At 71.8% G+C, this 56,941-nt stretch carries 50 protein-coding genes and 2 tRNA genes (1 of these 52 running past the window's edge); 19 read left to right on the plus strand and 33 right to left on the minus strand.

All coding sequences use genetic code 11. From position 1 onward, the window contains the following. Window positions 1-43: 43 nt before the first annotated feature. Window positions 44-115 (plus strand) — tRNA-Val (locus tag RZ84_RS06910). A 223-nt stretch (window positions 116-338) separates the two neighbouring features. Here RZ84_RS06910 and RZ84_RS06915 read toward each other — a convergent pair. After that, window positions 339-548, minus strand: a complete 210-nt coding sequence (locus RZ84_RS06915; protein ID WP_043263544.1) for a hypothetical protein — start codon at window positions 546-548, stop codon at window positions 339-341. A 608-nt stretch (window positions 549-1,156) separates the two neighbouring features. On the opposite strand from RZ84_RS06915, the gene RZ84_RS06920 reads away from it, so the two are divergent. After that, entirely contained in the window at window positions 1,157-2,491 is a 1,335-nt protein-coding gene (locus tag RZ84_RS06920) for a serine/threonine-protein kinase (RefSeq protein WP_043263545.1), read from the plus strand. A 173-nt stretch (window positions 2,492-2,664) separates the two neighbouring features. Here RZ84_RS06920 and RZ84_RS06925 read toward each other — a convergent pair whose 3' ends face one another. The 8 genes from RZ84_RS06925 to RZ84_RS06960 form a co-directional block, all read right to left on the minus strand. Then, window positions 2,665-3,483 carry a TrmH family RNA methyltransferase gene (locus RZ84_RS06925; RefSeq protein ID WP_043263546.1) on the minus strand — a complete coding sequence of 273 codons (819 nt, stop codon included), beginning with the start codon at window positions 3,481-3,483 and terminating at the stop codon, window positions 2,665-2,667. 53 nt (window positions 3,484-3,536) lie between these two features. Continuing rightward, window positions 3,537-4,775 (minus strand): uroporphyrinogen-III C-methyltransferase, encoded by a 1,239-nt coding sequence (gene cobA, locus RZ84_RS06930; RefSeq protein ID WP_043263547.1) that lies wholly within the window; start codon window positions 4,773-4,775, stop codon window positions 3,537-3,539. Window positions 4,776-5,134: 359 nt separating this feature from the next. Next, window positions 5,135-9,286 carry a nicotinate-nucleotide--dimethylbenzimidazole phosphoribosyltransferase gene (gene cobT / locus RZ84_RS06935; protein WP_043263548.1) on the minus strand — a complete coding sequence of 1,384 codons (4,152 nt, stop codon included), beginning with the start codon at window positions 9,284-9,286 and terminating at the stop codon, window positions 5,135-5,137. 236 nt (window positions 9,287-9,522) lie between these two features. Continuing rightward, complete coding sequence (gene cbiE, locus RZ84_RS06940) at window positions 9,523-10,743, minus strand: precorrin-6y C5,15-methyltransferase (decarboxylating) subunit CbiE (RefSeq protein ID WP_043263549.1); 1,221 nt, start codon at window positions 10,741-10,743, stop codon at window positions 9,523-9,525. 177 nt (window positions 10,744-10,920) lie between these two features. Beyond that, complete coding sequence (locus tag RZ84_RS06945; RefSeq protein WP_043263550.1) at window positions 10,921-11,556, minus strand: GNAT family N-acetyltransferase; 636 nt, start codon at window positions 11,554-11,556, stop codon at window positions 10,921-10,923. Window positions 11,557-12,097: 541 nt separating this feature from the next. Beyond that, window positions 12,098-12,955: a MetQ/NlpA family ABC transporter substrate-binding protein gene (locus tag RZ84_RS06950; RefSeq protein ID WP_043269284.1), complete on the minus strand. Its 858-nt coding sequence runs from the start codon at window positions 12,953-12,955 to the stop codon at window positions 12,098-12,100. A 109-nt stretch (window positions 12,956-13,064) separates the two neighbouring features. Beyond that, window positions 13,065-13,799, minus strand: coding sequence for a methionine ABC transporter permease (locus RZ84_RS06955; RefSeq protein ID WP_043263551.1), 735 nt, complete (start codon window positions 13,797-13,799; stop codon window positions 13,065-13,067). Next, a complete protein-coding gene (locus RZ84_RS06960; protein ID WP_043263552.1) occupies window positions 13,796-14,857 on the minus strand; it encodes a methionine ABC transporter ATP-binding protein in 1,062 nt (353 codons plus the stop codon). Before RZ84_RS06960 ends, RZ84_RS06955 begins: the two co-directional genes overlap by 4 nt. 621 nt (window positions 14,858-15,478) lie before the next feature. On the opposite strand from RZ84_RS06960, the gene RZ84_RS06965 reads away from it, so the two are divergent. Both RZ84_RS06965 and RZ84_RS06970 read left to right on the plus strand, forming a co-directional pair. Continuing rightward, window positions 15,479-15,847, plus strand: coding sequence for a hypothetical protein (locus tag RZ84_RS06965; protein WP_043263553.1), 369 nt, complete (start codon window positions 15,479-15,481; stop codon window positions 15,845-15,847). A 4-nt stretch (window positions 15,848-15,851) separates the two neighbouring features. Next, on the plus strand, window positions 15,852-16,310 hold the full coding sequence (locus tag RZ84_RS06970) for a hypothetical protein (RefSeq protein WP_043263554.1): 459 nt from the start codon (window positions 15,852-15,854) through the stop codon (window positions 16,308-16,310). A gap of 61 nt (window positions 16,311-16,371) precedes the next feature. On the opposite strand, the gene RZ84_RS06975 is transcribed toward RZ84_RS06970, so the two are convergent. Together RZ84_RS06975 and RZ84_RS06980 are read right to left on the minus strand one after the other, a co-directional pair. Next, on the minus strand, window positions 16,372-16,857 hold the full coding sequence (locus tag RZ84_RS06975) for a GNAT family N-acetyltransferase (protein WP_043263555.1): 486 nt from the start codon (window positions 16,855-16,857) through the stop codon (window positions 16,372-16,374). Between the two features lie 204 nt (window positions 16,858-17,061). Beyond that, the gene (locus tag RZ84_RS06980) at window positions 17,062-18,240 is read right to left on the minus strand and encodes a glycerophosphodiester phosphodiesterase (protein WP_043263556.1); all 1,179 of its coding nucleotides are present in this window, start codon (window positions 18,238-18,240) and stop codon (window positions 17,062-17,064) included. A gap of 313 nt (window positions 18,241-18,553) precedes the next feature. Here RZ84_RS06980 and RZ84_RS06985 point away from each other — a divergent pair, with 313 nt between their 5' ends. Then, on the plus strand, window positions 18,554-19,222 hold the full coding sequence (locus RZ84_RS06985; RefSeq protein ID WP_043263557.1) for a lysophospholipid acyltransferase family protein: 669 nt from the start codon (window positions 18,554-18,556) through the stop codon (window positions 19,220-19,222). 84 nt (window positions 19,223-19,306) lie between these two features. Here the strand turns inward: RZ84_RS06985 and RZ84_RS06990 are convergent, their stop codons facing one another. The 6 genes from RZ84_RS06990 to RZ84_RS38800 form a co-directional block, all read right to left on the minus strand. Beyond that, on the minus strand, window positions 19,307-21,277 hold the full coding sequence (locus tag RZ84_RS06990; RefSeq protein WP_043263558.1) for a bifunctional metallophosphatase/5'-nucleotidase: 1,971 nt from the start codon (window positions 21,275-21,277) through the stop codon (window positions 19,307-19,309). A 272-nt stretch (window positions 21,278-21,549) separates the two neighbouring features. Further along, a complete protein-coding gene (locus RZ84_RS06995) occupies window positions 21,550-23,178 on the minus strand; it encodes an MFS transporter (protein ID WP_052229809.1) in 1,629 nt (542 codons plus the stop codon). Beyond that, window positions 23,175-23,726: a TetR/AcrR family transcriptional regulator gene (locus tag RZ84_RS07000; protein WP_043263560.1), complete on the minus strand. Its 552-nt coding sequence runs from the start codon at window positions 23,724-23,726 to the stop codon at window positions 23,175-23,177. Before RZ84_RS07000 ends, RZ84_RS06995 begins: the two co-directional genes overlap by 4 nt. 133 nt (window positions 23,727-23,859) lie before the next feature. Further along, window positions 23,860-25,293: an argininosuccinate lyase gene (gene argH, locus RZ84_RS07005; RefSeq protein ID WP_043263561.1), complete on the minus strand. Its 1,434-nt coding sequence runs from the start codon at window positions 25,291-25,293 to the stop codon at window positions 23,860-23,862. Between the two features lie 131 nt (window positions 25,294-25,424). After that, window positions 25,425-26,627: an argininosuccinate synthase gene (locus RZ84_RS07010; RefSeq protein ID WP_043263562.1), complete on the minus strand. Its 1,203-nt coding sequence runs from the start codon at window positions 26,625-26,627 to the stop codon at window positions 25,425-25,427. A 61-nt stretch (window positions 26,628-26,688) separates the two neighbouring features. Continuing rightward, window positions 26,689-26,844 (minus strand): hypothetical protein, encoded by a 156-nt coding sequence (locus RZ84_RS38800; protein WP_157878781.1) that lies wholly within the window; start codon window positions 26,842-26,844, stop codon window positions 26,689-26,691. Between the two features lie 179 nt (window positions 26,845-27,023). Between RZ84_RS38800 and RZ84_RS07015 the strand changes: the two genes are divergently transcribed. Continuing rightward, a tRNA-Pro gene (locus RZ84_RS07015) sits at window positions 27,024-27,097 on the plus strand. 103 nt (window positions 27,098-27,200) lie between these two features. On the opposite strand, the gene pstS is transcribed toward RZ84_RS07015, so the two are convergent. The 7 genes from pstS to argC all read right to left on the minus strand — a co-directional run bounded on the left by pstS (window position 27,201) and on the right by argC (window position 33,705). Next, complete coding sequence (pstS, locus tag RZ84_RS07020; RefSeq protein ID WP_043263563.1) at window positions 27,201-28,358, minus strand: phosphate ABC transporter substrate-binding protein PstS; 1,158 nt, start codon at window positions 28,356-28,358, stop codon at window positions 27,201-27,203. 117 nt (window positions 28,359-28,475) lie between these two features. Next, entirely contained in the window at window positions 28,476-29,018 is a 543-nt protein-coding gene (locus RZ84_RS07025; protein ID WP_043263564.1) for an arginine repressor, read from the minus strand. 7 nt (window positions 29,019-29,025) lie between these two features. Then, a complete protein-coding gene (locus RZ84_RS07030) occupies window positions 29,026-30,270 on the minus strand; it encodes an acetylornithine transaminase (RefSeq protein ID WP_043263565.1) in 1,245 nt (414 codons plus the stop codon). Next, window positions 30,267-31,205 carry an acetylglutamate kinase gene (gene argB / locus RZ84_RS07035; RefSeq protein WP_043263566.1) on the minus strand — a complete coding sequence of 313 codons (939 nt, stop codon included), beginning with the start codon at window positions 31,203-31,205 and terminating at the stop codon, window positions 30,267-30,269. The genes RZ84_RS07030 and argB overlap by 4 nt, the downstream gene beginning before the upstream one ends. Then, window positions 31,202-32,356 (minus strand): bifunctional glutamate N-acetyltransferase/amino-acid acetyltransferase ArgJ, encoded by a 1,155-nt coding sequence (gene argJ / locus RZ84_RS07040; RefSeq protein WP_043263567.1) that lies wholly within the window; start codon window positions 32,354-32,356, stop codon window positions 31,202-31,204. The genes argB and argJ overlap by 4 nt, the downstream gene beginning before the upstream one ends. Then, entirely contained in the window at window positions 32,353-32,496 is a 144-nt protein-coding gene (locus tag RZ84_RS38805) for a hypothetical protein (protein WP_157878782.1), read from the minus strand. The genes argJ and RZ84_RS38805 overlap by 4 nt, the downstream gene beginning before the upstream one ends. A gap of 180 nt (window positions 32,497-32,676) precedes the next feature. Further along, on the minus strand, window positions 32,677-33,705 hold the full coding sequence (gene argC, locus RZ84_RS07045; protein ID WP_043263568.1) for an N-acetyl-gamma-glutamyl-phosphate reductase: 1,029 nt from the start codon (window positions 33,703-33,705) through the stop codon (window positions 32,677-32,679). A 185-nt stretch (window positions 33,706-33,890) separates the two neighbouring features. Between argC and RZ84_RS07050 the strand changes: the two genes are divergently transcribed. Then, window positions 33,891-34,202 carry a putative quinol monooxygenase gene (locus RZ84_RS07050; protein WP_052229810.1) on the plus strand — a complete coding sequence of 104 codons (312 nt, stop codon included), beginning with the start codon at window positions 33,891-33,893 and terminating at the stop codon, window positions 34,200-34,202. A 363-nt stretch (window positions 34,203-34,565) separates the two neighbouring features. Here the strand turns inward: RZ84_RS07050 and RZ84_RS07055 are convergent, their stop codons facing one another. Next, window positions 34,566-35,807: an IS110 family RNA-guided transposase gene (locus RZ84_RS07055; RefSeq protein ID WP_063772664.1), complete on the minus strand. Its 1,242-nt coding sequence runs from the start codon at window positions 35,805-35,807 to the stop codon at window positions 34,566-34,568. A 517-nt stretch (window positions 35,808-36,324) separates the two neighbouring features. Here RZ84_RS07055 and RZ84_RS07060 point away from each other — a divergent pair. After that, the gene (locus RZ84_RS07060; RefSeq protein ID WP_043263570.1) at window positions 36,325-37,023 is read left to right on the plus strand and encodes a VOC family protein; all 699 of its coding nucleotides are present in this window, start codon (window positions 36,325-36,327) and stop codon (window positions 37,021-37,023) included. Between the two features lie 307 nt (window positions 37,024-37,330). Here RZ84_RS07060 and RZ84_RS07065 read toward each other — a convergent pair whose 3' ends face one another. Then, window positions 37,331-37,747: a VOC family protein gene (locus RZ84_RS07065; RefSeq protein WP_043263571.1), complete on the minus strand. Its 417-nt coding sequence runs from the start codon at window positions 37,745-37,747 to the stop codon at window positions 37,331-37,333. Window positions 37,748-37,757: 10 nt separating this feature from the next. Continuing rightward, on the minus strand, window positions 37,758-38,213 hold the full coding sequence (locus RZ84_RS07070) for a helix-turn-helix domain-containing protein (RefSeq protein ID WP_043269288.1): 456 nt from the start codon (window positions 38,211-38,213) through the stop codon (window positions 37,758-37,760). 175 nt (window positions 38,214-38,388) lie between these two features. On the opposite strand from RZ84_RS07070, the gene RZ84_RS07075 reads away from it, so the two are divergent. Further along, window positions 38,389-38,994 carry a GOLPH3/VPS74 family protein gene (locus RZ84_RS07075; RefSeq protein ID WP_043263572.1) on the plus strand — a complete coding sequence of 202 codons (606 nt, stop codon included), beginning with the start codon at window positions 38,389-38,391 and terminating at the stop codon, window positions 38,992-38,994. Window positions 38,995-39,036: 42 nt separating this feature from the next. Here the strand turns inward: RZ84_RS07075 and RZ84_RS07080 are convergent, their stop codons facing one another. Together RZ84_RS07080 and RZ84_RS07085 are read right to left on the minus strand one after the other, a co-directional pair. Continuing rightward, window positions 39,037-40,584: a N,N-dimethylformamidase beta subunit family domain-containing protein gene (locus RZ84_RS07080; RefSeq protein WP_107068091.1), complete on the minus strand. Its 1,548-nt coding sequence runs from the start codon at window positions 40,582-40,584 to the stop codon at window positions 39,037-39,039. 232 nt (window positions 40,585-40,816) lie between these two features. Continuing rightward, on the minus strand, window positions 40,817-41,008 hold the full coding sequence (locus RZ84_RS07085) for a DUF1059 domain-containing protein (RefSeq protein ID WP_043263573.1): 192 nt from the start codon (window positions 41,006-41,008) through the stop codon (window positions 40,817-40,819). Window positions 41,009-41,133: 125 nt separating this feature from the next. On the opposite strand from RZ84_RS07085, the gene RZ84_RS38810 reads away from it, so the two are divergent. Then, a complete protein-coding gene (locus RZ84_RS38810) occupies window positions 41,134-41,283 on the plus strand; it encodes a hypothetical protein (protein WP_157878783.1) in 150 nt (49 codons plus the stop codon). Window positions 41,284-41,511: 228 nt separating this feature from the next. Next, window positions 41,512-42,315, plus strand: coding sequence for a helix-turn-helix transcriptional regulator (locus RZ84_RS34955; RefSeq protein WP_052229812.1), 804 nt, complete (start codon window positions 41,512-41,514; stop codon window positions 42,313-42,315). 51 nt (window positions 42,316-42,366) lie between these two features. Here the strand turns inward: RZ84_RS34955 and RZ84_RS07095 are convergent, their stop codons facing one another. Both RZ84_RS07095 and RZ84_RS07100 read right to left on the minus strand, forming a co-directional pair. Beyond that, entirely contained in the window at window positions 42,367-42,819 is a 453-nt protein-coding gene (locus RZ84_RS07095) for a GNAT family N-acetyltransferase (RefSeq protein WP_043263574.1), read from the minus strand. Between the two features lie 79 nt (window positions 42,820-42,898). Beyond that, window positions 42,899-44,365, minus strand: a complete 1,467-nt coding sequence (locus RZ84_RS07100) for an aminotransferase-like domain-containing protein (RefSeq protein ID WP_052229813.1) — start codon at window positions 44,363-44,365, stop codon at window positions 42,899-42,901. On the opposite strand from RZ84_RS07100, the gene RZ84_RS07105 reads away from it, so the two are divergent. Next, window positions 44,364-45,311 (plus strand): DMT family transporter, encoded by a 948-nt coding sequence (locus RZ84_RS07105; protein ID WP_043263575.1) that lies wholly within the window; start codon window positions 44,364-44,366, stop codon window positions 45,309-45,311. The two genes, RZ84_RS07100 and RZ84_RS07105, sit on opposite strands and share 2 nt — an antisense overlap. 183 nt (window positions 45,312-45,494) lie before the next feature. After that, complete coding sequence (locus RZ84_RS07110; protein ID WP_043263576.1) at window positions 45,495-45,704, plus strand: DUF1918 domain-containing protein; 210 nt, start codon at window positions 45,495-45,497, stop codon at window positions 45,702-45,704. Between the two features lie 39 nt (window positions 45,705-45,743). Here the strand turns inward: RZ84_RS07110 and RZ84_RS07115 are convergent, their stop codons facing one another. Beyond that, window positions 45,744-46,943: a glycoside hydrolase family 10-like protein gene (locus RZ84_RS07115; RefSeq protein WP_043263577.1), complete on the minus strand. Its 1,200-nt coding sequence runs from the start codon at window positions 46,941-46,943 to the stop codon at window positions 45,744-45,746. 168 nt (window positions 46,944-47,111) lie between these two features. On the opposite strand from RZ84_RS07115, the gene RZ84_RS07120 reads away from it, so the two are divergent. From RZ84_RS07120 to RZ84_RS07130, 3 genes are all read left to right on the plus strand, one after another. After that, window positions 47,112-47,981, plus strand: a complete 870-nt coding sequence (locus RZ84_RS07120; protein ID WP_043263578.1) for a 3-hydroxybutyryl-CoA dehydrogenase — start codon at window positions 47,112-47,114, stop codon at window positions 47,979-47,981. Window positions 47,982-48,861: 880 nt separating this feature from the next. Beyond that, window positions 48,862-50,172, plus strand: a complete 1,311-nt coding sequence (locus RZ84_RS38815) for a chymotrypsin family serine protease (protein ID WP_157878784.1) — start codon at window positions 48,862-48,864, stop codon at window positions 50,170-50,172. A 104-nt stretch (window positions 50,173-50,276) separates the two neighbouring features. Further along, the gene (locus RZ84_RS07130) at window positions 50,277-51,041 is read left to right on the plus strand and encodes a hypothetical protein (RefSeq protein ID WP_063772743.1); all 765 of its coding nucleotides are present in this window, start codon (window positions 50,277-50,279) and stop codon (window positions 51,039-51,041) included. Between the two features lie 402 nt (window positions 51,042-51,443). Here the strand turns inward: RZ84_RS07130 and RZ84_RS40740 are convergent, their stop codons facing one another. Next, a complete protein-coding gene (locus tag RZ84_RS40740) occupies window positions 51,444-51,605 on the minus strand; it encodes a hypothetical protein (protein ID WP_241777611.1) in 162 nt (53 codons plus the stop codon). Window positions 51,606-52,467: 862 nt separating this feature from the next. Here RZ84_RS40740 and RZ84_RS38820 point away from each other — a divergent pair. The 3 genes from RZ84_RS38820 to RZ84_RS07145 form a co-directional block, all read left to right on the plus strand. Then, on the plus strand, window positions 52,468-53,061 hold the full coding sequence (locus tag RZ84_RS38820; protein ID WP_043263579.1) for a hypothetical protein: 594 nt from the start codon (window positions 52,468-52,470) through the stop codon (window positions 53,059-53,061). 203 nt (window positions 53,062-53,264) lie between these two features. Then, window positions 53,265-53,945 (plus strand): hypothetical protein, encoded by a 681-nt coding sequence (locus RZ84_RS07140; protein ID WP_043263580.1) that lies wholly within the window; start codon window positions 53,265-53,267, stop codon window positions 53,943-53,945. A gap of 55 nt (window positions 53,946-54,000) precedes the next feature. After that, window positions 54,001-56,941 carry the 5' portion of a hypothetical protein gene (locus RZ84_RS07145; protein WP_157878786.1) on the plus strand. Its footprint extends 542 nt past the window's final position, so 2,941 of the gene's 3,483 nt are visible here — the first part of the coding sequence; its start codon is at window positions 54,001-54,003; its stop codon lies off the right edge, out of view.

The following is a 56,941-nucleotide window of genomic DNA, read 5'->3' on the forward strand; positions in this document are numbered from 1 at the left end:
CGCACGCAGCACCCGCGGACACCATCGAGATCCGCGGTCCCGAGGACGATTAGCTCAGCGGGAGAGCGCTTCCCTGACACGGAAGAGGTCACTGGTTCAATCCCAGTATCGTCCACACGGATCCTGAGGGCCGGAGCATTCGCTCCGGCCCTCGGTCGTTGTACCGGTACGTGGCCGCTCAACTGGCCCGGACGGCAGGCCGCTTGCCACAAGCTCGATGGCCGGGCATCTCCCCAGATGCCCGGCCATTCGTGCCGTCCGCCGCACCCCCGTCCCCACGGGGTTGTCGGCCGGAAGTCCCCCGTCCCGGGCCGCTCTCCCGGGACCGGGGCGCCCGTTCAGCGCCCCAGCATTCCGGCCACGGACGACGCCTGTGTGATGACGGCTTGCCAGCCGCCGAAGACCACGGCCAGGAGGAACACCAGCGGCAGCACCATGGCCACCGCTATGAGGGGGTGGCGGGTACCGGCGGCTCGTCGGCCGTCGAGCACGGCGGCGACTCTGCGCCCCTGCGCCCGAAGGTCCGTCCGTGCCGTGGTCTCCGCCATCGCCCCGCTCCTGTCGTGTCTGGGGCGGCGGGCGTCTGACCTCGGGGGACGAGTGCTGCACCCGCCGCTTGACCTCAAGATTAGGCACCCGGGCGGCGCCGGGCGTCATGCCCTCGTACCGCTTGGCGGGCCTCCGCGAGGATGACGCCAGGGCGCCCGGCGTACTCCCCTGGGTGGAGAGCACGGGAGCCGGACCTGGGGACATCCCCGAGGCCGAAGGGCGGTATCCGGGCCGGCCCGGAGCCGCAGGCGGCGGCCTACCGCCCTACGCGATCTTGAAACGGTGACTTCGATCACCTCACACCCTCTCCCGCGTACCGCCGCCCCGGCCCAGGGGCCGGCCTGGCGACGGCCGGGAGCGCAGCGGGACAATTGCCTTTCGTACCGTCAAAGTCCGTTCCAATAGGGATCATTGGGGTCCGGGGTGGGTAGCCCGACCGGGGCGCGGCGGGAATTGCTTGCCCGGTCCGGGTAACGCGGCGGCTGCCGGCAAACCGGTGGCCGACGCATGCGCGGCCTATCGGCACAGCGAGCCGTCAATCCGTAAGCTGTGCCACGTCAGACGGTTGAGCGGAGTGGGGCCTCCCCACCGCAGGCAGGGGACGGACATGGCGATGATGCGGCTCCGACGCGAGGACCCGCGTGTCGTCGGGACGTTCCGGCTGCACCGCCGGCTCGGCGCGGGCGGGATGGGCGTGGTCTACCTCGGCTCGGACAAGCGCGGTCAGCGGGTCGCATTGAAGGTGATCCGGCCGGATCTGGCGGAGGATCAGGAATTCCGGTCGCGGTTCGCGCGGGAGGTCTCGGCGGCCCGGCGGATCCGCGGCGGCTGCACGGCCCGGCTGGTGGCCGCCGATCTGGAAGCGGACCGCCCGTGGTTCGCCACCCAGTACGTACCGGGGCCCTCGCTGCACGACAAGGTGAACGAGGAGGGGCCGCTGTCACCGGCTCAGGTCGCGGCGATCGGCGCGGCGCTGTCCGAAGGCCTGCTGGCCGTCCACGACGCGGGTGTGGTGCACCGGGATCTGAAACCGTCCAACATCCTGCTGTCTCCCAAGGGGCCGCGGATCATCGACTTCGGGATCGCCTGGGCGACCGGCGCCAGCACGCTGACGCATGTCGGTACGGCCGTGGGGTCGCCGGGCTTCCTGGCACCGGAGCAGGTGCGCGGGGCCGCCGTGACGCCGGCGACGGACATCTTCTCCCTGGGGGCCACGCTCGCGTACGCCTGCACCGCGGACTCTCCCTTCGGGCAGGGCAGTTCGGAGGTCATGCTCTACCGCGTCGTCCATGAGGAGGCGCACCTGGCCGGGGTGCCGGACGCGCTGGCGCCGCTGCTCGCGGCATGTCTCGCCAAGGACCCCGCGGACCGCCCCAGCACCCTGTCGCTGTCCCTGCGGCTCAAGGAGATCGCGGCCCGTGAGGCGCACGGGCTGTCGGGCGGTCCGCTGGAGAACGGGACGGGCGGCGGCGCCGGTTGGGGGAGCGCCGAGCGCCGTCCGTCGGACCGGCCGACCGGGCAGCGGGCCGAGGAGTACGCGCGGCAGCGCACCGAGCGGCGGCCGGGGGGCACTCCGACGCCGCGTCCGAAGTCGTCCCGGCCGCCGACGCCGCGGGACGCGTCGTCCCGGCCCGGGGGCCCGGCGTCGGGAGCCGGTGCGCGGACCGGCGGGCGGGGGCCCGCGCCTCGTGCCGCGGGGCGAAACGGTTCACGTGCTCCGGTGCGTACCGGATCCGGCGCGCGCCGACCGGGTCCCGACCGGCGGCTGCTGCGGCAGCGGGTGGTCGTGTTCGTGGTGGTGACGCTGCTGGTGGCACTGGGGATCGCGGCGGCTCAGGGGTGCCAGGGACCGGTCCACGGGATGGGCACGCAGCGGCCGGTGCCGGTCACGGCGTACGGCGGCGGGAGCGTGTCGCAGGACGCGTCGGCGCCCGGGGCCTGAGGCTGGAGCAGGCGCCGGGGTGGGGGTGCCCCGGGGAGGGTGCCCTAGGGGGCCGGGGACGGGCGTGCCCTAGGGGGTGGGCGAACACTTTCCCTAGGGGGTGCGGGGTCCCCTTGCAGGCCGCAACGTGGCCGGGTGGAGTGGTATTCCGCGACGAAGCGGGGCGGGCGGTGTCAGGAGGCCGGGCGGCCCGCGGATACCGCGTAGAAGGCCACCGCGGCGGCGGCACCGACGTTGAGGGAGTCGATGCCGTGCGCCATCGGGATGCGGACCCACTCGTCGGCGGCACGGAGGGCACCCGTCGTCAGGCCGCCGCCCTCGGCGCCCAGCATGAGGGCGGCGCGCTCCAGGGTGTGCGGCGCGGCGGTGTCGATGGCGGTGGCCCGTTCGGCCGGGGTGAGGGCGAGCAGCTTGAAGCCCGCTTCCCGTACGACGGCCAGGTCGCGGGGCCAGCTCTCCAGGCGGGCGTACGGGACCGAGAACACCGCGCCCATGGAGACCTTCACCGAGCGCCGGTAGAGCGGGTCGGCACAGTCCGGGGAGAGCAGGACCGCGTCCATCCCGAGCGCCGCCGCACTGCGGAAGATGGCGCCGATGTTGGTGTGGTCGTTGACGGCTTCCATGACCACGATGCGGCGGGTGGTGCGCAGCAGTTCGGCGGCGTCCGGCAGCGGCTTGCGCTGCATCGACGCCAGCGCCCCCCGGTGGACGTGATAGCCCGTCACCCGCTCGGCGAGGTCCGGGCCGACCGCATAGACCGGGGCCGGGACCTCGTCGATGACATCGCGCATGACGTCGACCCACTTGGCCGAGAGCAGCATGGAGCGCATCTCGTACCCGGCGTGCCGGGCGCGCCGGATGACCTTCTCGCCTTCGGCGATGAAGAGCCCTTCGGCGGGCTCGCGCCGGCGCCGCAGCTCGACGTCGGTGAGACCGGTGTAGTCGCGCAGCCGCGGGTCGTCCGGGTCCTCGACGGTGATGATTTCTGCCACGGGGAGATGGTGCCTTGTCGGTCTCGGGATTCCCACGCCGGGGAGCGGATCGGTCAGCTGAGGGTGGTGGGGGCGGCGACGGTGACGACGTCGCCGATGACGATGACGGCCGGCGGGCGGACGCCTTCGGCCCGTACGGTCTCACCGAGGGTCGCCAGGGTGGCGTCGACGCGGCGCTGGGAGGCGGTGGTGCCTTCCTGGATGACCGCGGCGGGGGTGTCGGCGGGGCGGCCGTGCGCCACGAGCGCGGCGGCGATGGCGCCGCTGTTCTCCACGCCCATCAGGACGACGAGGGTGCCGCGCAGTTTGGCGAGCGCGGCCCAGTCCACCAGCGAGCGCTCGTCGTCGGGGGCGACATGGCCGCTGACGACGGTGAATTCGTGGGCGACGCCGCGGTGGGTGACGGGGATGCCGGCGGCGCCGGGGACGGAGATGGTGCTGGAGATGCCGGGGACGACCGTGCAGGGGATGCCGGCGGCGGCGAGCGCCTGGGCCTCCTCCATGCCGCGGCCGAAGACGAACGGGTCACCGCCCTTGAGGCGGACCACGGCCTTGCCGGCCTTGGCGTGCTCGATCAGGGCGTTGTTGATGGCCTCCTGGGCCATGAAGCGGCCGTAGGGGATCTTCGCCGCGTCGATGACCTCGACGTGCGGCGGGAGTTCGGCGAGCAGATCGCGCGGGCCGAGCCGGTCGGCGATGACCACGTCCGCCTCGGCGAGCAGCCGGCGGCCCCGGACGGTGATCAGGTCGGGGTCGCCCGGGCCGCCGCCGACCAGGGCCACGCCGGGGGTGTGCGGGCGGCGGTGGTGCGGGGCGGCGATGCTGCCGTCCCGCAGGCCCTCGACGATGGCGTCGCGGACGGCGGCGGAGCGGCGCGGGTCGCGGCCGGTGAGCACGGCCACGGTGACGCCCTCGCTGCGGCCGGTGGCCGGGGTCCAGGCGGTGGCGGCCTCGGCGTCGTCGGAACGTACGCACCAGACGCGGCGGTCCTCGGCCTCCTGGGAGGCGGCGGCGTTGGCCTCGGGGTCGTCGGTGGAGATCAGCGCGTACCAGGCACCGTCGAGGTCACCGGGCCGGTAGCGGCGGCGCTCCCAGCGGATCTCGCCGGTGTCGGCCATCGCCTCGACGGAGGGGGTGGCGGACGGGGAGATCAGCAGGACGTCGGCGCCCGCGGCGATGAGCGAGGGGAGCCGGCGCTGGGCAACCTGCCCGGCGCCCAGGACGACCACACGGCGGCCGGACAGCCGCAGTCCGACGGGGTAGGCAGCGTGTTCGGAGGCATGCTCTGCCATGGTGGTACGGCTCCTTGTGCGGATGGTGCGGGTTCGGCGTCCGGCTCAGTCGCTGCGGCACCGGAGCGGCTGATGAGGGGAAACGGGCCCGGCCCACAGCCTAGGCCCTTGTCGTCACACTCCCGTCGTCCGCCCGAGGGGCGGGCCGGGCGGCGTCCGGTGCGTGCGCTCGGCGTGCCGGGCGACGGCCCCTGTACTGGAACTGGGGTCGTTGCCCGGTGCCGGCGCGGCCCGGCCGTCGCGGTGGCCTGCCGGCACACCACCGCCGTCCGGCCGAGGCGCGGGCGGCGGGGGGGTGACGACGGGCCCCGGTGCTGCGGGCCGGAGGTCGGGGGCGGCCTGGTGAGGGCCGGTCCCGGTCAGCTCTTCTCGGTGACTCCGGCGGAGTCGAAGGTGGCGACCTCGTGCATGGCGCGGGCGGCGCTCTGCACGACGGGCAGCGCGAGCAGTGCGCCGGTGCCCTCGCCCAGCCGCAGGTCGAGGTCGACGATCGGACGGAGCCCCAGCTTGTTCAGCGCCGCGACATGGCCCGGTTCGGCGCTGCGGTGGCCGGCGATACAGGCGGCCAGCGCCTCGGGGGCGATGGCCCGGGCCACCAGGGCGGCGGCGCCGGCGCTGACGCCGTCCAGGATCACCGGTGTACGCAGCGAGGCACCGCCGAGGATCAGGCCGACCATGGCCGCGTGCTCCAGACCGCCGAGCGCGGTGAGGACACCGACCGGGTCGGCCGGGTCGGGCTGGTGGAACTCCAGGGCGCGGCGGACGACCTCGATCTTGCGGGCGTGCGTCTCGTCGTTGATGCCGGTGCCGCGGCCGGTGACCTCGGCCGGGTCGACGCCTGTGTAGACGGCGATCAGGGCGGCCGAGGCGGTGGTGTTGGCGATGCCCATCTCGCCGGTCAGCAGTGCCTTGTTGCCGGCGGCCACCAGGTCCCGGGCGGTCTCGATGCCGACCTCGATGGCCTTGAGGACCTCTTCCTGGGTCATCGCGGGGCCCTGGGTGAAGTCGGCGGTGCCGGCCCGGACCTTGCGGGGCAGCAGGCCGGGCGTGGCGGGGAGTTCGCCGGCCACGCCGACGTCGACCACGCACACTTCTGCGCCGACCTGGTTGGCGAAGGCGTTGCAGACCGCGCCGCCGCCCAGGAAGTTGGCGACCATCTGGCCGGTGACCTCCTGGGGCCAGGGGGTCACGCCCTGGGCGTGGACGCCGTGGTCCCCGGCGAAGATCGCGACCGCGGCCGGCTCCGGGATGGGCGGCGGGCACTTGCGGGACAGGCCGCTGAGCTGCGCGGAGATGATCTCCAGCATGCCCAGCGCGCCGGCCGGCTTGGTCATCCGCTTCTGCCGCTCCCAGGCTTCGCCGAGCGCCTTGGCGTCCAGCGGGCGGATGCCCTGGAGGGTCTCCTGGAGGAGGTCGTGCGGGTCCTCACCGGGCAGCGCGCGCCGTCCGTAGGTCTCCTCGTGGACGACCCAGGACAGCGGGCGGCGCTTGGACCAGCCGGCCTGCATCAGCTCGGGCTCGTCCGGGAACTCGTCGACGTAGCCGACGCAGAGGTAGGCGACGACTTCGAGGTGTTCGGGCAGGCCCAGTTCGCGGACCATCTCGCGCTCGTCGAAGAAGCTGACCCAGCCGACGCCCAGGCCCTCGGCGCGGGCGGCGAGCCAGAGGTTCTCGACGGCGAGCGCCGAGGAATACGGGGCCATCTGCGGCTGGGTGTGTCTGCCGAGGGTGTGCCGGCCGCCTCGGGTGGGGTCGGCGGTGACGACGATGTTCACCGGTGTTTCGAGGATCGCCTCGATCTTCAGCTCGCGGAACTGCTTGGCGCGCGCCTTGGGCAGCGACTTGGCGTAGGCGTCGCGCTGCCGCATGGCGAGCTGGTGCATCTTCTCGCGGGTCTCGTCGGACCTGATGACGACGAAGTCCCAGGGCTGGGAGTGGCCGACGCTGGGGGCGGTGTGGGCCGCCTCCAGGACGCGCAGCAGCACTTCGTTGGGGATCGGGTCGCCGCGGAAGCCGTTGCGGATGTCGCGGCGTTCGCGGATGACGCGGTGGACGGCGGCGCGCTCGGAGTCGTCGTAGGCGGAGGCGGCCGGGGGGGCGACGCGGGTGGTGTCGCCGCCGTCGGCGGGGACGTCGTCCTGGGCGACCGCCTGGGAGTGGTCCTCGCCCTCGCCGAGCTCGACGAGTTGGGCGTCGTCCTGCTGGTGCGGGCGGGTGGTGTCGTCGGGCGCGGCGCCGGCGGCGGGGACGGCGCCGGGCGCGGCGGCCTCCGGTGCCGACTCGGCGGCGGGCGGCTGTACGGCGTCGGGCGCGGCCCCGACCACCGGGACGGGCTCGGCGCTCGCCTGGGCCGGGATGTGCAGGACCGCCTTCTCCGCCCCCCTCTCTGCGGCGGCGGCATCCGGGGCGGGCTCGGCGGCCTGCGCCGCGGCCGGCTGCGCGGTGGCGCCGGCCGGAGCGTCGGCCACGGCCGGGGCATCAGGGGCCACCGCCTCGGGCTGGGGCGCGGCCGGGGGCTGCGCGCCCTCGGGGGCGGCCGGCGCTGCCGGTGCGGGCGCGGCGGGCTGACCGCCCTCGGCGGCTACGGGGGCCTGCGCGGACTCCGCGGCCGGCGAGCCGGGCTCCTCTATGACGGCCTGCTCCTGGGACGCGGCGCTCCCGGCCGCGGGCATGGCGATGGGGCCCTGCGGCGCCGCCGCGGCGTCCGCGGGAACCGGCTCGCCTTCGGGGGCCACGGGCTGGGCCTCGGCGGCCGGCTGGGCCTCCGCGGGCTGCTGGGCCTCGGCCGGTTCGCCCGACTCGGCCTGGGCGGGCCCGGGTTCGGCCGCGGGCCGGGACGCGTCCGCGGCCAGAGCTTCCTCGGCGGCCGGCGGCGCCGCGGATTCCTGCGGCTGAGCGGCGGCCTGCGGTTGGGCAGCGGCCTGCGGAACCTGCTCGGCACCGCCGGGCCGGGCCGCCGGCTCGGCCTGGTCCGCGGGCTGCGCCACGGCCCCTGCCTCCGCCACGGTTTCCGCCGCCGCCCCTGTCTCCGCCCCGGCCGTTGTTTCCGGCTGCGGCTGCGGCTGAGCGGCGGCCACGGGGGCGTCCTGGGCGGGGAGTTCCTGGACCGGCGCGGGGGCGGCGGCCTGGACCGGAGCTTCCTGGACGGCGGCCTGCTGGGCCGCGGCTTCCGGAGCGGCGGCCTCCGCCGCCGGGTGCTGCGGCTGCTCCGCCGCCTCGGCCGGGGCCTGGCCCGGCGTGCCCGGGGCGGCGTCGGCCGGCTCGGCGGCCTCCATGACGACCGCGGAACCTGTGGCATCCACCACCACGGCGGCGACCGCCGCTCCCGCGGCACCCTCGGCGGGCACCGGTGCCGGCTGCGCCGGAGCCTGCGGCTGGGTCTGGGCCGGCGGCTGCTCCGCGGGCAACGCGCCGTCCGACGCGGCCTGTTGGGGCTGCGGGGCAGGCTCGGCGCCCGGTTCGGCGACCGCGGCAGCGTCGGCGGGCACCGGCGCCGCCGGGGTGACCGTCTCCGCGCCCCCCGGGGTCTCCGCGGCCTCCGCCACGGGGACCGACACCGCCTGCGCGGACGCCTCTCCCCACGGCTGCACCTGCGCCGGGGCCTGGGAGGGAATCTCGCCCAGCTGCGGTCCGGGCAACGGGCCCTGGCCGGCGGCCCCGTAGGACTGCTCGGCGGACAACTGGCCGTCGTAGGGCTGCTGGACGTAGGCCGGGGCGCCGGCGGGCGGCGCCGGGTGCCCGGCGTCCCCGTGGGCGGCCTGCTCGGGAGACGGCTGAGCCGACCGGGCGTCAGCGGGCGGCGCCTCGGCGGGCCGGTCACCCACCGCCACGGCACCCGGCGCCGGTTCGGCGGCCGGCGCCTGCGGTGCCTCGGCCGGTACGTCGAGGTACTCGGGGCCGCCGGACACCTGGGCGGGCTGCCGGGGGGCGGCCTGGGGCGCCTCGGCCGGGCCGCGGTCGGCCAGCGAACGGACCACACCGCCGGTCGCGTCCGGGACGGGCGGGCCCATGTGGAGCGGGCGGCGCGGTGCGCCGGCGGGCTGGGCGGCGGCCCGTGCGCGTGCCTGGGGCTGGGGGGCGGCGGGCTGCGGGATGCGGACGGCGCCGAGGTCGACGGAACCGGAGTCGCGACCGCCGCTCTCGTGGTCGCCGACGGCCGGGTGCTCGGTGTCCGGTGCGGGCGCCGGCTCGTGACCGGCGGCCTGCTGGGGGCCGGCAGCCGCGTCGAACGGCCCGCCCTGCTGCGGTACGGCGTGCGGCTGCGGCAACGGCTGGGCGGGCTGCGGCGCCTGCTGGGCCGGCTGCTCGCTCCAGGCGCCCTGGGCACCCGGCATCAGCAGCAGGTCGTCGTCCTCGGGGACGGTGTCGGCCGCGTCGAGGTAGGGGTAGTCGCCCGACTGCTGCGTCGGGCCGGCGTCGGCAGGGGAAGGAACGGCCGGCTGCGGCTGCCCGCGATGTCCGCCTGCGTTCTCCGGCTGTCCCTCGCCCGGGACCTGGCCGGTGTCGGTCATGCGTACCCCTCGCCCATTGGTAGTGCTCCTTCGAACCGCTCGTGCGACCCGCTCGACCGGTGCGCACCGACGCCCCGATAGCTAGAACGAGCGAGCGCGCCTCCCGGCACGTCCGCCCTCAAGTGCTTCATTTTCGTCCAAAACCACGGCATTTTCCGGATATTGGCGTACGAAGCCGAACGCGGAACGGCGGCGCAACGATCCGCCAGCCTACCTCGCGCGGGTGGGCTTCCAGGTCACGGGTGAGGAACGCGATACCCGCTCAGCAAAAACACCACAGAGCGTTCACGTTCGACCCAAACGGAGGTGTCCAGTTCTACTGACTGCAGGAGGGCGCACTCGACTTCGTACCCGCCGTCGGCGAGCGCCCGGCCGAGCGCCTCGGCCTCGTCGCGGGTCGCGGCGTGGGTGACGATCCGTTCGGGACGACGGGCCGCGCAGGCGGTGACCACGTCCACTCCCCCGGCGCCGATACGCACCACGTCCGGCTCCGGCAGGTCTTCCAGGATCTGCGGCGCGCGGCCGTGGACGACCTGGAGTTGGACGCCGAGCCGGCGGGCGATGGCGGCGGCGCGCCCGCAGGCGTCCGGGTCGGCGTCGACCGCGATGACGGCGGCGCCGAACCGCGCGGCCTCCGCGGCGGCGGCGCCGCTTCCGGAGCCGATGTCCCAGACCAGGTCGCCCACCCGCGGCCCGAGGCGGGCGAGTTGGGCGGTGCGCAGCTGGACGGACTCGCCCTCGCCGAGCGCCCCGCCGTACGCGCGGTCCGGAAGTCCCCAGCCGCGCGGCCCGGTCGGATGGCCCACCTCGTGCGCGGCGATCCAGCCGGTGCCCTGGGCGGCGGCGCCGGCGGGCGATCCGCCGACGACGATGACGACATTGGGGTCGCGCCATACGTGGTCGGCGGCCTTGTCGGATGTGAGGACCGTCACCCGTTCCCGTTCGGTGCCCAGGTCCTCGCAGATGACGAAGGTGCGGTGGACGCCGCCCAGCAGCAGGGCGAGTTCGGCGGGGCCGGCGCCGGGCGAGGTGAGCACCGCGACCTTGGGGTGGGCGCGGCAGACGTTGACCGCGCGGCGCAGGTCACGGCTGTGGGCGACGACGATCTGGGCGTCGTCCCAGGGCATGCCAGCCCGGGCGAAGGCGGCGGCGACGGAGGAGACGGCCGGTACCACCTCGACCTCCAGGCCGTATTCGGGGGCGCGCAGGGTGCGTACCACACCGAAGAAGCCGGGGTCGCCGTCGGCGAGTACCACGGCGGTGCCGCGGTGCTGGGCGATGCGGCGGGCGGCCAGGGTGACGCTGCCGAGGCGGATCCGCTCGGCGGCGGGCGGGACTTCGGGGAGCGCGAGATGGTGCGCGGCTCCGGCCACCAGCGTCGCGGCGCCAAGGGCTGAACGGGCGGCGGCGGTCAGCGGGGAGCCGTCCCATCCAATCACCGTGACCCGGTCGGCCATGCTCGTCAGTCTCCTGGGGCTGGTGGGGTGCGCGGGCGGGCGGCCGCCTGCCGGTGGTCGTGCGACGGGCGCTGAAGGTGCTGGTCGGTGCGGTTCGGTGCTGGTCGGCGCGGTGCGCGCGGATGTTCCGGCAGGCCGAGGGTACCCCGATGGGCGGGGACCGGAGGGGGTGCGGGGTCAGTTCCACTCGGGGTAGGCGAAGCCGTTCGCGTCGGCCATTCTGCCGGGGAGGCCGTCGAGGTCCTCGGGCAGCAGGCTCCATACGATCAGGTCCGTACGGATGTCCGTCCAGCCGCCGTCTTCCGTGCGGCTGCGGGCTATCCAGGCGTTGCGCAGCACGCCCTCGCTGATGCAGCCGATCTTCTGGGCCACCTGCTGGGCGGCGGTGTTGTCGGCGGCGGTGCGCAGCTCGATGCGTTCGAATCTCAGGTCCCGGAAGAGCCACTGCGCGACGGCGAGCACGGATTCCGAGGCGTAGCCCTCGCCGCGCGCCCAAGGGGCGGTCACGTAGCGGATCTCGGTGCTGCGGAGGCGCCAGTCGGTGTGGTCGAGGACGATGGAGCCGACCAGGCGCTGGGTGAGGAACTCGGTGACGGCCAGGGCGATGCCGCGGCCCCCGGTGCGGACGGCGGCGGCCCCGCCGGTGGCCCAGGAGCGGGCGTCGGCGAGGGTGTACGGGTGCGGCAGCGCGGTCCAGGCGGTGACCAGCTCGTCGGAGATCATCTCGGCGAGGGCGGGGACGTCGGCCTCTTCGAAGGGGCGCAGCACCAACCGGTCCGTGCTGAGGGAGATGTCCGGAAAGGTGGATGTCATGCCGATGCTCCAACGCCGTTGACTGGGGTGTTCCGGGACGTCACGGGCTGTTTTCTCCGTGAGGTCGCGGGCCGTCCTGACCGTCTTGAATGCACCAGCATGCAGCATCCGCCCACGGGCGTGCCACGCGCCCGGGCCGGTGGCCGCATCGGCGGCCGTCCCTGTCCGCCGCCCCTGGCCGGTTCCGCAACTGACCGCGTGCTCCGGTGCCGTGGCTGCTCCTGACGGCTGCTCTGGCCGCCTTCCGGCCGCGTATGCGGGCGGCTGTCGCTGCCGGCTCCGATGCCCTGCTCGCCTCGCTCACGCTGATCGGCCTGCTCGCCCGCCCCCCGCCCCCCACACCTCCCCACCACACCCGCCCACCCCCCGAAGGGGGGTGGGCGGCGGGGAAAAACAACAAGAGGTACGGGTGGGCGGCGGGGAACAGAGGACAGCGCCCCCACCCACGTCGCCATGGCCATACACGGACAACACCTCTGTCCACATGGCCAACGCCCCTGCCTACGTGGACAGCGCCCCCGCGCCCCGCCCCCTCGCCCCCTCAGCTCTTGACCGGGCCGAAGGCCGGGATGACCGAGCCGTCCTTGTACTTGTCCTCGATGAACTTCTTGACCTCGTCGGAGTTCAGGAGCTTGGCGAGCTTCTTGATCCGCGGGTCGTTCTCGTTGCCCTTCTTGACGGCCAGGAAGTTGGCGTAGGGGTTGTCCTTCGCCTTCTCCAGGGCCAGGGCGTCGGTGGACGGCTTGAGGTGCGCCCCGACGGCGAAGTTCCCGTTGATGACGGCGGCGTCGACGTCGTCGATGCGCGGCGCGGTCTGCGCCGCCTCCAGCTCGGTGATCTTGATGCCCTTGGTGTCCTTGACATCCGTCAACTTGGCGTCGGAGCCGGCGCCGGGCTTGAGGGTGATCACACCGTTGTCGGCGAGCAGCTTGAGCGCGCGGCCCTCGTTGGAGGGGTCGTTGGGAACCGAGACGGTGGAGCCGGCCTTCAGGTCGGAGAGCTTGTGGATCTTCTTGGAGTAGACGCCCAGCGGCTCGATCTCGACGTTCACGACCGGGACGATGTGGGTGCCGTTCTCCTTGTTGAAGGTGTCCAGGAACGGCTTGTGCTGGAAGAAGTTGGCGTCGACCTGGCCGTCGTCGGTGACCTTGTTGGGGATCTTGTAGTCGTTGAACGGCTTGACGACGAGCTTGAGGCCCACCTGCGGCGCCAGCTTGTCCTTGACGTAGTCGAGGATCGTGGCGTGCGGGGTGGGGCTGGCCGCGACGACCAGAGGCGCGTTCTTGTCGCTCTTGTCGCTGCTCGCGGTGGCGTCGGACGGAGCGCTGCAGGCGCTCGCGCCGAGGGCGACCGCGGAGGCGGCGGCTATGGCCACGGTGATCTTGATGGTGTTACGCACGAAGAGTGCCTCTTTCTTGTGCACACGGGGTTTCCGTGTGGTCCACGCCCGGCAAAGGGTCCGGGCTTCGGGGGTGCGGGTGACGCGGGTGGTCCGGGGGGTTCGGGGATCAGGCGGCCTCGGTGGCGGGCGCCGGCTCCTCGGCGCGGACGCGGCGCAGACCGACGCGTACGGTCGCGGCGCGGCCGCCGCGGCGGGCCCGCCGGCGGACGATCAGGTCGCCGATCAGCTGGACGAGGGTGACGAGGACGACCAGCTCCACCACGGTGGTGATCATCAGCGAGGTCTCGTACTGCTGGTAGCCGTAGGTGTAGGCGAGGTTGCCCAGGCCGCCGCCGCCGACCGCGCCGGCGATCGCCGAGTAGCCGACCAGTGTGATGACGGTGGTGGTGACGGCCGCGACCAGGGCGGGCAGCGCCTGCGGAAGCAGCACCTTGAAGACGACGGTCCAGGTGCCGCCGCCCATCGCCTGCGCGGCCTCGACCAGGCCGTGGTCGACCTCGCGCAGGGCGGCCTCCACGAGGCGGGCGAAGAAGGGGATGGCGGCGATGGTCAGCGGGACGACCGCGCCGGTCGGGCCGATGGAGACGCCGACGACGAGCCGGGTGAACGGGATCAGCACCACGATCAGGATCAGGAACGGGAAGGACCGTCCGGTGTTCACGAGCGTGCCGAGGGCCTTGAACACCACGAAGTTCTGCAGCATGGCCCCGCGGCCGGTCAGATGCAGCAGGATGCCGACGGGTATGCCGATGAGCACCGCGTAGAACGTCGACCACCACACCATGAAAAGCGTGTCGAGGGTGTTGTCGTACAGCAGCGGCTGCATGTCGTTCCAGCTCACTTGGCGCCTTCCTTCCGGAGCGGGGCGGTGGTGGCGCCGGCGGCGCCGGTCTCGGCGTCGCCGACGACCTCCACCTGGAGGCCCTGCTCGCGCAGGTAGCCGATGGGTACGACGTTGTCCTCGAAAAGGCCGGGGAGTTCGATCCGCATCCGGCCGATCTGCTTGCCGCCGACGGTGTCCATGGCGGCGCCCAGGATCGAGATGTCGACGTTGTAGGTGCGCGCGAGCTCGGACACCACGGGGCGGGTGGCGGCCTCGCCGTGGAAGGTGATGTCGACGACCGTACGGTCCTCGGCCGAGGGCTCGCCGCCGACCGGGAAGAGCTCCCGGGCCAGTTCGGAGCCGGGGGTGGCGAGGAGTTCGGCGACCGTGCCCTGCTCGACGACGCGGCCGTTCTTCATCAGCGCGGCGGAGTCGCAGATCGTCTTGACGACGTCCATCTCGTGCGTGATGAGCACGATGGTCAGGCCGAGCTGGCGGTTGAGGTCGCGCAGCAGCTGGAGGATGGAGCGGGTGGTCTCCGGGTCCAGGGCGCTGGTGGCCTCGTCGGAGAGCAGCACCTTGGGGTCGCCGGCCAGCGCCCGGGCGATGCCGACGCGCTGCTTCTGGCCGCCGGAGAGCTGGGCCGGGTACGCATGGGCCTTGTCGGCGAGGCCGACCAGGTCCAGCAGCTCCAGGGCCTTGCGGGAGCGTTCGCGGCGGTCGACCTTGAGGATTTCCAGCGGCAGTTCGACGTTGTCCTGGACGGTGCGCGAGGACAGCAGGTTGAAGTGCTGGAAGACCATGCCGATGTGGCTGCGCGCGGCGCGCAGCGCGGCGTTGGCACGCTTCTGGTTTCCGGCGAGCGCCGTGAGGTCCTGGCCGGCGACGGTGACCGTGCCGGAGGTGGGGCGCTCCAGGAGGTTGAGGCAGCGTATGAGGGTGGATTTACCGGCGCCGCTCTGGCCGATGACGCCGTACACCTCGCCCTCGCGGACGTGCAGATCGACGCCGTCCAGGGCGGTGACCTCGCGGTCTCCTGAACGGTAGACCTTGGTCAGGCCCGTTGTGGTGATCACAGGGAATTCCGTCACTGTCGAGTGCTCGGCGGCTCGCCCGCCGGGCACGGGGCATTCTTGCGAGTGCGGCAGAGGGGAACGCGGAGCGGCGGCGGGCGCGGGGCCCGGCTCCGGGTTCCGGTGACGCGGGGCGGCCGGTGGCGTCCGTGGGGTGACGTACGGCGCATGGCAGCAAGGTCTCGCTTCGGGGCGCGAGGCTCAGGCGGGGGCCCTCAGCGGTCACACATTCGACACAGGCAACGAGCACCGGGCGCGGTGGGCGCCTCGGTCGCAGGGGTGCGGTGGCTCGTCGTGGTCATGGCGGCCAGTAAACCAGACAGCGGTGCGAGCCGCTCAAGCCTGTCCGTATACCGGACGCCGGTGACCGCACGATGGATGGCGCCGGGCTCCGCGCCGCCGCTCCCGGCCCGGCGCCGATGGCCTGCGCGGACGGCGCGCGCGGCCCCCGGGCGGCGGCGGCCGGCCCCCGCCCGGCCGCGGGGCACGCTGTGGCCAACGCCACGGCCGCCGCGCCGGCGGGTGCCGCGGCGGGGTCGGGCGCGGCCGGCCACCCGCCGCCGATTAGCATCGGCCCATGCCCCGCAAACCCATGGCGCGCGAGCGCGTCGCCCGGAGGCCCCGGTGATCGACGCGCTGACGATCGCGGTCGGCCTGACCGCTCTCGCCCTGGCCGTCTGGTGCGGCTTCGCGGCCTACCGCGACCAGCCCACCAAGGACTGGCACTTCATCGGCATGGCCGTCGTGTCGCTGCTCTGCATCGTCCAACTGGTCATCGCCTTCGTGCAGTTGGCGCGCGGGCAGTCGCCGCACAAGGGCACCGCGCTGTTCGTGGCGTATCTGCTCGGGGCCGCCGCCTGCGTACCGGCGACCGGGTTCATGTCGCTCTCGGAGCGCACCCGGTGGGGTTCGGCCACCGTCGCGGCGGGCGCCGTGGTGCTGGCCGTACTGGAAGTGAGACTGTTCGACATCTGGGGAGGCGGCAGTGCCTGAGGCAGTGCCCGAGACCACCGCGAGCGCCGCGGCACAGCACGCCAAGGGCGCGGGCCCGGCCGGGAGGCGGTCGCTCGGCACCGGCCCGGGGCGGCTGCTGGTCACGGTCTACGGGATCTTCACGGTGGCCGCCGCGTCCCGCTCGCTCTACCAGCTGATCGCCCAGTTCGACCGGGCCCCGCTGGCGTACGGCCTCTCGGCGGTCTCCGCGGTCGTGTACGGGTTCATCACGTTCTCGCTGGTGCGGGGCGGCGAGGGCGCCCGCAGGGCGGCGATCGCCTGCTGCGGGCTGGAGCTGCTGGGGGTGTTCGGCATCGGCACCTGGACGCTGGTCGACTCGGCCGCGTTCCCGGACGCCACGGTCTGGTCGGACTACGGGATGGGCTACCTCTTCATCCCGGTCATCCTGCCGGTCACCGGTCTGATCTGGCTGCGCCGGGCCCGCGCGGGCGCGGCGGCGTAGCCGGGGCGGCAGCCGCGTCAGAGGTACGGGCCCGCCACCGACGCGGGCCCGTCCCGGCGTCCTACGCTCCGGTGAGCTGCTTCTCCAGCGTGACCACGCTCAGCCGGGTGGTGAGCTGCTCGGTGCCCACCGGCGCGTAGCCGTGGCTGCGGTAGAGGCGGAGACTGCCCTCGCTGCGGTGGCCGGTGAAGAGGCGGTAGCGCTTGGCGGACCGCTCGGCGGCGAGCCGTTCCTCGACGGCGGCCAGCAGCCGGCCGCCGAGGCCGTGCCGCTGGAGGCGCGGGTGCACGATCAGTTTGGCGATCTTCGCGGTGCCGTCGGGGTCGACCGTGCCGCGGACCGATCCGACCACCTCCTGACCGAGTCGGGCCACCATCACGCAGCCCTCGCCGAGTTCGGCACGCAGGGCGTGCAGCGTCTGGGTCAGCGGCTCGATGGCGTAGTCGTCGTAGAGCGCGGCCTCCGTCTGGTAGCAGAGGTACTGGAGTTTGAGGATCTGTTCGGCGTCGTCGTCGGTCGCCGCAGAGATGGTCACGCTCGTGCCCATGCGCGTTTGCCTCCCCTTTTCGGTTCGCTGCTCGCTTCCGGAGTCCCCGCAAAACAGGCGCGGCAATCTCCGGCGCGAGCATTCTGCGCAGGCAATCGGGACAAGCGGAACGGACCGGCGCCAAGCTCCCCTGTGACATTCCCAACTCAGATGAGTGCGGAGGCGGATGGGGCGGCACGGCGCCGGTCCGGGACGCGCGGGCGGTCAGTGCCGGCGGAACTCCTCGGCGGCCAGCACCGCGGTGTCCGGGTCGTCGGAGAACAGACCGTCGATACCGGTCGCGTAGAGCGCCTTGAAGTACGCGAGCGAGTTGCCGTAGTCGCCGGGGTTCCTGCCGACCCGGAAGTCCAGCGGCAGGAAGCTGTTCTCGTTCCGCACGGTGTACGGGGTGAGGAACAGTCCGGCGGCGTGCGCGTCGCGGACGAGGGTGGTGGGCTTGCCGAGCTTGCCCTTGTCGTCCTGCGCGATGATCTGCGGCAGCCAGGGGCCGATGCCCTGGGCGAAGCCGGCGATCCACTTGAGCCCCTCGGGCTTGAGGAGGTCGGCGGTGGTGCGCGGATCGCCGGACGCGACGAAGTCCGCGGGCCGGACGGACGGTTCGTCGAGCAGGACGACCTTCGGGCACTTCACGCCCAGTTCGCTGAGCCGCCGGAGACTGCTGGGCTCGAAGGACTGCAGGAGGTTCGGGGCGTGCGCGGTGTGCCGGCCGTACCGGCGCAACAGCTTGGCGAGCGGCTCCTCGATGCCCAGGCCCAACGTGCGGAAGTAGGTGGGGTGCTTGGTCTCGGGGTAGATCCACACGGGGCGGCCACGGCGGCGCCCCTCGCGCTCGGCCCACTGAAGGACCTCTTCGAAGGTGGGTATCTCCCAGTGGCCGTTGTAGAGGGTGTTGTGCTGGCGGACGTCGGGGATGCGCTCCTTGGCGCGCAGGGTCTTCAGCTCGGCGAGCGTGAAGTCCTCGGTGAACCAGCCGGTGATCTTCTTGCCCTCGATGGTCTTGGTGGTCCTGCGGCCGGCGAACTCGCGGTGGTCGGCGACATCGGTGGTGGCGGAGATGTCGGGCTCGTGCCGGCAGACCAGGTGTCCGTCCTTGGTGGGGACGAGGTCACCGGCCTCGATGACGTCCGCGCCCATGTCGAGGGCGAGTTGGTAGGAGCCGAAGGTGTGCTCCGGGCGGTAGCCGCTGGCGCCGCGGTGGCCGATGACGAACGGGACGGGCAGCTTCGCGGGCCGCCCGGCGGGCGTCGGCCGGGACGGCCGACCGGCCGGATCCGCCGTAGTGGCCGCGGCGGCCGGGCCGGCGGCGGCGAACACCGCCGCTCCGGCGCCCAGCGCCGCGGCCCCCAGCACCGACCGCCGTCCTGGCTCCTGCCGCTTCTCCATACCGTGCTCCTCGCTGTGCGTCATGTTGCCGTCCGGCCGGTTTCCGGACTTTTCGCGGTTTTCCGGTGTATCAAGAGGCATCCCGGGAGATGTCTTGAGCACGTCACCGGGGGCGTCGTCCGATCGTAAGCACGAACGGGTGACATCGGCGAGACGAGCGGAGATCCCGGAGGGACCATGGACCCAACCCGCGTCAACTCTGCGTATCGCCTTGGTGAACCCGATGTGCGAGCGGGGGTAACCCGCGAGTATGGTCCTGGGCGGCAGAGTTCTGCGGCCCCTTGACCTGTCCAGCCACGACCCGGAGGACCCGTTGTCCCGCATTGTGCTGAAGGCGATTCTCGGACTGATGATGCGTGTCCTGTTCCGCCCGAAGGTCGAGGGCATCGAGCGCATTCCGGAGACCGGCCCGGTGATCCTGGCCGGTAACCACGTCACCTTCATCGACTCGCTGTTCCTGAGCCTGGTGGTCAAGCGCCCGGTCTTCTTCATCGGCAAGGACGAGTACGTCACCGGCAAGGGCGTCAAGGGCCGCCTGATGGCCTGGTTCTTCACCACCGCCGGCATGATCCCGGTGGACCGCGACGGCGGGCACGGCGGGGTCGCGGCGCTGATGACCGGCCGCCGGGTCCTGGAGGAGGGGCACGCCTTCGGCATCTACCCGGAGGGCACCCGCTCCCCCGACGGCCGGCTGTACCGCGGCCGTACCGGCATCGCCCGGCTCGCCCTGATGACCGGCGCCCCGGTCGTCCCGTTCGCCATGATCGGTACGGACAAGGTGCAGCCCGGCGGCAAGGGCCGTCCGCACATCGCCCCGGTGACGGTGCGCTTCGGTGAGGCGCTGGACTTCTCGCGGTACGACGGCATGGACCGCGACCGCTATGTGCTGCGGGCGGTCACCGACGAGGTGATGAGCGACGTCATGGAGCTGTCCGGCCAGGAGTACGTCGACATCTACGCCACCAAGGCCAGGGCCGCCTGACCTCTGCCGACGCCACCGGGCCCCATCCCCGTACCGCGGGATGGGGCCCGGTGCGTTGTCCGGACCGCCGGCAGGGCGCGCCGGTCAGCAGGGCACCCGGAAGCCGCCGGGGGCGCGCTGGCCCTCGGCGCCGCCGGTCAGCGCCGCCCGCAGGGCCGCTTCGGGCCGCGGGATGTTGCCGCCGACCACTTCGAGGAGCTGCTGCTCCACGGCGACGATGCCGGTGCGGGCGCCGGGGACGTGTGCGTTCTTGACCGCGACGCGGCTCAGCGGGGCCGGCGCCAGGTGCCTCTTGGTGCGGATGAAGGCGACGAAGCTCTCGAAGTCGCGGGTGTGCCGGACGGGTTCGGTGAATCCGGTGAAGGCGCTGAAGCCGTCCTGGTTGATGAGGGTGTAGGAGGGGGCGGCCAGGCGGTAGGTGCGCGCCCGGTCGAGGGCCCTGCCGTCGATGAAGACCTCGGCGGGGTCGATCCGGCGGCCGACCTTGCCCGCGGCGTCGAAGGTGTAGCGGACGTTGCCGGAGACGGCCAGCGGGGCGAAGGCCAGGCCGCCGCCGTGGGCGGGCGCCCACTGCTCCTCCAGGGCGTCGTGGATCTGCTGTCCGGTGACGGTGACCGTCATGATCGGGTCGCCGAAGCCGACCGCGTTCCACGCCTGCCCGAAAGTGATGACGCCACCTGACTCCTCGTCACGTTCCAGGTCGGCCGAGATGATCGCGGAGCCGACGCGCGGGGCGACCGCGATGACGGCGAGCTCGGCGGGGACGTTGCGGTGGGCCGCGGGGTCGTCCATCGGGCCGTGCGGCTGCCCGCCGGCCCACAGTGCCCAGTCGGCGACGAGGTTGCCCATCGTGGACTCCCCCGCGGCGTTGCGCTGCCGGGTGAAGGAGGCGGACTGGGTGCCGATCCGGGTGCGGGCGCGCCGGGCGCCGTAGCCCGCCCAGTAGTCGGCGATCGACTTGAGCTCCTTGTCCGGGGCCACATCGCGGGTGTTGGGGTGGTTGACCGCGGTGGTCAGCGAGCGGATGACCTTGCCGGTACGGCGGTCCAGCCGGAGGTTGATCTCGTTGATGATCTGGCCGTAGCAGCCGGCCTCGACGAACGGGCGGGGGGCGCCCTTGGGGTCGGGCAGCATCATGGTGAAGGCGCAGTGCCAGTGGCCGGTGACGATGGCGTCGATGTCGGCGGAGGCGCGCAGCGCCAGCTCGTAGGCCGGGCCCGACGGGTCGCTGCCGCTGGAGAAGTCGCTGCCGGCCACCGCGCCGTCGTGCATGCTGAGCACGATCGCGTTGACGCCGCGTGACTTGAGCTCCGCGGCGGCGCGGTTGGCGGTCTCCAACTCGTCCAGGGTGCGCAGGCCAGGCTGGTAGGAGCCGGGGAAGGACTCGGTGCCGATGGCGGTCAGGTGGATGAAGCCGATCGGCAGTTTGCGGCCGTGGCCGGCGTCCACGTGCACGATGTTGTACGGCGGCAGCACCCGCTTGCCGGTCTCGTGCCACACCATGTTGGCGCTGTAGTACGGGAAGTCCGCCCCGCGGAAGCGGTGGCCGGTGGAGTCGGTGAAGGAGTCGTCCCGGCCGGCGACCCGGAACGACGTGCCGCGTTCCATGTGCGACGTCAGAAACGTCGCGGACTTGTCGAATTCGTGGTTGCCGGCCGAGGCGAAGTCCAGGCCCATGGCGTTGAGGGCCTCGATGGTGGGCTCGTCGGCGAAGGAGGCGGCGTCGAACTCCCAGCCGGAGAAGAGGTCTCCGGGGGCGAAGAAGATGGAGTTGCGACGCCCGGCGCGCAGCCGCTCCAGGTGGGCGGCCATGTAGGCGACGCCGCCGACGGTGTAACGCTTGCCGCCGGCGCCGGTGATGACGGAGTTGCCGCCCGGGGCTCCCTGGAGGTAGCCGTGCAGATCGGTGATGTTGAGGAGCTGGACGTCGACGTACTCGTCGGCGGTGGCCGCGTCACGGGCGTGGCCGGTGGCGTAGGCGTTGCTGCCGATGGCGCTGGCGGTGGCCATCGCCCCCGCAGCGGTGAAGAAGGACCGTCGTCCGATGTCGCGCACTCTGCGTCACTCTCCTGAGCGGGGCCGACCGTTGGGGGGACGACGGGAGAGTCAAACGAGCCGCGCGGGACATCCGGCCACGAGGGCGCATACCGGGTATGAACGGCGGGGGACAGTCGCCCCCGGGGGCGTGTCCCGTGGATCATGGCGGGTGTTCACCGCCGGGTGCCACGGGACACGCCTGCGCGGGGCCAGGGGGCCCGGCGCTGTCCCTCGTTCGCCTGCCGGGTCCGCCCTTACGGGTGTCCGGGCTGCTACGGGAGTTCGGGACGCTACGGGAGTTCGGCCGGGCCGCCGGTCGCGGAACCGGATCCGGTCACCGGCGCGGCGGCGTCCGGCGCGGCCGGCTCCACGGCCGGGCTGTTCGCCAGCTCCTGGCCGCGGAGCAGGAACCACGCGGCCACCGCGGCGCCCAGCAGCACCACCGCGCCCACCCCGGCGGCGGTGTCCACGCCGTTGACGAAGGAGTCCTGAGCGGTCTTCAGCAGCGCGGCGCCCTGTTCGGCGGGGAGTTGGCCGGCCGCCTCGACGGCGCCACCGAGGGACTCGCGGGCGGCGCCGGCGGCGTTCTCGGGCACCCCGGCCGGTGTGCCGAAGCCACGGTAGATGCTGGTGACGATGGAACCGAGCAGGGCGATGCCGAGCGCGGCACCGAGTTCGTACGCCGTCTCGGAGACCGCGGACGCGGCGCCCGCCTCCTCCTTCGGGACGCTGGAGAGGATCACGTCGGCGGTGACGGTGAACGCGAAGCCCGCGCCGACGCCCACCACGAAGAGGATGAAGCACAGCGCGAGGGTGCCGGTGTCGCCGTGCAGGGTCATGCACCCGGCGAGCGAGAGCCCGACGACCGCGAGGCCGCCGGCCACCACGACGCGTACCGTCAGCCGCCGGGCGACCCAGCCCGCGGCCAGGCCGGCGCCCACCGCGCCGACCGCGGCCGGGAGTTCGGTGAGCCCGGCGTTCAGCGGCGTGCGCGACTGCACCATCTGCAGGAACTGGGAGAGGAAGAAGACCAGCCCGGACAGCCCCAGGATGGTCAGCAGGTCCGCCAGCACCGCGCCGGAGAACCCGCGGTGCTGAAAGAGCTTCATGTTCAGCAGCGGCGATTCCAGGGTGAGCTGGCGCCGGACGAACACGATCAGCGCGAGGACGCCGAGGACGGCCGCCAGCCCGATGTCCCAGCGGAAGCCGTGGACCGCGGCCTCCTTGATGGCGTAGACCACGGCGACGATGCCCACCAGCGACAGCAGGACGCTGGGAACGTCCCACGGCCCGGGATCCGGATTGCGCGACTCCGGGATCGCCCTCGCCCCGACGACGACCAGCAGCGCCATCACCGGAAGGTTGATCAGGAAGACCGAGCCCCACCAGAAATGACCCAGCAGAAAGCCGCCGAGGACCGGCCCGACGGCGGTACCTGCCGAGGCCATGGCGCCCCAGATGCCGATCGCCAGGCTGCGTTCCTTGGGGTCGTGGAAGAGGTTGCGGATCAGCGCGAGGGTGGACGGCATCAGCGTGGCGCCGGCCACCCCCTGGAGGGCGCGGGCGGCGATCATCATCTCCGGGGTGGTGGCGTACGCGGCGACCACCGACAGCGCGCCGAACGCGACCGAGCCGACCAGCAGCAGCTTCTTCCGGCCGATCCGGTCGCCGAGGCTGCCCATGGACACCAGCAGACCGGCGATGACGAACGAGTAGATGTCGCCGATCCACAGCAACTGGGTCCCGGACGGCCGCAGATCCTCGCTCAGGAACGGGGTGGCGAGGCCGAGGACGGTGGCGTCGACGCCGACCAGCAGCACCGCGAGGACGAGAACCGAGAGCGCGAGCCAGCGACCCGGCCGGGGCTGGTCGTCCACATGAGCCGAACCGGCCCGTCTTGACGCTATGGTCTCGCTCATTTCTCCATGCTCCGTCGGATGCCGCCGAGCAGCAGCCCGGCGATCGAGTGGTTGAGGTCGTTGCGGGCGACGCGTCCTTCGTGCACCGCCCAGGCGCCCGCCCCGATGAGTCCGTAGAACGCCTCGGTCAGCCAGGCCGAGCTCAGATCGATGCGGAAGTCGCCCTCTTCCTGGCCGCGGCGGAACAGCTCGGTGATCCGCGCATCGAGGCGGGCCCAGCCGGCGTTGATCTCGCCGCCCTCGAAGAGCTGGTTCTCGGTGAAGAGGAAGGCGAGGACGCCGGCGACCGGTTCGGTGGTGCGAATCAGCCGGCGCAGCGCCTGGGCGGCGTCCCCCTCGTCGAGCCCGGCGGCGTCCATCGCCTGCGCCAGCTGCTCGATCCCGTGCTCCTCCAGGGCCCGGATCAGCGCGTCCCGGCCCGCGAAGTGCCGGTGCAGGGTCGCCCGGCTGATGCCCGCGGCGCGGGCGATCTCGTCCATCGATGCCGTCGACCGGCGGGTGAGCAGCGCGGCGGCTTCCTTGAGTACATGTTCACGATCCACGGCCATGAGACACAGGATAACCGAATGAGACGTGAATGTCTCATCCTTACGACAGCGCGGACCGCCGGGGCACGGATACGGCCGAGGCCCCCACCCGGTCGGATGGGGGCCTCGGCCGTACTTTCCCGTCGGACGCCGGTCACGGCCGCTTCTTGGCGACGGCCCATTCCTGCTGCCGCACCAGGTCGGCACGTACCTCGGCGAGCTGCACCGCGACCGCCGACGGCGCGGTGCCGCCCCGGCCGCTGCGCGAGGCGAGCGCACCGGGGACGTTCAGCACACCGCGGACCTCGGGCGTCAGATGCGGCGAGATCTTGGCGAACTGCTCGTCGGTGAGCTGGTCCAGCTCGATGCCGTGCGCCTCGCACTCCTTGACGCACTCGCCGGCGACCTCGTGCGCCACCCGGAACGGCACGCCCTGCTTGACCAGCCACTCGGCGATGTCGGTGGCGAGCGAGAAGCCGGCCGGCGCCAGCTCCGCCATCCGCTCGCGGTTGACGGTGAGGGTGGCCATCATCCCGGTGAACGCCGGGAGCAGTACCTCCAGCTGGTCGCAGGAGTCGAAGACCGGCTCCTTGTCCTCCTGGAGGTCCCGGTTGTACGCGAGCGGCAGCGCCTTGAGGGTCGCCAGCAGCCCGGTCAGATTGCCGATCAGCCGGCCGGACTTGCCGCGCGCCAGCTCCGCGATGTCCGGGTTCTTCTTCTGCGGCATGATCGACGAGCCGGTGGAGAAGGCGTCGTGCAGGGTCACGAAGGAGAACTCCTTCGTGTTCCAGATGATGACCTCCTCGGCGATCCGCGACAGGTTGACCCCGATCATCGCCGTGATGAAGGCGAACTCGGCGACGAAGTCCCGCGAGGCGGTGCCGTCGATGGAGTTGCCAACAGAGCCGTGCTCGAAGCCGAGGTCCGCGGCGACCGCCTCCGGGTCCAGGCCGAGCGAGGAACCGGCCAGCGCGCCCGATCCATACGGTGAGACGGCGGTGCGCTCGTCCCACTGCCGCAGCCGCTCGGCGTCCCGCGACAGCGACTGCACATGCGCCAGCACATGGTGGGCGAAGAGCACCGGCTGGGCGTGCTGGAGGTGCGTGCGGCCCGGCATGGCGACGTCCGGGTGCGCCTCGGCGAGGCCGACCAGCGCCTCCTGGAGGTCGGCGATCAGCCCGCCGATGATCCGGGCGTGGTCGCGCAGGTACATCCGGAAGAGCGTGGCGACCTGGTCGTTGCGGGACCGGCCGGCCCGCAGCTTGCCGCCGAGGTCCGGACCGAGCCGTTCCAGCAGCCCGCGCTCCAGGGCGGTGTGCACGTCCTCGTCGGCGACGGTGCCGGTGAACGAGCCGTCGGCGACGTCGCGTTCGAGCTGGTCGAGGCCGGCGAGCATCCGGGCCAGCTCGTCCTCGGTGAGCAGGCCCGCGGTGTGCAGGACGCGGGCGTGCGCGCGCGAGCCGGCGATGTCGTACGGCGCGAGCCGCCAGTCGAAGTGGACGGACGCGGACAGCTGGGCCAGGGCCTCGGCGGGACCGTCGGCGAACCGGCCGCCCCAGAGCCGTACCTCACCGCTGTTGCTGCTCACTGCTGCTCCTCAAGGCTGTGGATGTGCCGCCGCCTCCCCGCGGGGCGGGGAGGCGGCCGTGGTACGAAAAGTAACGAGCCGGGTCCGGGCTCGGCCACGCCGGTCCCGTGGGGGTCCGCCCGCCGGATCCGTCAGGCCCCGCCTGCCAGATCACGCCGTGCGGCGATCTTGCTCGACATGCCGAAGAGCTCGATGAAGCCCTTGGACAGCGACTGGTCGAAGGTGTCGCCGGTGTCGTAGGTCGCCAGGTTGAAGTCGTACAGCGACCGGTCGGACCGGCGGCCGGTGACGACCGCGCGGCCACCGTGCAGGGTCATCCGGATGTCGCCGGACACGGCCTCGTTGGCCTCGTTGACGAAGCCGTCCAGGGCCCGCTTGAGCGGCGAGAACCACAGGCCGTCGTAGACCAGCTCGCCCCAGCGCTGCTCGACCTGCCGCTTGTAGCGGGCCAGTTCGCGCTCCACGGTGACGTTCTCCAGCTCCTGGTGCGCGGTGATCAGGGCGATCGCACCCGGCGCCTCGTACACCTCGCGGGACTTGATGCCGACCAGCCGGTCCTCGACCAGGTCGATCCGGCCGATGCCCTGGACGCCGGCCCGCTCGTTGAGCTCCTGGATCGCCTGGAGGACGCTGACCGGCCTGCCGTCGACGGCGACCGGGACACCGGACGCGAAGGTGATGACGACCTCGTCGGCCTCGCGCGGGGTGGCCGGGTTGTGGGTGTACTCGTAGACGTCCTCGATCGGCGCGTTCCAGATGTCCTCCAGGAAGCCGGTCTCCACGGCCCGCCCGAAGACGTTCTGGTCGATCGAGTACGGCGACTTCTTGGTGGTCGCGATCGGCAGGTTCTTCTCCTCGCAGAACGCGATCGCCCGGTCCCGGGTCATCGCGTAGTCGCGGACCGGCGCGATGCACCTCAGGTCCGGGGCGAGGGAGGAGATCCCCGCCTCGAAGCGCACCTGGTCGTTCCCCTTGCCGGTGCAGCCGTGGGCGACGGTCGTCGCGCCGTGCTTGCGCGCGGCGGCGACCAGGTGCTTGACGATGGCCGGCCGGGAGAGCGCGGAGACCAGCGGATAGCGGTCCATGTAGAGGGCGTTGGCCTTGATCGCCGGGAGGCAGTACTCATCGGCGAACTCGTCCTTGGCGTCCGCGACCTCGGCCTCCACCGCACCGCAGGCGAGTGCGCGCTTGCGGATGACGTCCAGGTCCTCGCCGCCCTGGCCGACGTCCACGGCAACGGCGATGACCTCGGCGCCCGTCTCCTCGGCGATCCAGCCGATGCAGACAGAGGTGTCCAAGCCGCCTGAGTAGGCGAGTACGACGCGCTCGGTCACGGGCTTCTCCTTACGGTGCATGCGCTGGTAGGCATAAGTATGCACTCCACCGTATGTTTCGTCAATGACCGGGGAAACGTGCAGGCCGGCAGGGCACCATCGGCCCGGCACGGCCGAGGGAGAGGCCCTTGATCGCGGTCAGCGGCGTCAGCGGCCCGTCCGCCGACTCCGGCAGGCCGCACACCCGCCGCACCCGGATGTCATCGACGGTTGACACACCACCCTTACGGGCCTCAGCCGACATGACCGTCGAAACACGGCCCCCGGGCCCCGCGGAGAGGTCGCTGGACACCGCTCGTCCTCCCCGGCGGGGACCCCGCTTTGGATTCATGGGCCGGGACAGGGTAGTTTTTCTTCTGCACGCCCGGCCGGGAACACTCCGGCCGGTTCGAGCACCGGGACGTGGCGCAGCTTGGTAGCGCACTTGACTGGGGGTCAAGGGGTCGCAGGTTCAAATCCTGTCGTCCCGACGGTGTTGTTGCAGGTCGAAGGCCGTTCCCGAGTATCGGGAACGGCCTTTTCCCGTGCCGCGCGGCCGGCTTTCGCCGGAGGGCCTCAGCGCACGCCCGGACGTCACGGCAGTTTGCCGATCTCGTCGCGGACCCGGTCCATGACCTTGGCCGGGAGGGTCGCGTAACCCTGGAAGGTCAGGTTCTCCTGGCCCTTCTGGCTGGCCATGTACGCCAGGAACGCCTTGGTGGCGGGCCAGGTCGCGGGCTTGTTGCCCTTGTCGCAGACGATCTCGTAGGTGACCACGTCGATGGGGTAGGCGCCGGCGGCCTTGGTCGCGTAGTCGAGGTCGACGAGCACATCGCCGCCGCTGCCGGTGGTCCGGGCGCCGGCGATCGCCCGGGACGCCGCGATCACGTTGGGGTCGGCCGGGGTGGGCGCTCCGGTGTCGACCGAGACCGTGCGGATCATGCGGTCGACCGCGTACGGCAGCTCGACATAGCCGATCGCCCCCTCGGTCTTCTGGACCTGGGTGGCGAGGTCCGCGGACCCCTTGGCGGACTTGCCGCCCTTGCCCGTCCAGTCCTTGCTGTGCGCGGTCGGCCAGGCGTCCGGGGCGGCGGCGTGCAGATACGCGGTGAAGTTGTCCGTCGTTCCGGAGGAGTCGGAGCGGTGGATCGGCTGGATCGGCGTCGCCGGCAGTTTGGCGTCCTTGTTGCGCTGGGTGATCGCCGGATCGTTCCAGGTCGTGATCCGGCCGTTGAAGATCTTGGCGAGGGTGGCGGCGTCCAGGACCAGCCGGTCGACTCCGGGGACATTGAAGCCGACCGCGACCGGTCCGCCGACCATCGGGAGGTGGATCGCCCGGCCGCCGTCGGCGCAGACCTTCTTGGACCGGGCGACCTGGTCGGCGGTCAGCGGGGAGTCCGACCCCGCGAAGGCGGTCTTGCCGGCCAGGAACTCCTCCTGGCCGGCGCCGGAGCCGTTACCGGTGTAGTCGATCTTGGTGTCCGCGCAGGCGTGCGTGTAGTTCTTGATCCAGAACTTCATGGCGTACTGCTGCGCCGTCGAGCCGGAGGCCAGCAGTCCGGCCGCCTTGCCGCAGGCGATGCCGTTCGCGCCGGCACTGGCGGTGGCCGCTTTGCTCGTACTGGGCGACGAGCCGGCGGGGTGGGAGCCGCCGTTCGAGCCGCAGGCGGTCAGCGCCAGGGCGCCGGAGACGACCGCCACCCCGGCCGCCTTGGTGTACGGCCGGCCCTTCCGCCGGAGCTGGAGTTTCACGCGCAGGTGCTCCTTCCCGCGGACCGGGCTCGGCCGACGCGGCAGAGGGTAGTGAGACCTCCGTCACTATATGCAGATGAATCGGAACTATGGGTGATTTCCGGCGGGACGGGTGCGTCAGTGCTCCTTCTGCGCCAGGCGCAGCAGATGGTCCGCCAGTTGCTGGCCGCCCGCCGGGTCGCGGCTGATGAGCATCAGGGTGTCGTCACCGGCGATGGTGCCGAGGATGTCGTGGAGTTCGGCCTGGTCGATGGCGGACGCCAGGAACTGGGCGGCGCCCGGTGGGGTGCGCAGGACGACGAGGTTGGCGGACGCCTCGGCGGAGATGAGGAGTTCGCCGGAGAGGCGGCGCATCCGCTCCTCCTTGGCGGACTCGCCCAGGGGCGCCCGGGGCTTGCGGTCGCCGCCCTCGCTGGGCACCGCGTAGATCAGCTCGCCGCCGGTGTTGCGGATCTTCACCGCGCCCAGTTCGTCCAGGTCCCGCGAGAGCGTCGCCTGGGTGACGGAGAGCCCGTCGTCGGCGAGCAGCCTCGCGAGCTGGCTCTGGGAGCGCACCGGCTGCCGGTTGAGGATGTCCACGATCCGGCGGTGGCGGGCGGTGCGGGTCTGCGGTACGGCCTGGCCGCCGTTGTGCGACTCGTTGTCCTGCGGCACGGTCATCGTTGCGTCAGTCTCCGGATCGTCGGTCCCCGTCGGCCGCTTGGCGGGCCGTGTTGAGGACGCCGGGAAGCTTCCGGAGGAACCTGTCCGCCTCCTCGTCCGAGACGATCAGCGGCGGGGCGAGCCGGATGACGTCCGGCGCGACCGCGTTCACCAGAAGGCCCGCGTCCTGAGCCGCCTGCTGCACCCGCGGTGCGAGGGGCTCGGTCAAGACGATACCCAGGAGCAGACCGGCCCCGCGGACCTGGCTGACCAATGGGTGCGCCAGCGCCTCGGTCCCGGCGCGCAGCCGCTCGCCGACCCGCTTGACGTGATCGAGGATGCCGTCCGCCTCGATGGTGTCCAGGACGGCGAGGGCGCCGGCGCAGACGACCGGGTTGCCGCTGAAGGTCGAACCGTGCAGGCCCGGGGTGAGGAGGTCGGCGGCGGGGCCGAAGGCGAGCGTGGCGCCGATGGGCAGTCCGCCGCCCAGGCCCTTGGCGAGGGTGATGACATCCGCTTCGACCCCCTGGGCCTGGGATTCCAGCCAGTGCCCGGTCCGGCCGATGCCGGTCTGGATCTCGTCGAGGACGAGCAGGGTCCCGGTCGCCGCGGTGATCTCGCGGGCCGCCCGGAGGTAGCCGGGCGGCGGGACGACCACGCCGTTCTCGCCCTGGACGGGCTCCAGGATGACGAGGGCGGTGTCGGTGGTGACGGCGGCGCGCAGCGCCTCGGCGTCCCCGTACGGCACGTGGTCGACCTCGCCGGGCAGCGGGGCGAACGGGCCCTGCTTGGCGGGCTGTCCGGTGAGCGCGAGGGCACCCATGGTCCGGCCGTGGAAGCCGCCGACCGTGGAGACCATGTGGGTCCGGCCGGTCAGCCGGCCGATCTTGAAGGCGGCCTCATTGGCCTCGGCGCCGGAGTTGGAGAAGTAGACCCGGCCCGGGCGCCCGGCGAGCCCGAGCAGCCGCTCGGCGAGGGCCACGGTGGGCTCGCTGACGAAGAAGTTCGAGACATGGCCGAGGGTGGCGATCTGGTCGGAGACGGCGCGGACCACCGCGGGGTGGGCGTGGCCGAGCGCGTTGACCGCGATACCGCCGAGGAAGTCGAGGTACTCCGTGCCGTCGGCGTCCCACACCGCGACACCCTCGCCGCGGACGAGCGGCAGGCGCGGGGTGCCGAAGTTGTGCATCATGGCGCCCTGCCAGCGGTGCGTGAGCCCTTCGTTGGTCACCGTTCCCCGCCCGCCCCGGTGTGCTGCCGACCCGCTCATTCCGTCCCCTCCTGGGTGCCGCTCGTGTCCGGTTCCGGCGCGGGGTCCGGCAGCACCATCGTGCCGATACCCTCGTCCGTGAAGATCTCCAGCAGGATCGAGTGCTGGACCCGCCCGTCGATGACCCGGGCGGTGTGCACGCCGTTGCGTACGGCGTGCAGGCAGCCCTGCATCTTCGGGACCATGCCGCTGGCCAGATCGGGCAGCAGCTTCTCCAGTTCGCTCGCGGTGAGGCGGGAGATCACCTCGTCGCTGTGCGGCCAGTCCTCGTACAGCCCCTCGACGTCGGTGAGCACCATCAGGGTCTCCGCGCCCAGCGCAGCCGCCAGCGCGGACGCGGCGGTGTCGGCGTTGACGTTGAAGACGCCGGACGCGTCGCCCTCGTCGCTGCTGCGCGCGATGGACGAGATCACCGGGATCCGCCCGTCGTCCAGCAGGGCCCGCACCGCGCCGGGGTCGATGGCGGTGATCTCGCCGACCCGGCCGATGTCGACCGGCTGCCCGTCGATGTCCGCGTAGTGCTTGGTCGCGGTCATCAGATGCGCGTCCTCGCCGGTCATGCCGACGGCCAGCGGGCCGTGCTCGTTGAGCAGCCCGACCAGTTCGCGCTGCACCTGGCCGGCCAGCACCATCCGTACGACGTTCATCGCCTCGGGCGAGGTCACCCGGAGCCCGCCCTTGAACTCCGACTCCAGGCCGAGCAGTTCCAGCTGCGCGCTGATCTGCGGGCCGCCGCCGTGCACGACGACCGGCCGCAGCCCGGCGTGCCGCAGGAACACCACGTCCTGCGCGAACGCCCGCTTCAGCTCCTCGTCGACCATCGCGTTGCCGCCGAACTTGATGACGACGGTCTTGCCGTGATGCCGGGTCAGCCAGGGCAGCGCCTCGATGAGCGTGCGGGCCTTGGGGAGCGCGTTGTGCTTGCGAGTGCTCATGAGGAGTAGGCGCTGTTCTCGTGGACGTAGTCGGCCGTGAGGTCGTTGGACCAGATGACCGCGGACTCGGTGCCGGCGGCGAGGTCGGCGGTGATCCGCACCTCCCGGAAGCGCATGTCGACGAGGTCGCGGTCCTCCCCCACCGAACCGCCCTTGCAGACCCAGACGTCGTTGATCGCGACGTTCAGCTGGTCCGGCTCGAAGGCGGCGGAGGTGGTGCCGATGGCGGAGAGCACCCGGCCCCAGTTGGGGTCCTCGCCGTGGATGGCGCACTTGAGCAGGTTGTTGCGCGCGATGGACCGGCCGACCTCGACCGCGTCGTCCTCGCTGGCCGCGCCCACGACCTCGATCCGGATGTCCTTGCTGGCGCCCTCGGCGTCGCCGATCAGCTGCCGGGCCAGGTCGTCGCAGACCGTGCGGACCGCCTCGGCGAAGGCGTCCTTGTCCGGTACGACACCGGAGGCGCCGGAGGCCAGCAGCAGCACCGTGTCGTTCGTGGACATGCAGCCGTCGGAGTCGACCCGGTCGAAGGTGGTGCGGGTGGCCGCGCGCAGCGCCGCGTCCAGGTCGTCGGCCGGCAGATCGGCGTCGGTGGTCAGCACCACGAGCATGGTGGCGAGGCCGGGCGCGAGCATGCCGGCGCCCTTGGCCATTCCGCCGACGGTCCAACCGTCCCGCGCGACCTGGGCGGTCTTGTGGACGCTGTCGGTCGTCTTGATGGCGATGGCGGCCTTCTCCCCGCCGTGCTCGGTCAGTTCGGCAGCGGCCAGCTCAACTCCCGGCAGCAGCTTGTCCATCGGGAGCCGTAGGCCGATCAGCCCGGTGGACGCGACCGCCACCTCGCCCGCGCTGTGCCCGTCGAGCACCTCGGCGACCTTCTCGGCGGTCGCATGGGTGTCCTGGAACCCGAGCGGCCCCGTACAGGCGTTGGCGCCACCGGAGTTGAGGATCACCGCGGAGACCCGGCCGCCCTTGAGGACCTGCTCCGACCAGACGACCGGCGCCGCCTTGACCCGGTTCGAGGTGAACACACCGGCGGCGGCAAGGCGCGGCCCGTTGTTCACCACCAGGGCGAGATCCGGGTTCCCGTTCTCCTTGATCCCGGCGGCGATACCCGCCGCGGAGAATCCCTTCGCTGCCGTGACGCTCACGGCGCCTCCTTGTTCGCTCCGCCGCAGTAGCGGCTGATGTCACTGTCGCCCGCGCAGCGCAGCGGCGCGGCCTTCGTTGTCCTCTGCGGCGCGGCCTTCGTAGGCATCTGCGGCCCGGCGGCTGCGCGTGCGACGCTCACCGCGCCTCCTTGTTCGCTTCTCCACCCGCGCAGCGCAGCGGCGCGGCTCTCGTTGTCCTCTGCGGCCCGGCGGCTGCGCGTGCGACGCTCACCGCGCCTCCTTGTTCGCTTCTCCACCCGCGCAGCGCAGCGGCGCGGCTCTCGTTGTCCTCTGCGGCCCGGCGGCTGCGCGTGCGACGCTCACGGTGCGATTCCGATCGTCGACAGTCCGGCCGTCTCGTCGAGGCCGAGGGCGATGTTCATGGACTGGACGGCGCCGCCCGCGGTTCCCTTGGTGAGGTTGTCGATGGCACTGATCGCGATGATCCGGCCGGCCGCCGGGTCGTACGCCACCTGGATCTGCGCGGCGTTGGAGCCGTGGACGGAGGCGGTCGCCGGCCACTGGCCCTCGGGCAGCAGCCGGACGAACGGCTCGTCGGCCAGCGCCTTCTCGTACGCGGCCCGCACGGTCCCGGCGTCCGCCCCGGGCGCGGCCTTCGCCGAGCAGGTGGCGAGGATGCCGCGGGCCATGGGCGCGAGGGTCGGGGTGAAGGACACCGTGACCCGCTCGCCGGCCACCGCACTGAGGTTCTGGATCATCTCGGGGGTGTGCCGGTGCCCGCCGCCGACGCCGTACGGGCTCATCGAGCCCATGACCTCGGAGCCCAGCAGATGCGGCTTGAGGGCCTTGCCCGCCCCTGAGGTGCCCGTGGCCGCGACGATCACGGCCTCCGGCTCGGCGAGACCGGCGGCGTAGGCCGGGAAGAGCGCGAGCGAGACGGCGGTCGGGTAGCAGCCCGGGACCGCGATGCGCCTGGCCCCCCGCAACGCGGCCCGGCCGCCGGGCAGTTCGGGCAGGCCGTACGGCCAGCTTCCCGCGTGGGCCGAACCGTAGAACGCCTCCCAGTCCGCGGCGTCCGTCAGCCGGAAGTCCGCGCCGCAGTCCACGATCAGCACATCCGGCCCGAGCTGCTCGGCGACCGCCGCGGACTGCCCGTGCGGCAGTGCGAGGAAGACGACGTCGTGGCCGGCCAGCGCCTCGGCCGAGGTGGCAGCCAGCTCCCGGTCGGCCAGCGGCACCAGGTGCGGCTGCAGTGCGCCCAGGCGCTGCCCCGCGTTGGAGTGCCCGGTCAGCGCCCCGATCTCGACCTCCGGGTGCCCCAGGAGCAGGCGCAGGACCTCACCTCCCGCGTATCCGCTCGCACCGGCGACTGCTGCTCGTACCGTCATGGACCCTCCTCCTTGATGGCATGACTATACGGACCTCAGCAGTTTTATGCAATGGTGCGCCAAGGCAGGCCGGGGACAATGTGACGACGATCGTTAGACGGCCCCTCCGAGCGATTGCCGGCCCATGCGAGGATCACTTCCCGATGGCGAGCAGATCGAGCACATCTGGTGGGTGGAGATTGGGCATGGACAAGGTCGGTCTGTACGTGAAATTCCGTGCGCAGACGGGACAGGGCAACGCGCTGTTGAAGGTTCTGCTGGCGGCTGCGGACCTCATGGCGGACGCTCCGGGCTGCGAGTTGTACGTCGTGAACACCGCCTCGGGCGTCGACGACGTGGTGTGGGTCACGGAGATCTGGCGCTGTGCGGCCGATCACGAGGGCTCGCTGTCCGTGGCAGGGGTGAAGGAACTGATCGGGCAGGCGATGCCGCTACTGGCGGGTCCGCCCGAGCGGATCGATCTGCGCCCTGTCGGCGGCACAGGGTTGCAGGGCTGAGACGTGACCATTTGATGCCCGTAGGGACCGCTTGATGCCCGTAGGGACCGCCTATGGGTCCTCGCCGAAGTCAGAAGCACTGCTTCGCAGGCTTCTGAGCACCAGCTACCGAACGGCACGGGGCCACCTATCGGTCTTCGTCACAGGCGAACAGCCAACTGTGACGTGGCACTTCGGCTGGCGACTGGGCAGTTCACCTGGCGGGGCCGACCGCTCTGGTGGGCGAGCCGAGCATTGCGGCTCGTGAGCGAGTTGATCTCCGTTGGGCAACGGTACGGAGGTCGTGGCAGAGCGGGTGCATAGGATCGCCGGCATGGCACTGCGACCGGTTCAGGTGAACATCAAGACTCTTAATTGGTTTAGTCAAGCTGCCTGAACCGCTCCGGCCGGCTTCTCGCGGGGGTTGTACTCCCTCTCATAGAGCCGGCCGTCCCGGAGCATGGCCCACAGGATGGAGACTCGTTGGCGGGCAACAGCGATCACGGCCTTCTTGTGGCGTCCCTTGTCGTGTGTGTAGCCCTGGTACTTGCGCAGGTACGTCTCGTTCTCCCACGTCCCCGGGGTCAAGCACGCGATCTGGCTCGACAGGAAGAATGCCCGCTGGAGGGGGCGACTGTATTGGGTCGGACGCAGGCGGTTTCCCGTGTTTGATCCGGAGTCGCGGGAGACGGGGGCCATTCCTGACGCGACAGCGAGCCGCCCAGCGGTCGGGAACCGTGAGATGTCGCCGATCGCCGCAACGAGTTCGGCCGCGAGAACTGGACCGAAGCCGGGCATGGAAAGGACAATGGGCGCCTGGGGGTGCTGGGAGAGAAGTTCTTTGACCTTCTTCTCCAGCTCTTTCAGTCGGTGGTTCATCTCCGCGACTTTTTGGGCGAGTTCAGCCACCAGCTCGGCTGCCAGGTCTTCTGCACTGGCCGCTGACTCCTGGGCTTTGGCGGCTGTTACGGCCTTCTCTGCGATGGCTGCCGCCTTCCTCACTCCACGCTTGGCGAGCCAGGCCGTCAGCCTGCTCTCGCCCATGCGCCGGATTGCCGCCGGCGTCTGATATCCGGACAGGAGGACCAGCGCCCCTGCGGACTGGGCGAAGTCGAAGGACCGCTCCAGCTCCGGGAAAATGCTGGTGAGCATGGCCCTCATGCGGTTGATGGTCCGGGTGCGTTCGGCCGAGAGGCCGTTGCGGTGGGACAGGATGAGCGTGAGTTCCTTGGTGATCCTTGGGGGCGCCGGCACAGGGACTGTCTGCCGTCGGAGGCAGCGGGTGAACTCGGCAATGATGTAGGAGTCCTTCAAGTCGGTCTTGCCCTGGCCGCTGAAGCTTTTCTTGAAGGCCGCGAACTTCGAGCCGGTGACATACCGCGGGTTCTGACCATGGTTGGCCAGGACCCCCAGGAGCAGAGATGCCGGGCCGTCAATGAGGTCGAGAGCCCAGGTCACGTGGTCCGACATACCCATGGTCTCACCGAATGCGGCCAGGATGTCGGACTCGGAGTTGACCACCTTGCGGTTCCACAGCGACTCGCCGTCGCTGTCGACCACCGTGATCCAGTGATGTCCTTTGCCTACATCGATCCCAGCCCATACCTGCGGTGGCCGCTGCGTCATCTCGTCTCTCCAGGTCGATCACGGACGGGGAGCGCCAGGCCACCCCGAAGCAAGTCCGTACGAGCGATCGAGTCGCAGCTCTTAATCAGTTAGCGAGGGTGGCCGGAAGGCTGGCCGACGGAGTCTTGATGAGCCCTTTGATGGGCAGGCTCTTGAGAGTCGCATCCAACCTTCTGGCTGGAGATTCAAACGATCATCAGCAGGGACACCCATCGGCAAGTCCGTACAAGCGATCGAGTCGCAACTCTTAATCAGCAGTCATGGGGCGCCCCGGAAGGCCGGCCGACGGAGTCACTATGAGCCCCTTGATGGGCAGGCCTACACGAGTCGCATCCGGCCTTCCAGGCTGGCCGCGAAGTTTACAGCCCGACCGGGTGCCCACCTGCACGCCCGTACTGTAGCGATCTGATCGCAGCTCTTAATTAGCAGCGAGGGCAAGCCGCGACGCCGGTGTCCCGGTTGTTGCAACTCATGCCCGATCGAGCCCACTTGAAGGGTACGGGCTCTTGATCACTCGGTGGTCGGCCGGTTCTGGGCGGAGGCGCTCGGCTGGAGTGCTTACCGCGGGGGATCCGGCGTTGCGACCTACGTCGGACCCGCCGGCGGCCCCGTGTGGCCGGACCCGGTCGCCGTCTGCGTCGACGTCGTCGCCGTCCCGGAACCCAAGACCGCGACAAAGAACCGTACGCACCTCGATCTCGCCACCACCTCCGCGGCCCACCAGGCGGAGCTGGTCGCGCGCCTCCAGGCTCTCGGTGCGACGCCCGCCCACGTGGGCCAGGGCGAAGTTCCGTGGACGGTCCTGGCCGACCCGGAGGGCAACGAGTTCTGCGTGCTGGAGCCTCGGGAGATCTACCGGGACACCGGGCCGATCGCCGCGGTGGTGGTCGACTGCGCGGATCCGCGGGCCATGGCCCGGTTCTGGGGCGAGGCGATGGGCTGGACCCCGCACGAGGTGACCGACGATCATGCGGTGTTGCGCTCCGCCACGGACGCCGGCCCGTATCTCGAATTCCTCCGCACGCCCGACGTGACGACCGTGCCGGACCGCGTCCATCTTGACCTGCTGCCGTACCCCGGTGACGACAAAGCAGCGGAGGTGGCCCGGCTGCGGGCCCTCGGCGCCACCGACCTCGACCTCGGCCAGGGCGACGTCCCGTGGACGTGCCTGGCCGATCCGGAGGGCCACGAGTTCTGCGTCCTCGCCCCGTCCTGACGCGGAGCCCGGACGACACCCCGATACGCGAGCCTTGTGTGCTCACGCGCCATGACCCCCGGTGGGTCGGGCTGCGGTGTCTCGGTCGATTGGGGCGGGCGGTGAGAGCCTGCATGTCGGGGGGCGGGATCGGCTCGCTCGCCGGCCACAGCACTCAACTCGCCGACGGAAGCGCCACGTCACAGCGACATGCCGACGTCGCCGGTGCCACCCGGGCTGCGGTCGCGACCGGGGCACAGCGACCTGCGGCAGGACGTGACGGACGGTGTGCGGAACGGCGTACGGAAAAACGGCGTACGGACAGGCGTCAGCGGGTGCGGGGCTGGGTGAAGCGGAGCATGTTGCCGGCCGGGTCGCGGAAGGCGCAGTCGCGGACGCCGTAGGGCTGGTCGATCGGCTCCTGGAGGACTTCGCCGCCGGCGGCCCGGATCCGTTCGAAGGTGGCGTCGCAGTCGTCGGTGGAGAAGATCACGCCGCGCAGGTTCCCCTTGGCCAGCAGTTCCGCCATCGCCTGCCGGTCGGCCGGCGAGGCGTTGGGGTTGGCGAGCGGCGGTTCGAGGACGATCTCCACGTCCGGCTGGGCGGGCGACCCGACGGTCACCCAGCGCATTCCCTCGAACGCGACGTCGTTGCGCACCTCCAGGCCGAGGACGTCCCGGTAGAAGGCGAGCGCCTTGTCATGGTCGTCGACTGCGATGAAGCACTGCGAGAGCTTGATGTCCATGCCTTTGACGCTACGAGGCGGCGCCGGAGTCCGCTTCTCCGATCCTGACCGGTTGCCCGGCCGCGGCCGGTGCGCCGTTCCGGACCGGCCGCGTGAGGATCTTGGCGACGCACGCCGGGATCGCGGCGCCCGCCTCGTGGCGGCGGGCCCGGGACACGCTCGGGCTCTCGCCGACCAGCTCGGTGAAGCGCGAGCTGAACGAGCCCAGGGAGGTGCAGCCGACCGCGAAGCAGACCTCCGTCACGCTCAGGTCGCCGCGCCGCAGCAGCGCCTTGGCCCGCTCGACACGGCGGGTCATCAGGTAGCTGTAGGGCGTCTCGCCGAAGGCGGCGCGGAAGCTGCGGGAGAAGTGGCCGGGCGACATGAGGGCGACACGGGCCAGCGCCGGAACGTCCAGCGGCTGCGCGTAGTCGCGGTCCATCACGTCCCGCGCGCGGCGCAGCCTGACCAGGTCCTCGAGTGTCACGCGCACCAGCATCGCATGGTGGTCGGCGCGGCCCGGCCGGCCGCCGCCGGGGCCGGTGCGATCCGGGGCCGGTGCGATCCGGGGCCGGTGCGGGATGCAGTCGCCGTCCGGGCTCCGTAAGGTCGTAGACGGGGGTGCTGGCCGGGCGGATGGTCGCCTCTCGTCGGGAGCTGCCATGACCACAGCGCGGGATCTGTTGCTCGTCAGTCTGGAGCGGACGCCCCGGCATCCTGTCGAGCGGGGCGATCTGTCGCTCGCGCTCGCCGGCGCCGAGCTGATCGACCTGCTCACCGTCGAGGCCGTCCGCCTGGACGGCGACCGCATCATGCCGGGCTACCTGCCGGGACTGTCCGACCCGCTGCTGGCGCAGGCCGCCGAGTCGCTGGTCCGGGACGCGCCCTACGAAACCGTCGACGACTGGCTGTGGCGCAGGGGCCGCGGGCTGGCGGAGGCGTATCTGGCCGTTCTGGAGGACGAGGGCCAGCTCACCCGGGAGCGCCACCGGGGGCTGACCTTCCGGAAGAGCGCGGCGGTGCCGGTGGATTCGCCCGCCCGGTGGCGGGCCGCGGACCGCTGGGCGGCGCAGGAGCCGGTGCTCATGGCGCTCGCGGTGGCGCTCGGGTACGGCGCGGAGCCGGCCGAGGTGGCGCCCGGTGTGGTCGACGAGGCGGTGACGGCCGTGCTGGCCACCGTCAGCGACGCGCTCCAGGAGCTGGCGGCCGTACGGCAGCGGCGCGTCATCGAGGAGTCCGCGTTCGAGAACATCTGGCGCGGTGAGTGACGGACCGGCGGGCGGACGCCCTCGGGTGAACGGCCCGGATCCTCATGTCCCGTAGATGCTGGCGGTGTTGCGGCGCGGCGCCGGGCGGTGCTTGGCCGCGGGGCCGGCGGCGAAGGCGTGCAGCAGGTTCTCCGTGGTGCGGGTGACGAAGGCTCCGGCGCGGGTGTCGATGCCGTGGTCGCGGCCGTCGTCGGCGGTCCCCGCCATGAGCGCCTCGACCCAGCGCATGGTGCCGGTGGCGAAGACGCCGGCACCGCTGGGGACCGTGTAGTAGGCGGAGTCGGCGTGGCTGGGGCGGCCCCGGCAGACGAGCGGGGAGTGGGCGATGATCTCCAGTTCGGCGGGGGTGGGGGACTCCGGGGTGACCCGGTCGTACTCGACGCCGACGAGGTGCGGGAAGGAGTCGCCCGGCCGCACGCCGGTGCCGGTGAAGAGCCAGTGGTCCGCGGCGTGCACGACGTACGGGGCGTCGGTCGGGTAGCCCTCGTAGAAGACGCCGGTCAGCGCGGATTCCGGGTCGGCGGACGGCGGTTCGCGGAAGTCGTGGGTGGGCGGCTCGCGGTGGGCCGCGAAGCCGGGGTCGTCGCGGTAGTCGGTCTTGTAGCAGACGACCGTGCGCAGCGGTCCGGTCGGGCCGGCCTCCAGGCGGACGCGGCGGAAGCAGGCGTTGGCGCCGAGAAAGGCGAGGTTGGTGCCCGCGTCGCGCGCCCGGGTGACATGGTCGCGCTGCTGCGGGGTCCAGTATTCGTCGTGGCCGAGGGAGAGGGCCGCATTCGCCCCGTGGAGGGCGGCCGGGTCGCGGTGGACGTCCACGGACGTGGTGTAGGCGAGCGGGATGCCGAGCCGTTCCGCGAGGACGACCAGGGCGCGCTCGTAGACCAGGAACTTCTCGGCGCCGGTGGCGTCGTAGGGGCGGTCGAAGGTGACGGCCAGCGAGCGGGTGGCGTAGTCGCCGTCCTCGCCCCGGTAGAGGCTGTAGCCGCCCCAGGCGTTGTACGCCTGCCAGGTCGTCACCGCGTGCATCAGGACGGTGCGGCCCGCGGCGGTGGCCGAGCGGACGATCAGCGGGACGTAGCGCTGGTGGCCCTGCTCGGCGTCGAGGCGGAGCAGGTAGGCGCCGGGCGGCCAGCCGGCGGTGCGGACGGTGGTGCTGCGCGGCCAGTCTGCCTGGACGGTACGGGTCTCCGGCAGCAGCCGGGGGTCCCGCTCGCGGCGCCCCGCCAGCCGGTCCGAGCGCCACACCAGCCGGGCCTGGGCGCCGCCGTACCAGCCGACCCGGTAGGCACAGACCCGGTAGCCGGGCGCGGTGGTGGAGACATGGAGGCCGAACTCCTCGCCGGGCAGGACGCTCACCCGGTCGGTATAGCCGGCGATCGCGTCGGGCGGGCCGGCGGAGCGCAGCCGCCAGTCGGGGCTGCCGGGGCGGTTCCGCTCGGCGGTGGGGGACGGCTGGTCGCCGGTGGCGGGCGTGGGCCGGCCGCCCTCGGGGGCGTCGCAGCCGCTGAGGCCCGCAGCGAGACCGGCGGCACCGGCCGCCGCGGCGCCGAGGAAGTGCCGGCGGTCCAGGCCGCCGCCCGTGCGGTCGTTCATCGGCTCGCTCCCGTCGGATCGCCGGTGCGCGGCGCCGGCGATCCGGCCCCGGTGCCCTCGCGGGCGCCGGTCGCCGGGCCCGCTACCCCTCTCAGCACGATGCTGCGCCGCCGCGCGCCGCCGGACGACCCCGGCGGGCCCGAATGCGCGGCCGACGGCCCCGGACGGTGCGCACGGCGGTGCCCGGCCGCCCATCGGGACGACCGGGCACGGCGCCGCTGCCGCGGGCGGCTCAGGCGTGCTGCGGCATCTCGTTCTTGAGGGATGACCGGATCTGCTCGCGCAGTTCGGGGCTGTCCGTGTGGCCGTGGACGGACACCGCGTGCTCGCTGGCGGCGCGGACCACTTCCTCCTCCTCGCCGGCGATGACGAGGGTGCAGTTCGTCTCGCTCGGGTAATCCCGGCAGTCGATCTTCTTGCGCATGATCCACCTCCTCCCCTCCAGTGTCGGCCCGGCCGCGGCGCGCCGCCCTCCGGATACGGGGAATCGCGTATGGCGGTCCGGCCGCCGGAGCTGGTGCAGTGGAGGCAGGCGAGGAGGTGACGGCCATGGCGACGTCCGCCCGGGTCACGCCCGGTGGCGCCCGGGACGGTGGCGCCGCCCGGGACGCGCGGGTGCGGGACTTCCTGGAGCGGGTGATCACGGCCGTCCGCGCCGGCCCGGCACGGTCCGCGGGCGCCGGGAAACCACGCGGGTGAGGAGGCGGTACGGGACATCGCCGACGCGGCCCGGCCGCACCGCGGGAGGCTCGCGGCGGAGAGCCCGGTCAACCGCGTCCATGCCGTCGGGCGTTGACGCGCCCGACGCCCCCGGCCGGTCTTCCCCCGGCCGGCCGGGCGGCCCCGGCCTCCGGGGCGGGCTCCCGGGCCTTCCGGGCCCTCCGGACCGGCCTTGACCCCGGCCACCGTGCTCGGCACGCTGGTCGTATGAGCGCTGCCGCGGAGGCCGGCCTGCGGCGCATCCTGTCCGTCGTGGACCTGCTGATCGACGCCGTGGACGAGGAAACCCTCGTGCCGGCGCTGCTCCCGCTGCTGCTCGGCGCGGTACCCGGCGACAGCGTCATCTGGTCGCCCCGGCCCGACCCGCTCCACCCGCTGCGCACGCTCCCGGACGACCTGCTGAGCCGGGACGTCCTGGACGCGTTCGACCGGGAGTGGTGGACCGACTCGCTGGTGCGGCACACCCGCTTCGGCAGCGGCACCCCGATGCGCCGCTCGGCCCTCCAGACCCGCGCCGAGTTCCACGCACTGCCCGCCTACGCCGACATCTACCGGCCGTTCGGCGCCGAGCGGCAGCTCGCCATGTCCTTCCCCGCGGGCTACGCCGCCGGCGCACCGCGGCGGGTCTGCGTGGTGGTCAGCCGCGACGGCCACGGCAGCGACTTCACCGCGGCCGACGTGATCGCCGCCGGTCTGCTGCGCACCCGCCTCAGCCGTGTCCTGAACCGGCTGGCCCCGCCGGCCCCGGCGCCCGGCCTGATCACCAGCCGGGAGTCCGCCGTACTCGGCCTGCTCGCCCACGGTCTGACGAACCAGCAGATCGCCCGCCGCCTGGCGATCAGCCCGCGCACCGTCGACAAGCACCTGGAGCACGCCTACGCGAAGCTCCGCGTCGGCGGCCGGGTGGCGGCGGCGAACGCCTGGCTGACGCGCGGCACCGACCCGGTCCGCGGCACCGGGGCCGTACGGGACGCCAGGGCCGCGGGCTCCGGCGGCCATACGGCGGGCTGAGGCGGGCGCCGAGCGGGCGTCACCGCCCCTGCGGACAGCCCCTGGGCGCCGTCAGATGCCGATCGGCCCCGGGTCGATCAGTCCCATGGTCATCCACTGCTCCGGTGCCACCAGCGTCCGGAAGCCGACCTTCTCGTAGACGCCGTGCGCGTCCTTGGTGGCGAGCGTGAGCCGGGACAGCCCGTAGGGGGTCAGGTGCCCGGCGATCGCCTCGACCAGGCCGGTGCCCAGGCCCTTGCCGCGGTCGTCGCGGCAGACGTAGACGTCGCAGAGCCAGGCGAAGGTCGCATAGTCGGTGACGATCCGGGCGTACGCCGCCTGACGGCCCGAACTCTCCTCGTACAGACCGAAGTTGAGCGAGTTCGCGACGGCCCGGTCGTGCATCTCGCGGGTGCGGCCCAGCGCCCAGTAGGTGTCGGCGGACAGCCACTGGTGGACCAGATCTCCGTCCAGGCGGGCCGGGTCGGTGGAGATCTCGTAGCCGTCGAGGGCGTGATCGGTCATGCCGGGAGGTTGGCAGAAGGGCGGGCTCGGAGTCGAACCGATGGGCGAAGCGGCCGGCCCGCTCCCCGCGGGCCGGCGCTCAGTCCACCGGCACCCCCAGCTCCCGGCACGCCACCCGGAGCCGGCGGATGCCCTCGGTCAGTTCGCCGGTGCCGCCCGCCGACGCGAAGCTCAGCCGCAGATGGGCGGCGGGCGGCTCGGCGGCGAAGTACGGGCGGCCGGCCGCGACCGCGACGCCGGCGCGCAGTGCCGCACCGGTCAGCGCCGCCTCGTCGGTACCGTCCGGCAGCCGCAGCCAGAGGTGATAGCCGCCGGGCGCCGCAGGGTGCCCGAGGCCGCGCGCGGCGAGGGCGGGCAGCTCCCGGTGCAACGCGGCCAGCACGGCCTTCCGGCGGTCCGCCAACTCCTGTGCGATCAGGCGCAGATGGCGGGTCCAGGCGGGCGATCCGACGAGTTCCAGCGCGGCCTCCTGGAGGGGCCCCGGCACGAAGAAACTGTCGACGACCTGGATGGCGCGCAGCCGGTCCAGGACCGGACCGCGGGCCGCCAGCGCCCCCACCCGCAGGCTCGGTGAGGTGGCCTTGGTGAGCGAGCGGACATGGACGACGGTGCCGTCCGTGTCGTCCGCGAACAGCGTGGGCGGCAGCGCGGGCGCGTCGCCGTGGACCAGCAGCCGGGCGAAGTCGTCCTCGACCACGAACGCGCCGGCCGCCCGCGCCACCCTCAGCACCTCGCGCCGCCGCTCCCCGGCCAGCACCGCGCCCGTCGGGTTCTGGAACAGCGGCTGGCAGACGAACAGCCGGGCGCCGCTGGCCCGGAAGGCATCGGCGAGCAGATCGGTCCGCACCCCGTCGGCGTCCATCGGCACCGGTACCGGGCGCAGCCCGGAGGCGCGGGCGACGGCCAGCATGCCGGGGTAGGTCGGGGACTCGACGAGCACCGGGGCACCGGGGGCGGCGAGCGCGCGCAGCGCGGCGGTCAGCGCGCTCTGGCCGCCGGCGGTGATCAGTACGTCACTGGCCGCAGGACCGCCCCGGGGGCCGCCGATCTCCCGCGCGAACCAGGCGCGCAGCTCCGGGACCCCGTCCAGCGGCGGCCGGCTCCAGGCGCCCGGCCGCCGCCCGGCCCGCGCCAGGGCCGCGGCGAGGGCGCGTTCGGGCTGGAGAGCGGGGTGGAGATAGCCGCTGTTGAGCTCGATGACGCCGGGCGCGGGGGCGGCGAGGGTGGCGAGCACACCGGACGCGTCGACGCTGCGCGGGACGTGGTCGCCGGCCGGTTCGGCGCTCAGCGCGATCTCCTGCCAGGAGGTGTCGACCGGCCCGGCGGCTTCGCCGCGCGGTTCGGCACGGAAGGCACCGGCGCCGGGGCGGGTGACGACCAGGCCCTCGGCGACCAGCTCGGCGAGTGCTCGGGAGACGGTCACCGGGCTGACCCGGTGCCGTTCGACGAGTACCCGGCTCGATGGCAGCTTCTCACCCGGGGAGTAGCGCTTTAGCTCCGTACGGAGGACCGCGGCCAGTCCTGCACCACTGCTACGCTCTTGCATGAGACCCAACGATAGCGCTACTACCCTCGACGCGATAGCGGTCACCGCCCCGCAGCCGCCGCGCACCCCGCGGCCCGCGGCGGCCGGCACCCCCCGCTCCGGCGCCCTGCTCGCCGCCCTCGGCGTCGCCGCCTTCTCGCTCACGTTCCCGGCGACCGCCTGGGCGCTGGAGGGCATGGGCCCGTGGACCGTGGTCATGCTGCGCAGCGTGCTGGCCGCGGCGCTGGCGGGTGGCTGCCTGGCCGCCGGCCGGGTCCCCGTACCGGAACGGCGCCACTGGGCGGGCATCGCCGTCGTCGCCGGCGGTGTCGTCCTCGGCTTCCCGCTGCTGACCACCCTCGCGCTGCGGACCTCCACCACCTCGCACGCCGCCGTCGTGGTCGGCCTGCTGCCGCTGACCACCGCCGCCTGCTCGGCCGTATGGACCGGTGCCCGGCCCTCCCGGACGTTCTGGATCGCCTCGCTGGCCGGCGCCGCGGTGGTCGTCGGCTTCGCGGTGCAGCAGAGCGGCGGCGCCCCGAGCACCGGCGACCTGTACCTCTTCGCGGCGCTGCTGGTGTGCGCGGCGGGCTACACCGAGGGCGGGCGGCTGGCCCGCCACATGCCGGGGTGGCAGGTGATCGGCTGGGCGCTGGTGCTGGCGCTCCCGGTGACCGCGGTGGGCACCGCGGTGGCGCTGCCGGCCGAGCCGCCGCACCTCACCGCGCACGCGGTCGCCGGGCTGCTGTGGCTGGCGGCCGGCTCGACGTTCCTGGGCATGGTCGTGTGGTACCGCGGGATGGCCGCCATCGGCGCCCCCAAGGCGAGCCAGATCCAGCTGGCGCAACCGCTGTTGACGCTGGTCTGGTCCGTGGTGCTGCTCGGCGAGCGGCTGCCGCCGGCCGCACCCGCGGCGGCGCTGGCGGTGCTGGCGTGCATCGCGGTCACCCAGCGCACGCGGGGCTGACCGGTCCGCGGCCGGGCGTCGCTCCCCGGATGCGAGCGGCGCCCCCGGACGTAAACTTGCGGCGATGGCGGGTTACGCCGTCCGGGCCGTCGCAGGTCCGTCATCCGCTGGCCGCCCCCACCGCCCGGCCGTCGCGCAGTCGGCCGTGCGGTCGTACGGCCACCCGACGCGGGAGGACACCAGATGCACGCGAGCAAGGGCGACAGGCTGCTGGTGCACGGCAGGACCGTCGGGCACGGCGACCATGTCGTGGAGATCGTCGAGGTGCTGGGGACGAACGGCGAACCGCCCTTCCGCATCCGCGCCGAGGACGGCCACGAGACGATCATGTGGCCCGGCCCGGACTGCGTCGTCCAGCACACCAAGACCGTCCGCAGCCACACCACGGCGTAGCGGGGCCGCCCGCCACGCCGGTCGCACGGCGCGCGCCGCCTACCGTGCCGCGCCGCCGTAGTGGTCCCGCACGACCCGCGCCAGCGCGCCCATCGGATCCCTGGCCACGTCCTTCGCCGAGAAGTAGACATGGCCGCCGATCTGCGGGTAGCGGCGGGCGAAGGCGACGTGCCGGGAGAGCTCGGCGGGGTTCCGCCAGGCGGCGGGGTCGGCCGTCCGGCCCGCCTTGTACAGCGCCTCGCCGATATAGACGTCGACCTCGGTACCGGCCGCCGTCCGGGCCCACCAGGACACCAGCTCCGCGTAGTCGGCGGCCGGGTAGCCGAGGGGCCAGTACACCTGCGGCACGATGTAGTCGATCCAGCCCTCCCGCACCCACCGGCGGGTGTCGGCGTAGAGATCGTCATAGGTCTGCACCCCGGCCTCGGTGCGCGAGCCCAGCGGGTCCGTGGAGCGATTGCGCCAGACCGCGAACGGGCTCACCCCGAACCGCACCTGCCGCCCCAGCCGCTCGCTCATCCCCCGTACCAGCCGGTCGGTGTTCGCCCGCCGCCAGTCGCCGCGGTGCGCGAAGTCCGCCCCGTACTCCTCGTACGCCGCGTCGTCGCCGAAGGACGCGCCGGCCACCGGATACGGATAGAAGTAGTCGTCGAAGTGCACCCCGTCGACGTCGTAGTGCCGCACCGCGTCCAGCATCGCGTCCTGCACGAACCGGCGGACCTCCGGCAGCCCCGGGTTGTAGTAGAGCTTGCCGCCGTACGGGACCACCCACCTCGGGTGGCGGCGTGCGGGGTGGCCGTGCGCCAGCCGGCCGGGGTCGGCGTGGTTGGCCACCCGGTACGGGTTGAACCAGGCGTGCAGTTCCAGATCGCGCCGGTGCGCCTCGTGGACCGCGAAGCCGAGCGGGTCCCAGCCCGGGTCGCGGCCCTGCGTGCCGGTCAGGCACTGCGCCCACGGCTCGTACGGCGACGGCCACAGCGCGTCGGCCGTGGGCCGCACCTGGAAGAACACCGCGCCGAGCCGCCGTTCGACCGCCACGTCCAGCAGTTCCACCAGCTCCCGCTGCTGCTCCCTGCGCCCCAGCCCCGGCTTCGAGGGCCAGTCCAGGTTGGCCACCGTCGCCAGCCACATCCCCCGCATCTCGCGCCGGACCACCCCGTCCGCGCCCGCCTTCGTCCCCGGTGCCAGCAGCCAGGAGGCCGCTCCCACCGTCGCCGCTCCGAATCCGCGCCGTGTCATCCCTCGCACCAAGAGCCCCAGTTCATCCGTTTCATCCTGTTCCGAAGGCTCAGAATGCCTGCCCCGGCGCCCTCGTCCCAGCACCTCGCGGAGTAACGTCGGGGCCGAGGCGGGCGTCGGACCCTTACGACGTACCCGCCGGTCCTGAAGAACAGCGAAAGGCACGAGGTGACGGACTCATTCGCCGACATTGCACGCGTCGGAGTGGTCGGCTGCGGCCAGATGGGCGCAGGCATCGCCGAGGTGTGCGCCCGCGCCGGTCTGGACGTCATGGTCGCGGAGACCACCGGCGAGGCGCTGGAGCTGGGTCGCACCCGCCTGACCCACTCCCTCGGCAAGGCCGCCGAACGCGGCAAGATCACCACGGCGGAGCATGACGCGACGCTCGGCCGGCTCAGCTTCACCACCGACCTCGGCGAGTTCGCCGACCGCGACCTGGTCGTCGAGGCCGTGGTGGAGAACGAGCAGGTCAAGACGGAGATCTTCCAGGTCCTCGACCAGGTGGTGACCCGCCCGGACGCCATCCTGGCCTCCAACACCTCGTCCATCCCCCTGGTGAAACTGGCCGTGGCGACCTCCCGCCCGGACCAGGTCATCGGCATCCACTTCTTCAACCCGGCGCCGGTCCAGAAGCTCGTCGAGCTGATCCCCGCCCTGACCACCGCCGAGGAAACCCTCAAGCGCGCCGAGTCGCTCGTCCAGGACGTCCTGGGCAAGCACGCCATCCGCGCCCAGGACCGCTCCGGCTTCGTGGTGAACGCGCTGCTCATCCCGTATCTGCTCTCCGCGATCCGGATGTTCGAGTCCGGCATGGCGAGCCGCGAGGACATCGACAACGGCATGGAACTGGGCTGCGCCCACCCGATGGGCCCGCTCAAGCTCTCCGACCTGATCGGCCTCGACACGGTGGCCTCGGTCGCCGCCTCCATGTACGAGGAGTACAAGGAGCCCCTCTACGCCGCTCCCCCGCTCCTCCAGCGGATGGTGGACGCGGGGCGACTCGGGCGCAAGAGCGGGTCGGGGTTCTACTCGTACTAGGAAGTTCAACCGTACCGCCAACTGGCGCTGTTCCAGGAGGATTTCACCTGGAACAGCGCCAGCGGCGGCGCAACAGCCGGGGTACTCTCGCGTCCCCCTCCAGCCCCTCATCCAGGCAGTCGTGCCCGGCCGACGCGGCCTCCACGGGGAAACGCCCCAGTGAGTACCATCGGCAGGCAGAAAACCCTCCCTGACCTGTGGCTCTGCGCCTTTCAGAGTTGTCGGACCCTTTCCCGCTTACTCAGCGAAAAGTCCCCGGAAAGTCCCTGAGACAGAGCTGAAAGCCCCTGAAAAATCCCTGGGAAGTTGCTGGTTCGGAGCGGTGTGACCTGCGTCTCGAGCCCTGTATCGGCGGCGACGACGGTCGGCGAGAGCGGCACTCCCCTCCCCTGGGGCCTGGATGTCTCTGGGGGCGCCGCGACTGCCTCTCAGCGAGCAGTGAACCGCCGCTCGGGGTAGTTGGGCTCTGTCCGCTCTGTACCGCACCGCCCCACCAAGGCGGACACGAGGGACTCTGACCCAGTCCGCCACGAGCGCGAGGTGGGGGGTTGGGTAGGAATGTCCAGTGACTCGCCGGACGTGAAACCCGGGAGTTCACCACGGCGCTGCCGGAGCGAGCGGAGCGGAAGACTCCTTTACCGACGATGGCCGACTTGTCGCCCCGGACGGGCTGATTCCCTCATTGCTTCACACCTCCCGGAAAAGCACCCTGATCATGCCAATGGCCGATCGAATATGGGGGGATCGATCCTTGACGGACCGCGCTGGAAGAGGAAAACGGGCAGCTATCACGCTGCCCTCCACCGTGATACTCACATCCGCTCTGCTCATTGCCGCCCTCCCGGCGGGGGCATCGGCCCAGCCGACCGGGAACGAGGCAATGAAGGGCACAGCCCTGGGGAGGGCTGCTCAAAAGACGGACCCGCGCGTCCTGGCGATCCTCAAGAAGCAGCACGTGCTCGACAAGATAGCCGGAGACATCACCGCAGGGCTCTCGGAATCCGACCGAGCAAGGATCTCCGGATTCACCGACATCGAGGTCGACCCCGAACACAACCGCCTTCGCATCCATTGGAAGGGCACTCCACCGCAGCGCGTCCAGCGCATTCTCGCTGACCTGCCGAAGGGCGTGACGGCCGAAGTCCTACCAGCGCGCTACTCCAAGGCCGAACTCCACACGGCACGAAACAAGTTGCTCCGAGGCGGAAAACCCACGGCATTACGCCTCGGCTCCACGGGAGAACGCATCCGCATCACCAGTATCGGGCCGGCCGTTGACGGCAGCAGCCTGGAGATCGGCTACGACGGGGACCGGGGCGCAGGCAAGCGTGACGCCACAGATCCTCTTTCACGAGGCGCCCGCCAGGGGAGGTCCGATGAGGTAAAGGCCGTCACGAACCGCTTGACCGGGATCAACACCGTCGCCACGTACAAGCCGGTGAGCAAGGACCTCTCCGCCGCTCCTGCCAACCGCCAACACGATGCCTCGCCTTGGTTCGGTGGATCTGCGCTACGCAATCCCGGGGGCGGCATTTGCTCCGGGTCATTCAGCGTCAAGAACAAGGACGGGGACTTCCTCCTGATGTCGGCCCGCCACTGCTCCAAAGGCGGAGACGGCCTCTGGCGTACCTGGGAAGGCGGGGACGTCGTGGGAGGCAATGACGCAGCCGAAGTCTCCCTCCCCGATGACGCACAGGGCATCCGCCTGCCATCCAAGCAGGCCGGACCCTACCTGTACGACGGCCCGGCGACCCGGCGGGACGGTTACGCCAAACCCGTCGTCGGGTGGGGACACAACAACGTCGGAGACTACGTGTGCGCCGATGGCGCCAACTCAGGTGTGCACTGCAATGTCCAGGTCGCGAAGACCGACATCGGAATCATGGGCGGAGATGGTTCCTATCGACCCCTCACCGACCTCGCCTACGCCACCAGTCTGACCCCTGATGGAGTCGCGGCGGTCAACGGCGACAGCGGCGGCCCCGTCTTCGCCGGCGTCAGCAACTTCACGTCAGATGAAGCACGCGGCATGATCACCGCCCTCGACCGGACCGTCACCTGCCCGTCATCGCTGAACAAGGACACCGTCCTCGACGGGCACATCAGGACGCCTTGGTGTCTCCAGGGCGTGTACTACGTGCCGATCTATCAAACTCTGCACGACACCGGCTGGACCCTCGTCACGCTGTAAACGCCTGAGTGGTGGGCTGTGGCCGGTAATTGCCTCAGCCCACCACTCCGAGATGCGCCAGGATCAGGCCCGGATATCCGCCTCCCTCCATGGAATGAGTGACCGTGCCCCGCAAGGAACCGCGACGCCGCCGCATCGGATGGGCCCTAACCGTCTCGGCTTGCATCGTCTCCGCCGTGGCCGGCTGGGTCGCATGGGACCACTCGCATATCCACGAGGCGGCTGTCCGTGGCGATGTGCTCATGAGCAGCGACGGCCGTACCCTCACCACGCCCGTCGACTGGTCCAGCTGCGAAGACAAGCCCAACCTGCAGGCGCACGAGGCCGCCCGCACCATCACCCTGGTGCTCACGCGGAAACGGCACCCCTTCGTCTCCGAGAACACCGTGTGCGACGACCCTCATGACGGTCTGGTCAGCACCGCACTCTCGAAGCCGGCGGGCGACAGGGACATCACCGACAGCGTCACGCACTCCACCATCACGCCCTTCAACGGCTCCCACCTCGACCGCCCCCACTACCTTCCGCACGGCTACACACAGACGGACACCGTCATCGCCCCCGGAAACCGCTCCAACCCGCCCTATGTAAGGGCCCGGAAACCCGCCTGGACAACCACCTATCAGCGAAACCTCGACAAGGGAGGTCAGGCCGGATACGTGAGCATCTCGGAGACCGCGGGCGAGACCTCGATCACCGCCGGCACCCCGGTGGTCATCGACGGACACCCTGCGCGCTTCCAACAGCACGCTCGCGGTAGCCGATCCGTCACCTGGTCCGAAAGCGGCTATACCATCACCGTCGAAGCGGGCGACCCGCTCATGTCCCAGGACGAGTTCCTGCACATCGCCAGGCAACTCAACCGGTAGAAAACCCGTCGGGCGAAGCGGGCAACCGCCCGTCTGGCGTCCGTGATCTGGTGAGCACGGTGGCGGCACGCCTCTCTCACTGGAGGACCGGTGTCCTGATGTCGCTGCGTCATGGCGTCACCGTGCACGCTCCGCTTCAGTCCTCGGTAAGCCAGGGAACTGTCGCACGACCAACTGACTGGCCTTCCTGCACGCGGTGAGGCCGACGCCCAGCAGACGGCGTCGGCGAACGCCGCTACGCGGAGCCGACCGCAGCGGTCCCCCGAACGGCCCCGTCATGCGTTCAGCCCCCGTGGCGCGTGGCGGGGACACCCGTTCCCATCTCAGCTACCGAGGCCACGTCTTCTCGGAGAACGACACAGAGTCCGAGCCGAAGCGAGTGACCAGCGCGCGTGGCCCGGCCTACGAGTCGGCAGCCCGTCCATCGCCCTCGCCGGAACGGATGATCACATCCACACCCTGCGTCGTCGGCGCCATGAACCGCAGCAGGCCGATGCCCTCTTCCGCCAGCTCGGCTCGCTCGGCGGCGGACAGTGTCCGGAACGGTGTGATGACGAGCGCCAAGCGCTTGCGTTCCCGTTCGAGGTGCCATCGGCCGCGTACGAACCGTCCACGAGGACCGTCCCGGGTACCTGGGCATTCTTCGTGTTGATCCGCTTCTGGTCGTCGCTCCTGATGATTCGGGAGCGATCGGCGTGGGACAGCACGGCGTTGTCGAACTCGGCAAGTAGTCGTACCGGGCAGTCGACTTCCTGGCCGGGACGGGGCGCGTCGGGCAGGTCGAACAGCTCGTTTCCCGCCTCATCGGTGAACTGACCAACTCCCGGCTCTCGGCCTCGACGACCTCGCGAAGATGCGTGAGCCCGCACCATGCCTGGATGTCGGCAACCGTGGCCGGCCCGAAAGCCGCAAGATAGCGGCGCACCAGGGAGGCGAGCGACGGCCTTGGATCCAGAGGACCACCTATCCATGCCTCAGCCGTCGCACAGGTCGGCCGGCCGGATTGACCCCAGAGCCCCCGCGGCGGGATTTGCACCACAGGGATCACGGCGCGCAAGGCGCGATTCGGCAAAGCTCGATCCGCGTCAGGCCACCGCTCACTGAGAGGCAGACCCAGCTGCTGGGTGGTGCGCGGCTCCTCCCCGAGTAGCGCACGGCCGAAGGAGGCCAATTCGTCGGGCTCAACTCCCTTGAAACGACGCTGGCCTTGGGGCCCCACGGCGCGGTCGAGACAAGGCTGCACGGTCGACCGCAACGAGAGGCAGTCGGTGGCGCTGACGAGGTGGACCGTACAGCGCACCAGGATGATCCGAACGACGGCCCTGTCCGCCAGGAGGTCCGACAAGTCGTCCGGGACGAAATCCTTGATGCGTGACCACAGCCCGACGTAAGGCGGATTGGGGGCCTGTGCCTGGAGGCCGACCAAGTGCTCGATGGCGTCCAGGGGCCTTCGCGGCGCCCGTTCCAGAAGCAGTTGGCGGGACAGGAACGCACGGTTCGGCGCTCGCCGGGTCAGCATAGCCCGGAGATCGATCGCCGAATCTGTTTCGCCGCCTTCACCGCGCGCACCATCCGGGCCTTCAACCTTCCTTGGGAGGACCGCTGCGAGGACTACGGCCGGGTCGCCGGCTACCGCGGCACCCTCCCGGGCATCACCGAGCGGCTCTTCCAACGAGCCGACGCCTCTCCGTACGCCTGGCTGGCCGAGCCGCTGCGCCCGTTGCTGCCGGGCGCGTGCCGACTACCCGACGAAGGTCGCAGCACCGGCTTCTTCAGCGACCTCCCGACCTTCGACCACGTCGTCAGCGGGCGGGGTCCGGTCGCTCTCCGCCTGCGTGCCGTACCCGACCTGGCTCACACCCGGAGGACATCGGTCTGCATACAACACCCGGTCGCCCAGGCAACCGCGATCGCTTCTGCGCCGATCGAGGTGTCTGTGGAGCTCCCGGCCCGCTATCACCCTCTCGGCCCGTTTCCTGCCGCGCTCGTTCGGCTAGGCATATGCCACGAGAAATACTGACCGGCTCCGGATCGACGCGATCCGGAGGTCCAGTACGCCTGCGCGAGCCGTACAGGCCGCCATGCCGTCGGCGTGGTCGCGCGGGAATCGACAGGAATCGGCGGTTGGGACACTGACGCGCGCCCGTCAACAGGAGCCGGCCGCACGCGGGCCGCTGCCCGCCCGGGAGCCCTGGGCCGACGATCCTCAAGGGAAGGAACACCATGGTAGGTATTGCGGAACCCGAGGTCATCGCAGACCTCGCCGAGACGACGTTTGCCACCAAGTTCACGGTGACGGGCGGCTCCGGCACCCTGCTCAACTACACGATCAACACCATCGACGGCAATGTGCCGAACCAGAACGGCAACACCCTCTTCCTCTGGCAGGCGTCGACCCTGAACGTCCCGCCGGGCAAGCCGATCGCCTCGACGTCGGTGAACCTGGACTCGCCCACCGGCAGTGGCGTGTGGCAGGTCGAGACCCCTTCCAAGAAGCACCTGCTGGGCTTCGCGGTCGGGACCGACGTCAAGAACATCTGCGCGCTGGTGCTGATCGACGAGAACAAGAAGCAGATCGGTCAGTTCCACCCGTCGTGCATTCTCAAGGACAAGTCGGCCGACTACGTGGAGTTCGACTACATGGTGCCCAAGGGCAAGCATCCGATGTCCGACGGCGACTGGTACGGCCTGTGGAAGGGGGATTCGGTGGATGACCTGTACGACAAGGAGAAGGCGTACGTGGCCATGGGGAAGCCCTCCAAGGACGAAAGCTCGGGCACGGCCGTGTTGACGTACAAGTTCCCGTCGAAGCAGAAGTTCACCATCGGCTACTTCAAGGGCGGCTACGGGCAGCCGCCCCAGAGGACCACCCTCGCCTCGGCCCTCACCTTCACCTCTCCCTGACCGCTGCCGCGCCGGCTGCCGCACCGATCCCGCGGCAGCCGGTGGAGGGAAGGCCATGACGACTTTCACGCGCTACCCGGCCTCGCCGCTCTATCGCGCCGAAGACGCCAGTGCCCCAGGCTGGTTGGGGTTTCTCATGCCCGAGCCCCGGGATTCCAAGCTCCCGGACACCATCGGGCTCGATCAGGCGTACCGCGTCAAAGGCAGCTCCTTTCTCTTCACCACGAGCAGGCCGAAGTCCGTCGACGCCGACCTGGACGGCTTCGTCAAACGGCTCGAAGCCGCCATGACCAGTCTTCCCGGCCACCGGCATATCGCGTGGCTGCGCGATCCGGACAACGGTCGCGACATGGGCGTCTCCGCCATGGCGATCGACGACAACGGCTCCACCGTCAAAGCCGCGCTCGACGCGCCGCTCCTGCAATCGGGCAGCGCGGAGGCCAGGCTGGGGCTGTCGGTGCAGTCCGGCGTCGCCCTGAGCCTCACCGGTGACCAACTCGACCTGAGCCTGAGTCCGGGCAACCGGGCGGTCATCCTGACCGGTACCGCCAAGCCCTCCCAGGAGGAGGCACAACCGGTGTCGTCCGCCTCCCTCGACTTCGCCGGACCGCGACGCGGCTGCCTGCGCTTCCATATCGCCCTGCAACGGTCCTATCTGCACGGCGGATTGTCCTGGGGCTTCCAGATCGTCATCCCGGCCAAGGGCCCGGTGCCCGCCGCCGCGCAGTGGTTGCCACTGGCCACCGACGAGCCCAAGCCGAACGCCTACGTACAGCTGGCCGCACGGATCGACCCTGGCGACCCGCTCAACGCCCTCGCCGCCGACCGGAGCGTGTTCGTCTTCGGCAATGACGGTACGGCGTCCCGCCTGCGCTCCCACTACCGCACCGCCACCGGGAAGAAGGTCACCCTGATCCCCGTCCCCGGCCCCCTGGAGACCACCCCGAACGCCGCCCGCCTGGTGCTCGCCCGCGGGATCGTGGCCGGCGGCGGCCTGCGCTTCCAGGCCGCGCCCGCGGGCGACTTCGTGCTGGCGGTGGACGGTCCGGACGGAGCGGGGGAACGCGAGCTGCTGTGCGCGCTCGACGGGACGGAACACCTCGGCTTCCGGCCGAAGAGCGCGACGTACCAGGGCGACCGGCTCAGATTCGTCCCCGGCAGGCCCGCCTACCTCCCCGTCTTCCCCCTGGAGTCCGCCTCCCCGGTCGGCCCGCCGGTGGACCCCGCCAAGGTGCTGGACGGCCGGTACCTCACCTCCTGGGTGTCGGCGGTGTCGGCCCCGTCGCACCCTGACACCATGAGCTATGTCGCCCAGCCGCGCGGCGCCGCACTGTACGGCAGGGACGAGGTGATCAACCCGGACCACTCCGGGCTGCTCGGCTGGGTGGACCCCGCGGTCACGCTCAAGGACGGGGCGGCCGTCTTCCCCCTGATGCCCTACGCCGGGGTATCCCTCGACCCCGGCGCGGGCGCGATGACCGCGGACCAGTTGGTGGCGGTGGAGCACACCGTGCTGGCCCCCGTGCGCCGCGCCGCGCTCGCCCAGGGCAGTGGCTCGCCCGCGCTCTCCAAGGCCGCCGCGGCCGGAGAGTCACCCGCGCCCGCGCGGACCCAGGGCCGGAGGACAGCCAGCACACCCGCGGGCGTGGTCGTCACACTGAAGAACGACGGGGAATGGGACGGGATCCTGCTGGGACAGAACACCCTGCCCAGCGGCGATACGCTTCAACTGGCCTTCGACGCCCCCGACGACAAGCTGCGCCAGGCGTTCCAGACCAACGGGCTCTTCCTCGTCGCCGCCAACGCCGCCCATCTCGGCACGACCGGTGCCGGGGCGATCGGGGCCCCGGTCTTCCGCAACGAGATCAACGTCGAGAGCTGGCGGCTGCGGGCGGAGGTCGGGGACAACGCCCCCGGCGACTACTCCAACGTCCTGATCGTCAAGGCCCGCAAGGGCCGGCTCGCGGATCTGGTCGCCACGCCGCAGACCTGGACCCAGGCCGAGGACTTCGCCTGGCCCGCGATCGGCGGGCGGCCCGACGGGCGGCAACTGGCGGCGCTCTCGGCCTGGTTGCGGAGCTACCTCGACGACGCCACGGCACACACCGGCGAGGACGCCGACTACTTCCGTGCGTTCAACGAGCTCGCCCAGGACGAGAACTGGACCGGGATCCTCGTCCTGCGCGCCGAGATCAGCCGCCTGCCGACGGAACTCGCCGGAATCAGCGCCGGCGTCACCAGACCCGAACTGTTCCGGGCACACCACATCGGCGTCGAGATGAGCCACCTGAAGCTCACCGAACCGGGCCCCGTCATCGACGACAGGAGTTCGGTCTTCGGTCTGATCCACTATGCCGACCCGGAACTGACCGGCAAGCCGCCGGTCCCGCCGGCACCGGGTGCCGACTACGCCTTCCGGGTGCTGACGCTCAAGGCGCTCTTCGCCCGCAGCGGCGTGCGGCGCTTCAGCAGCACCGTGCAACTCACCGTGAACCGGATGTTCGGCATGCCGGTCAAGGAGATGACGGGCAGCGGCGCCAACCCGTACAACACGGTGGTGCTCAGCGGCGCCTTCCAGGCCACCGGCGGCAAACCCGACTACGCGCTGTCCACCGAGGCCGCCACCGCGTTCCGCTTCGACAACGACATTCTGCGCCGGATCGAGGTGTCCGGCGTACGGATGGCCACCCGCTCCACGGGCGAGGAGACCGTCTCCGCCTTCGGCTTCACCGGATTTCTGGACTTCGGCGTACCGCACGCGACGCGCGACGGCCGGAACGTGCCGGTGGACCTCTTCTCTTACGGCGGTCCCCCGCAGGCCGACGGCACGGCCCCCCGGCAGGGGCTGAGCTTCTCCGGCCTCGACCTGGTGATGTCGGCGAAGAGCGGCAGCGCCCCGACGTTCACCTTCGCGCCGGACGGTATCCGTTTCGATCCGGCCCGCAGCACCCTGCGCGAGAACGGCCTCGCCCGGCAGTTCGCGCTCAGCCTGAAGG

The sequence above is a fragment of the Streptomyces sp. CT34 genome (genome assembly GCF_000805335.1).
Taxonomy (GTDB): Bacteria; Actinomycetota; Actinomycetes; order Streptomycetales; family Streptomycetaceae; genus Streptomyces.

Bases quoted from the DNA above. Each gene is read 5' to 3' on its own strand.
- RZ84_RS07050 (WP_052229810.1), top strand. From the start codon at position 33,891: ATGGACAAGGTCGGTCTGTACGTGAAATTCCGTGCGCAGACGGGACAG.
- RZ84_RS07085 (WP_043263573.1), bottom strand. From the start codon at position 41,008: ATGCGCAAGAAGATCGACTGCCGGGATTACCCGAGCGAGACGAACTGC.
- RZ84_RS06975 (WP_043263555.1), bottom strand. From the start codon at position 16,857: ATGGGCACGAGCGTGACCATCTCTGCGGCGACCGACGACGACGCCGAA.
- cobT (WP_043263548.1), bottom strand. From the start codon at position 9,286: ATGACCGACACCGGCCAGGTCCCGGGCGAGGGACAGCCGGAGAACGCA.
- RZ84_RS07115 (WP_043263577.1), bottom strand. From the start codon at position 46,943: ATGACACGGCGCGGATTCGGAGCGGCGACGGTGGGAGCGGCCTCCTGG.
- RZ84_RS06915 (WP_043263544.1), bottom strand. From the start codon at position 548: ATGGCGGAGACCACGGCACGGACGGACCTTCGGGCGCAGGGGCGCAGA.
- RZ84_RS07025 (WP_043263564.1), bottom strand. From the start codon at position 29,018: ATGACCGTGCCGCAGGACAACGAGTCGCACAACGGCGGCCAGGCCGTA.
- argB (WP_043263566.1), bottom strand. From the start codon at position 31,205: ATGAGCACTCGCAAGCACAACGCGCTCCCCAAGGCCCGCACGCTCATC.
- RZ84_RS07030 (WP_043263565.1), bottom strand. From the start codon at position 30,270: ATGAGCGGGTCGGCAGCACACCGGGGCGGGCGGGGAACGGTGACCAAC.
- cbiE (WP_043263549.1), bottom strand. From the start codon at position 10,743: ATGGCCGACCGGGTCACGGTGATTGGATGGGACGGCTCCCCGCTGACC.
- RZ84_RS07110 (WP_043263576.1), top strand. From the start codon at position 45,495: ATGCACGCGAGCAAGGGCGACAGGCTGCTGGTGCACGGCAGGACCGTC.
- RZ84_RS06995 (WP_052229809.1), bottom strand. From the start codon at position 23,178: ATGAGCGAGACCATAGCGTCAAGACGGGCCGGTTCGGCTCATGTGGAC.
- RZ84_RS06980 (WP_043263556.1), bottom strand. From the start codon at position 18,240: ATGGAGAAGCGGCAGGAGCCAGGACGGCGGTCGGTGCTGGGGGCCGCG.
- RZ84_RS07055 (WP_063772664.1), bottom strand. From the start codon at position 35,807: ATGACGCAGCGGCCACCGCAGGTATGGGCTGGGATCGATGTAGGCAAA.
- cobA (WP_043263547.1), bottom strand. From the start codon at position 4,775: ATGGCAGAGCATGCCTCCGAACACGCTGCCTACCCCGTCGGACTGCGG.
- RZ84_RS38815 (WP_157878784.1), top strand. From the start codon at position 48,862: ATGAAGGGCACAGCCCTGGGGAGGGCTGCTCAAAAGACGGACCCGCGC.
- RZ84_RS38810 (WP_157878783.1), top strand. From the start codon at position 41,134: ATGGCGACGTCCGCCCGGGTCACGCCCGGTGGCGCCCGGGACGGTGGC.
- RZ84_RS07095 (WP_043263574.1), bottom strand. From the start codon at position 42,819: ATGACCGATCACGCCCTCGACGGCTACGAGATCTCCACCGACCCGGCC.
- RZ84_RS06945 (WP_043263550.1), bottom strand. From the start codon at position 11,556: ATGACATCCACCTTTCCGGACATCTCCCTCAGCACGGACCGGTTGGTG.
- RZ84_RS07075 (WP_043263572.1), top strand. From the start codon at position 38,389: ATGACCACAGCGCGGGATCTGTTGCTCGTCAGTCTGGAGCGGACGCCC.
- RZ84_RS07105 (WP_043263575.1), top strand. From the start codon at position 44,364: ATGAGACCCAACGATAGCGCTACTACCCTCGACGCGATAGCGGTCACC.
- RZ84_RS07080 (WP_107068091.1), bottom strand. From the start codon at position 40,584: ATGAACGACCGCACGGGCGGCGGCCTGGACCGCCGGCACTTCCTCGGC.
- RZ84_RS07000 (WP_043263560.1), bottom strand. From the start codon at position 23,726: ATGGCCGTGGATCGTGAACATGTACTCAAGGAAGCCGCCGCGCTGCTC.
- RZ84_RS07140 (WP_043263580.1), top strand. From the start codon at position 53,265: ATGGTAGGTATTGCGGAACCCGAGGTCATCGCAGACCTCGCCGAGACG.
- RZ84_RS07065 (WP_043263571.1), bottom strand. From the start codon at position 37,747: ATGGACATCAAGCTCTCGCAGTGCTTCATCGCAGTCGACGACCATGAC.
- RZ84_RS34955 (WP_052229812.1), top strand. From the start codon at position 41,512: ATGAGCGCTGCCGCGGAGGCCGGCCTGCGGCGCATCCTGTCCGTCGTG.
- RZ84_RS06920 (WP_043263545.1), top strand. From the start codon at position 1,157: ATGGCGATGATGCGGCTCCGACGCGAGGACCCGCGTGTCGTCGGGACG.
- argC (WP_043263568.1), bottom strand. From the start codon at position 33,705: ATGACGGTACGAGCAGCAGTCGCCGGTGCGAGCGGATACGCGGGAGGT.
- RZ84_RS07100 (WP_052229813.1), bottom strand. From the start codon at position 44,365: ATGCAAGAGCGTAGCAGTGGTGCAGGACTGGCCGCGGTCCTCCGTACG.